Origin of the sequence: Sphingomonas oligophenolica, from assembly GCF_039522915.1 — a bacterium.
Classification (GTDB): Bacteria; Pseudomonadota; Alphaproteobacteria; order Sphingomonadales; family Sphingomonadaceae; genus Sphingomonas; species Sphingomonas oligophenolica.
Map to the genome: position 1 here is coordinate 169,278 of NZ_BAAAEH010000022.1, position 44,337 is coordinate 213,614.

Below are 44,337 nucleotides of genomic sequence, written 5' to 3' on the forward strand. Positions count from 1 at the left end.
GGGCTCAACTGCTCGTTCGGCGCCGAGCAGCTCCGCCCGCATGTGCGGACGCTCAGCGACATCGCCGATACGCTGATCATGGTCTATCCCAATGCCGGGCTGCCCAACGAACTCGGCGAATATGACGAGCAGCCGGCAACGACCGCTGGCCTGGTCCGCGAATGGGCGGCGAATGGCCAGGTCAACATCCTCGGCGGATGCTGCGGATCGACGCCAGCGCATATCGCGGCGATTGCCAAGGCGGTTGGCGAGTTGGCGCCCCGCAAGCCGGCGACACCGCCCGTGAAGACGCGCCTCGCGGGTCTCGAACCTATGACGATGGCAGCATAACTTCTTTCCCCCCTCCCGCGTGCGGGAGGGGGCGGGGGGCGGGCTCGCGCTCTCCCCCCAACGATCCCGCCCGAAACTAGCCGGGCGCCCACCCCCGACCCCTCCCGCAAGCGGGAGGGGGGAAGAAAAGAACAATGGCTTCTGCACCCTCCTCTGCCCAGTTCGTGAATATCGGCGAACGCACCAACGTCACTGGATCGGCGCGCTTCAAGAAGCTGATCATGGCGGGGGACTATCCCGCCGCGGTCGAGGTCGCGCTTCAACAGGTGGAGAGCGGCGCGCAGGTGCTCGACGTCAATATGGACGAGGGGCTGCTCGATTCCGAGGTCGCGATGACGACCTTCCTCAAGCTCATCGCCGCTGAGCCTGACATCGCGCGCATCCCGTTCATGATCGACAGCTCGAAATGGTCGGTGATCGAGGCAGGCCTGAAATGCGTCTCGGGCAAGCCGATCGTCAACTCGATCAGCATGAAGGAGGGCGAAGCCCAGTTCCTCGCCCAGGCCAGGAAGGTCATGCAGTATGGCGCCGCCGTCGTCGTCATGGCGTTCGACGAGGTCGGCCAGGCCGACACCAAGGCGCGCAAGGTCGAGATCTGCGAGCGCGCCTACACGCTGCTCATGGGCATCGGCTTCCCGCCCGAGGACATCATCTTCGATCCCAACATCTTCGCGGTCGCGACGGGGATCGAGGAGCATAACAACTACGCGATGGATTTCATCGAGGCCTGCAGGGAGATCAAGGCGAAGCTGCCGCATTGCCACATCTCGGGCGGCCTCTCGAACCTCAGCTTCTCGTTCCGCGGCAACGAGCCGGTGCGCCGCGCGATGCATTCGGTGTTCCTCTATCATGCGATCCCCGCCGGGCTCGACATGGCGATCGTCAACGCCGGCCAGCTCGACGTCTACGACACGATCGACCCCGAGCTGCGCCAGGCGTGCGAGGATGTCGTCCTCAACAAGGATGAGGGCGCGACCGAGCGGCTGATCGCGCTTGCCGAACGCTACAAGGGCACTGACGAGGTCGCCGAGAAGCAGGCGGCTGAATGGCGCGGCTGGCCGGTCGCCAAGCGGCTCGAACATGCCCTGGTCAAGGGCATCGACGCGCATGTCGTCGACGATACGGAGGAAGCGCGGCTGCTCTATGCGCGCCCGATCGAGGTGATCGAAGGCCCGCTGATGGACGGCATGAACGTGGTCGGAGACCTGTTTGGCTCGGGCAAGATGTTCCTGCCCCAGGTCGTGAAGTCGGCGCGCGTGATGAAGAAGGCGGTCGCCCATCTCCTCCCCTTCATCGAGGCGCAGAAGGAGCCCGGCGCGCGCGGCAAGGGCAAGATCATCATGGCGACCGTCAAGGGCGACGTGCATGATATCGGCAAGAACATCGTCGGCGTCGTGCTTCAGTGCAACGGCTTCGACGTGGTCGATATGGGCGTGATGGTGCCCTGGTCGGCGATCCTCGCCGCCGCCAACGAGAATGACGCCGACATGATCGGCCTCTCGGGCCTGATCACCCCGTCGCTCGACGAGATGGTGACGGTCGCCGAGGAGATGAAGCGCGCCGGCATGACCATGCCGCTGCTGATCGGCGGCGCGACGACGTCGAAGGTCCACACCGCCCTGCGCATCGCGCCGGCCTATGACGGCCCGGTCGTCCATGTGCTCGATGCGAGCCGCGCGGTCGGCGTTGCCTCGACCTTGGTCAGCGACACGCAGAAGGACGCCTTCGTCCTCAAGACCGCCGATGAGTATGAGGCGGTCCGCGTCGCCCGCGCCGGCCGGACCCAGAGCGAGCTGGTGCCGATCGAGGCGGCCCGCGAGAATGCCTTCGAGGCGGACATGAGCCTCAAGCCGCCGGCGCCGCACCAACCCGGCGTCCATATCTTCCGCGACTGGGATCTCGCCGAGCTGCGCGGGATCATCGACTGGACGCCTTTCTTCCGCGCCTGGGAGCTGGCGGGCAATTATCCGGCGATCCTCGAGGACAAGGTCGTCGGCGAAAGCGCGCGCAGCCTGTTCGCCGACGCCCAGGCAATGCTCGACAGGATCATCGCCGAGAAATGGCTGAGCGCACGCGCCGTGGTCGGGCTATGGCCCTGCGTGCGGCACGGCGACGATATCTTCGTCGACCCCGAAAGCGTGTGGAACCCCGACGAGCTTGGCGGGCTCGAATATCTCGGGCTGGTTGAGAATGAGGATCTCGTCCGCATCCCGATGCTCCGCCAGCAGATCGCCAAGCGGGAGGGCAGGGCGAATATGTGCCTCGCCGATTTCATCAGCCCCAAGGGCGACTGGCTCGGTGGCTTCGCGGTCAGCATCCACGGCATCGAGCCGCATCTTGCGAAGTTCAAGGCAGCGATCGACGATTATTCCGACATCCTGCTGAAGGCCCTCGCAGACCGTCTCGCGGAGGCGATGGCCGAGGCGATGCACCGTCATGTCCGCACCAACCTCTGGGGCTATGCGCCTGACGAGCAGCTCACCAACGAGGCGCTGATCAGGGAACAATATCGCGGCATTCGCCCGGCCCCGGGCTATCCCGCCTGCCCGGACCACAGCCTGAAACCCACCCTGTTCAAGCTGCTCGACGCCCACCACGCGACCGGCATCTCGCTCACCGAAAGCTTCGCGATGCTGCCGACCGCGGCCGTCTCGGGTTTCTATTTCGGCCATCCCCAGGCCGAGTATTTCGGCGTCGCCCGCATCGGCCCAGACCAGGTCGCCGAATATGCCGAGCGCCGCGGCGTCGATCTCGCGACGGCGCAGCGCTGGCTAAGGCCGAACCTCGACTAACCTTTTCCTCCCCATCGAAGATGGGGGAGGGGGACCACCCGCTTCTTCAGCGGGTGGTGGAGGGGAAGGCGCCAAGCGCTACGCCCGGACCGGCAGTGGCTCGCCAACCTTTTCCGCGGCGCCCTCCACCACCCCAGCCAACGCCTGCAATGCAGCGACATGCCCCCGAAACGCAGCCCGTCCCGCCCGGGTGATCGAAGCCCAGGTCCGCTGCCGTCCATCCTGCGCCGCCTTGCGCAACCGCACATAGCCGGCCTCGGAAAGCGCCGAGAGATGCTTCGACAGCACTGAATCGCTGATATCGGCCGTCTTGCGCAGCATCGCGAACTCGGCGTCCTGCACCGTCGCCAGCACCGCCATGATCTGCAGGCGGGCCGGCGGGTGGATAATGGGGTCGAAGGTCAGGCTCACGCTCAAGCGCCGAGCTCCATTTCCCGCTTGAAGATGCGCGCCCACAACACACTGGCATAATAGCCGACCGCTGCGGCCACCGCCCCGAGCGCGAGCGGCGCCCAATGAATGCCGAGGCCCCGCGAGAGCCACGTGCTCGCACTGTACAATATCAGAAAAACCGCCAGCATGCCGAAGGTGACCGGCCGGGTCCGTCCGGAACGATAGCCGTTGATGAACATGCCGGTCCGCCGCCGGTCCCAGCGGACGACGAGCACGATGCCCACCAGAATGAAACCCTCGGCGACAAGCGTCCATGTCGTGGGGAGCGCCGGGGTAGCGACAAGGTTGCCCAGCAGCGCCCCGAACGCCAGATGACGCTCTGGCGGACAATTGGCTGCGGCGGCGAGCCGGGCCTGCGAGGCGTGCATTGCGGCCAGTGCCTCGGCCGCGTCGGTTGATGATGGGTTCATGTGTGTATATCCCTTTCCAATATGGAAAGTGATGCACCTGACTTTCCAATCCGTCAAGTCATAATTTTCCGAATTGGAAAGTCGCAAAGATCCATTCCGGTTCGACCTGCGATGTCGGCGCGCATCCCCATCTGCTATGAAAAGCGCCGCTTCGGACAGAGGAGATGGTCATGGACCGGGCAACGATGTTGCGGACGATCGACTCGGCTTATGCTGCGCGCCATAGCGGCGATATGGCCGGAATCCTGGCGCTCCTTGCCCCCGGTGCGACCTTTCGGATGGCCGGCGTATCGGCCGGGCCCGAAGACGCCGAAACCGCGATTGCCGGGCTGATCGACCAGTTCCACTTCGCCGATCTCGAGCGGCTCGATGCCGTGGTCGAGGGTGATCGGGTCGCGGCACGCGTCCGGATCAGCGCAGCGACGGGCGGTGGCCGGCATGTCGAAAGCGAGCTGTTCGATCTGTGGCGGTTCGGCCCCGACGGCAAGATCGTCGAGCTTGTCGAGTTCGCCGATACCGGTCTGATCGCTAATATGCTCGCGACCGCCCCGGATTATTAACTCTCAATTTACCTTCCGCCGCCGGTCGAACGGGTTCATTTGCGCGCAAAAGGAGCCAAGGCCCATGCGTCGCATCCTCCCCTTCATTGCCGTCGCTCTGACCCTTCCCGCAGCCGCGCAGACCGGCCGCGCTCCCTTCACCATCCAGCAGACCGGCCAGGGCTTCGCCACCATCGACGAGGCGGTTCAATCGGTCCGGATGGGAACGGCGACGATCCTGATCGCGCCGGGCGTCTACCACCAATGTACTATCCAGGCCGGCGGCGTCATTACCTTCAAGGCGGTCGAGCCGGGCACTGCGATCTTCGACGGCACCGCCTGCGAAGGCAAGGCGGCGTTCGTGCTGCGCGGCCAGGGCTCGACGGTCGACGGCCTCGTCTTCCGCAACCTGCGTGTCGCTGACGGCAACGGCGCCGGGATCCGCACCGAGATGGGCAATCTCACCGTCACCAATTCGATGTTCCTCGACAGCCAGGAAGGCATTCTCGGCGGCGAGCCCAATGGCCAGAAGATCGTCATCGACCACTCGACCTTTGCCGGGCTCGGCCAGTGCGACCAGAGCCCCGATTGCGCCCATTCGATCTATCTCGCCAATGAAGGCTCGGTCACCGTCACCAACTCGCGCTTCGAGCGCGGGCGGGGCGGGCATTATGTCAAGCTGCGTGTCCCCAATGTCATGATCGCCGACAACAGCTTCGACGATACCGGCGGCCGCAAGACCAATTACATGATCGACCTCCCGAACGGTTCGACCGGCCTGATCACGCGCAACACCTTCGTCCAGGGGCGCGAGAAGGAGAATTGGACCGGTTTCGTCGTCGTCGCCGCCGAGGCCAAATTATACAGGTCGGCTGGGCTCAGGATCGAGGGCAATGTCGCGACGCTCGCTCCAGGCGAAACCCGAAGCCCGGCCTTTGTGGCTGATTACAGCCATGAACGGCTTGCGGTCGGCGCGAACAAGCTGGGTGCCGGCGTCCGGATGTTCGAGACGCGCTGAGGCTTACCGCGCACCTACTCCCTTCCCCAGCGAAGGCTGGGGCCCAGTTGGAAAGGTTTCTGTAAAGGCGCGCAACGCTCTGCCACGATCGTCCCCCAACTGGACCCCAGCCTTCGCTGGGGAAGTAAAAAAGAGGAATTCGGCGGAGACGGCGGGGATACACCAGCTCAACGCCACCACTACCGCCAGACCGGATGGCTCGTCAGATCAGCCGGATACATGTTGATATACTGCGCCATTCGCGGGCGGTCGGTGCGGTTCGGGCTTGCGCCATGCGGCAGATCGTGCCGCCAGATGACCAGGTCGCCGGCGCCGGCCGCGATCGTCCGCGCCTCGGCGCTGAGATCGACCTCGCGTGGGTCGGCATCGCCCAGCCCGTCGAGCCAGTCCTCGATGCGATGATGGAACCCGGGCACGAGCTGGAGCGCGCCCTGATCGGCGCTGGTGTCGGTCAGGTAGAGAATGCCCTGGGTCGCAAAGGGGATCGGCAGCGCCAGGCTGACGTCCCAGTGGAGCAATGGCCCCTGGAACGGCCGGCCTGGCCGCTCCGGTGGATTGAAGCTCATCCGGTCGGTCGTCATCCAGAGATCTGTGCTTCCCCAGAGTTGGGCGAAGGCCTTGTGCACCCGGGGTGATCGCCGCGCCGCTTCCAGCGCGGGATCCTGGAAATGCTGTACCATGATGCCGTTGTTGCGCGGCCCTCGATACCAGCTGTCGGGATCGTCGGGTGCCGCCATCGCCAGCCGCCAGAGCAGTGCTTCAGCCGCCTTTGCCTCGTCGAGCGTGATTGCCCGGCGCAGGATCACGAACCCCTCGGCATCCCAGCCCGCCAGCGCGTCGGCATCGAGCACGGGCATCATCGCCTCGATCGCCTGCTGGCGCCGCCGCTCGGCGTCGGGCGGGGGGGCGCCGTCGAGCCATGCGTCGTAACGGGCGAGCAGGAGTGGGTCCGGTTCGCCGGCGGTCGCGAGGATCCAGGCTTCGAAGGTCGGGTAATCAGGCCAGTCAGCGCCCAGATAGCTTGCGGCCTGCTCGATCCCCAGGCCAAGCGTATCGAGCAGGAGCCGCGTCTGTTCCTCCGATATCAGGGCATCCGGCGAGCGCCCTGTCCGCGATGCCCAATAATCGGAAAGCCCCCTGATCCCGGACAGGCTTGAAGGTGCATCGAGCATGGCTGTGGCAGGCATGCCCGATACATCCGTTACCGTCGGCCTTCCGTCAATCGGCTGAATGACCCGACCTAACGACAGGGTTCGCCCGTCGCGAGATCGAGGCACTTGCCGTCGATCTTCGGCGCGGCCAGCGGCAGCCCGATCTGCGCGGCGAGCGTCGGCATGATGTCGACCGTCTCGATCCCGCGCGCGTGCTCCGACGGCGCCATCCCCTTGCGCCAGAACAGGATCGGCACGCGGCGGTCATAATTATACGGGCTGCCATGAGTCGCGACATAGCCATGGGTCGGGTCGGGGATCGGCGTGACGCGTGGCTTCAGGAAGATGACCAGGTCGCCCGAACGCGCCGGGTTGAAGGATGCCTTCGCCTTTTCGAGCAGCGTCCAGTTCTCCGGCGGCCCCTTGGGTTCCGGGGCGGCTGCCAGTTGCGCGGCGGTGAAGACGACCGCCACCTGCGGCATCGCCTTGTACCGTGTGATCGCCTCAGCCTGCACCGCCTTGCGCTGGGCAGTCGTCAGCGCGGTCGAGAGCCAGACATCGCCATTGGGGATGTCGCCGAACAGCACCGGCCCGGCAATGCCGAGTTTCGCGGCGATCTGCCGGCCCATATTCGCAGGCGCCAGCGCGACATCGGCACGCTGCGCCTCGGGCAACCCATTGTCGCGTTCGCGCTCGGGCAAGTCGTTGCCGCCATGATCGGCGGTGAGGACGACCTCATAATCGACGCCGGTCTGGTCCAGCACGTCGAAGAAGGAGCCGAGCGACCGATCGAGATTGGCGACCTGGATGCACATCTCGGCGCCCTCGGTGCCGTAGGTGTGGCCGATATAATCAGTCGCCGAGGCGCCGATCGAGATGATGTCGGTGGCGGGGCCCTGGCCGAGTTTCATATCCTGCACCATGCCCGCGCCGAGCGCGAGGACCGCTGCATCGAAGGCTGGCGAAGCGCGGAACTTGGAGACGCTGCCTGCCTCGCGCTCGAACTTGCCGGTGCCGACATTCTTGTCGGCTGAAAGCGGAATCGCCTTGTCATGGCTCGCGCACCAGTCCGGCTCTTCGAGCGCCGGCTGGGGCTCGGCAATCCGGGCGGCGACTGCTGCGTTGGCGCGGGTGACGACCGGCGGCACGGCGCGGCCCGCATAGGAGACGAAGGCCTTGCCGTCCCACCACCAGAGCTCGTCGACCCGATGGCCGCCCATCATCACCGCCGCGCGGTCCTTGCCCGCAACCGAGACGACCCGGTTCGCCGGATTCGCCGCCTTCATCCGTTCGCCGAGCGTCGGGACGAGGAGATGCTTGTCGGAAACGGTGTAGTTGCCCGAATTGCTGCCGGGAACGGTCTCGTCCTCGGCGCAATAGACGACCTTGTCGGTGCGCGGCGCCTTCTGGTCCACCCAATTGTTGGCGATGATGCCGGTATGCTCGGGGCGGAAGCCGGTGAGGATGGTCGAATGGCCGGGGCAGGTCTCGGTCGCGGCGTGGCTCTGATAGCCCGACGGGAAGACGGTGCCGCCGAGCAGCCGGGCGAAGCCGCCGGTGAAATGGCTGCGATATTCGCTGAACAGGTCAGCGGAAAATTGGTCGACCGAGATCACGACGATCAGCTTTGGCGGTGCGGCCGCGGCGGTCTGCGCCGCAGCGGGCGTCGCAATCGCGGCGGCCAGCGCGAGAATCGAGGAAGCGAAGATCGAGGAGCCGATGATCGAAATAGGGCTTTTCATGGCGTTCCTTTACGCATGGATGCAATGCACTCCCGCCGCCGCTATGAGCGAGAGCTTGATTGCCGACAAGGATCGCCGATGCGCGCACTGGGTTACCTGATCGTGACATTGTTTGCCGCACTGCTCGCGTCGCCGGCCGCATGGGCCGATACGCCCGGCGCGCTCGATGCGGGGCCGCATCTGGCGATGCGGCTGGTCGCGGAGACGACGACGCCTGCTGCGGGGCAGGAGGTGACGCTCGCGCTCGACACGCGGCCGCAGCCGGGCTGGCACGGCTATTGGCAGAATCCGGGCGATGCGGGCTTTCCGGCCAAGCTCGACTGGACCTTGCCGAAAGGCGCAAGCGTCGGCGAACCGGTCTATCCGATCCCCGGCACGCTGCTGATCGCCGGCCTGATGAATTATGTATTCGAGGCACCCTACGCGCCCTTGGTGACGCTGAAGCTGCCGGCCGGGCTGGCCGCGGGGACGAAGCTGCCCATCAAGCTTCACGCCGCCTATCTCGTGTGCACCCAGACGATATGCGTGCCGGAGGCGGCTGATCTTTCGGCCGACCTGACAGTGGGTGACGGCGCGATTGCGCCCCACGTGCGCGCGCAATTCGATGCCTGGCGGCGGGCCATTCCCAAGCCGCTCGGCGCGACGGCGACTTTCCAGGTCGCCGGAAAACAGATTCGGATCGGGGTTCCCTATCCCGCTACCGCGCCGGCAACCGGTGCCTATTTCTTTCCGGTCACCACCGGATTGGTCGATTATGCAGCGCCGCAAAAGGTGGCGCGCGACGGCGACCGGATCGTCATCGAAACCAGGACCTCGGGCAGCGGCGCAGGCCCGCTGACCGGCGTGCTGCGAATCGCGCCGGGGCGGGGCCTGCTGCTGACCGCCGCTTCCGGAACCGTGGCGGCTGCGTCCGGGTCTCCGGTGGCGCTGGATGGCGTCTGGCTGGCGACGCTGATCGCCTTTGCCGGCGCGATGCTCGGCGGACTGATCCTCAACATCATGCCCTGCGTCTTCCCGATCCTCAGCCTCAAGGCGCTGAGCCTGGCGCGCGGCCATCTCGACGAGCGGACGGCACGGCACGAGGCGCTTGCCTATACCGCCGGCGTGGTCGCGGTGTGCGTCGCCCTTGGCGGCGCGATCCTGGCGCTTCGCGCGGGCGGCAGCGCGGTCGGCTGGGCATTCCAGCTGCAGGACCCCCGTGCGATCGTCGTGCTGCTGCTGCTGACGGTGGCGCTGTCGCTCAATCTGGGCGGGCTGTTCGAGATCCCGACGCCCGGCTTTGTCAATCAGGCGGGCGGCGCCGGCGGCGCCTTCGCCACCGGCGCGCTGGCGGCGTTCATCGCGACGCCGTGCACCGGGCCGTTCATGGGCGCGGCGCTTGGCGCGGCCCTGGTCTTGCCCTGGCCGGCCGCGCTGGCCGTGTTCGCAGGGCTGGGCATCGGCCTGGCGCTGCCCTTCCTCGCGCTCGGCTTCGTGCCCGCCCTGCGCAAGCGGCTCCCCAGGCCGGGCGCCTGGATGGAGAAATTCCGGCGCTTCCTGTCGATCCCGATGTGGCTGACCGCGATCGCGCTGATCTGGGTGTTCGGACGTCAGGTCGGCGTCGACGGCATGACCGAAGGGCTGCTCGTTGCGCTCGGCGCCGGTATCGTGCTGTGGGCAGCGGGGAGGCGGCAAGCGCGGGGCCTCGGCTTCGGCGCGGCCCCGGTGCTGATGCTGGTCGCGATCGTCGCCGCCGGCATATGGCTGGCGAGTGTTGCGCATCGCCCCGCTACGGGCGCGGCAGCAGCCACGGTCACGGGGGCCGAGCCGTTCAGCGAGGCGCGGCTGGCGGCGCTCAGGGCGGAGGGGCGGCCCGTCTTCGCTTATTTCACCGCTGACTGGTGCCTGACCTGCAAGGTCAACGAAAAGGCTGCAATCGAGACTGATGCGACCCGCAGCGCTTTTGCCGCGCACAAGGTCGCGGTGCTGGTCGGCGACTGGACCAACGGCGATCCCGCGCTCGGCCGCTTCATCGAGGCGCACAACCGGGCGGGGGTGCCGCTGTATCTCTATTATGCGCCCGGTGCCGCCGAGCCGCAGGTCTTGCCCCAGGTGCTGACATCGGGAATGCTGGCTGCGCTATGAAAATCCGCCCCGCCTTGATCATCGCCCTCGGCGTGCTGCTCTCCGGTGCCGGCGCGGGGCGCGAGATAAAGCCGGCGCCCTACACGCTCGTCGCGCCGGCCGAATGGTCCCAGCCGGTGGCGCCTTTCCACATCGCCGGCCCTGTCTGGTATGTCGGCACGCGGGGCATCGCCGTCTACGCGATCCTGTCGAAAGACAGTGCGATCCTGGTCGGTGGCCCGATGACATCCGAAGCCCGGCTGATCGAACGCAACCTCGCGACGATCGGGGTGAAGAAAGGCGGGTTGAAGCTGCTGCTCAACATGCATGCCCATTTCGATCATGCCGGGGCGCTGGCCCAGATCAAGCGAGACACCGGCGCGCGCCTCATTGCGTCAGCGGGCGACCGCCCCGCGCTCGAGGCCGGCCGGCACCAGGGCGACAACAGCTATGGCCGGGCCAATTTCCCGGCGGTGAAGGTCGACAGGGTCGTCCGCGATGGCGAGATCGTCCGGCTCGGCGCGATCGCGGTGACGACGACGCTGACGCCGGGCCACACGATCGGCTGCACGACCTGGTCGCTGCCGGTGCACGAGAGCGGGCGGACGCTCCAGGTCGTCTTCCCGTGCAGTGTCACGGTCGCCGGGAACCGGTTGATCGGCAATCGCGGCTATCCGGGAATCGTCGCCGCCTATCGCAGGAGCTTTGCGCGCCTCGACGCGATGCATGCCGATATCGTGCTGCCCAGCCATCCCGAGATCGCGGATGTGATGGGCCGCGAGGCGCGGCGGGCGGCAGGCGACGCGAACGCCTTTGTCGACCCGGGCGCGCTGCACGCGATCGTCGTGCAGGCGCGCAAGGATTTCGACGCTGCGCTGGCCAAGGAGGGCACGCCTTCACCGCACCCGTAATTGCGCTCTTGTGCGGCGCAGCAAAACGTCGCAGCATGGAACAAGAACAACCTGCGGGGACTTTACTGGGTCGATGGGGACACGAAGCGCGTTTGACGAGATCATGGGGCAGGGTGGCTCGACCACGCCAAGACCCGAACTCGCCGCGCTCGGCCAATGGCTCGAGGATACCCCGGATGCGGAGCTCCGCCGCCGCCAGCAATCGGCCGAGGCTACCTTCCGCCAACTCGGCATCACCTTCGCGGTTTATGGGGACAGCGATGCGTCGGAGCGGATCATCCCTTTCGACATCGTGCCGCGCATCTTCCTCGCCGATGAATGGGCGCGGTTGTCGGCCGGCCTGATCCAGCGGGTCGAGGCGATCAACGCCTTTCTCGACGATATCTATGGGGAACGGAAAATCCTGAAGGCGGGCGTGCTCCCCGAAGACCTGATCTTCGGCAACCCGCAATTCAGGCCCGAAATCGCCGGGATAAAGCCGCCGCACAATATCTGGGCGCACATCTGCGGGATCGATCTGGTCCGCACCGGGCCCGACGAGTTCTTCGTGCTCGAGGATAACGCTCGGACACCCTCGGGCGTGTCCTATATGCTCGAAAACCGCGAGGCGATGCTGCGCCTCTGCCCCGAACTATTTCGCGAATTCCGCGTCGCTGCGGTGGACAGCTATCCCGATCGGCTGCTCGAGACGATGAAGTCGGTCGCGCCGCACGGATCGGGGCAGAATCCGGTCTGCGTGCTGTTGACCCCAGGCCATTATAATTCGGCCTATTACGAACACAGCTTCCTCGCCGATTCGATGGGGATCGAGCTTGTCGAGGCCGCCGATCTCGTCGTCGACGACGATATCGTCTGGATGCGGACGATCGCCGGCCGGGTGAAGGTCGACGTGATCTACCGCCGGATCGACGACGATTATCTCGATCCCCTGGTGTTCCGTCCTGATTCGATGCTCGGCGTCCCGGGCCTGATCGCCGCTTATGCGGCGGGGAATGTTGCCTTGCTCAATGCACCCGGCAACGGCATTGCCGACGACAAGGCGATCTACAGCTATATGCCTGAGATCGTGCGTTTCTATTCGGGCGGCGAGCCGAAGCTCCCCAATGTCGAGACATGGCGCTGCCGCGAGCCGCAGGCGCTCAAATATGTGCTCGACCACCTCGAGGACGTCGTGGTGAAGCTGGTCGACGGCTCCGGCGGCTATGGCATGCTGGTCGGTCCGACCGCGACCCGGGCCGAGATCGAGACATTCCGCGCCGCGCTGATCGCCGAGCCGCACCGTTATATCGCGCAGCCCACCCTGGCGCTTTCGACCGTGCCGACGCTCAGCGATTCAGGCCTCGCACCGCGCCACGTCGATTTCCGACCGTTCGTGCTGACCGGCTCGAGGGGCGTGCAGGTCGTGCCCGGCGGGCTGACGCGGGTGGCGCTCAAGGAAGGCTCGCTGGTCGTGAACTCGTCCCAGGGGGGCGGCACCAAGGACAGCTTCGTCCTGATGGACGGCGGCAATGTGCAGGCCCAGGCAATGGGCGGCATGTCGCAGGAGCAGAGGTCGTGAGGCGCGCGGTGCGAATTCTGCCCGGCCCGGGGAGAATCTGATGCTCTCCCGCACCGCCTCCTCGCTCTACTGGCTCGGCCGTTATGTCGAGCGCGCCGATTTCATCGCGCGCCTCGTCGAGGCGACCGTCCGCCTCGACGTCCTTTCCCCGCGTCCGGCGGGCGAGGCGGCCTGGGCGAGCGCGCTCGCTGTCACCGAAACCGACGAGGCCTTCGCCGCAAGCAACGAAACGCTGACCCAGGGGCATGTTGCGCGCTTCCTCACGCTCGATGGCAGCCACCCCGGCTCTATCGTCCGCTGCCTCGACATGGCGCGCAACAATGCCCGCGCCGTCCGCACCGCGCTGACCCGGGAGGCCTGGACAGCGATCAACCGCGCCTGGCTGATCTTCCACAGCCGCTCGAGCCCGGGCGGCGCGGCCGCCACGCTCGGCCTGGTCGATGCGGTGAAGACCGAGGCGCGGGGCTTCGAGGGCGCGATCCACCGCATGCTGCGCAACCAGACCACCTGGTTCATCCGGCTCGGCCAGGCAGTCGAGCGGGCCGACAACACGGCGCGACTTCTTGACGTCAAATACCATCTTCTGCTCCCCGAGGGCGAGCAGGTCGGTGGCATCGTCGATCGCGACCAGTGGACCACGATCCTCCAGACGGTTTCGGCAGTGACCGCCTATCGCTGGCTCTATTCGGAAGGGCTGCGCCCGGCGAACGTGATCGACCTGCTGATCGCTCGGGCTGAAATGCCCCGCAGCCTCGCCGCCTCGGTCGAGGAAGCCGTCGAGATCCTCAACCTGCTGGCCAAGCGCACCGGCCTTCATGGCGAGGCCGACCGAATGGCGCGGCTGCGGCAGACCAGGCTGGCGAAGACCCGGTCGGGCGAGGTGATCGCCGCCGGCCTGCACCAATATCTCCAGGCTTTCATCGCGGAGAATGATCTTCTCCACATGGCCATCGGCCGGCAGTTCAAGTTCATCTGATGCGGCTCACGATCGATCACCGCACGATCTACCGTTTCTCCGCCCCGCAAGGGCGCCTCACCCAGATGCTCCGGCTCACCCCCGAGGACACCCATGACCAGGCCGTCGCGAGCTGGCACCTCCATGTCGATTGCGATGCGCGGATGCGCCCCGGGCGCGACGGTTTCGGCAACCGGGTGACGATGCTCTATGTCGAAGGACCGATCGATCAGATCGAGATATCGGTGGCGGGCGAGGTGCTGACCAACGCATCGAACGGTATCGTCCACGGCGCGCACGAGCCATTGCCGCCGATGCTGTTCCTGCGATCGACCGCCCTCACCGAAGGCGGCGCAACGCTCGCCGAGTTCGCGGCTGATGTCGCGGGGCCGATCTGCGACACGATCGAACGCATGCACGCCTTCAATGACGCCCTGCACCGGAAATTCGGGCTTGATCGCGGTCGACCCGTTTCGGGCCGGACCGCCGCGGAAGCCTTCGAGATGAGCGACGTCACTCCGCGCGACCTCGCCCATATGTTCGTGGCCGGTGCCCGGCGCCTGGGCGTTCCCGCGCGCTATGTATCCGGATACAGCCCTGTGTGTTTCGAAGGCGATGCCCGGCCGGCACCGCATGGCTGGGCGGAGGCGCATGTCCAGGGGCTGGGCTGGGTCGCGTTCGATCCGTGCACCGGGCTGTCGGCTGACGAGGCCTATGCGCGGGTGGCGGTGGCACTCGATTCAGCGGGCGCGGCGCCCGTCGCCGGATCGCGCCTCGGCGAAGGCGACGAAGAGCTCGATGTCGATCTGCACGTGGCGCAGGCGAACCCGCAGGATTGAGGTCAGGCCAGTTCGTCGGCCAGCATCACATTCTTCTGCGCTGGCGGCGCGTAGGTCATGTCTTCGTCAGTCAGGATCGACCAGCCCGAAGGGCCGAGCACTTCGATCGGGCGATAGCGCGTCTTGTACGCCATCCGCTCCGAACCCTTCACCCAATAGCCGAGATAGACAAAGGGCAGGCCGACAGCGCGGGCGCGCAGGATATGGTCCATGATGATCTGGTTGCCGAGCCCGGGCCGCGCCGGATGGTCGGCATCGAAGAAGCTGTAGATCATTGACAGCCCATCGGCCTGCTGGTCCGTCAGGCAGGCGCCGACCAGGGTGCCGCGCACGCCGTTTTTCGCCGGCTCGCGATATTCGACGATGAAGCTGTTGACCGGCGAATGCTCCACCATGTCGGCATAATCGCCCTCGTCCATGTCGGCCATGCCGCCGCCCGGATGGCGCGAGGCGAGATAGCGGCGCAGCAGCTGATATTGCTCGTCGGTCGCCCAGGCGCGGCAGGCATTGACCTCGAGATCGGCATTGCGGCGGATCAGCCTGCGCTGGGTCGCGTTCGGCACGAAGTCGCTCGCCACGACGCGCACCGACACGCAGGCGGTGCAGCCGGCGCAGCTCGGCCGATAAGCGACCGACTGGCTGCGGCGAAACCCGATCCGCCCGAGTGCATCATTGAGCTCGCCGGCATGCGGGCCGTTCAATTCAGTGAAGACCTTCCGCTCCTGGCGCCCCGGCAGATAGGGGCAGGGCGAAGGGCTCGTCACGAAGAAGCGTGGAAAGCGAAATGGCGCAGTCACCGCCTTGGTCCCCATATTTCGCCAGGGCTTGCCCCCGGCTCGGACCCGTTATGAATCGCCTGAGTCGTGATGAAAAGCGGCTTTACCATGAATGAGGGTTAACGCAGGATTTGCAACAAGTCTTGAGATTCCGATCGCAGACGCACGGGTGCTGATCAGGGGCGAATCATAGCATATTCCCCGAGTCGCAAACAGAGTCGCGCGACTCGCTTCGCCGCAGCTGTGATTCGTTTCGTCAGGCTAATTCGACCGGGGAGACCTCGTAGCCGCCGGCACGGAGCGCAGCCATCAGCCGCTCGAGATGCGCCTTGTCGCGCGTCTCGCATTCGATGTCGGTGATCAGGCCCTTTGCGGGCAGCGTCGTGAAGACGCGCTGATGATAGACCTCGATGATATTCACCCGCTCGGCGTCGAAGATCCGGGCGACATTGAACAAGGCGCCGGGCTGGTCCTGCAGCCTGATCCGCAGCCGGGCGAGCCGGCCCGACCGCGCAAGATCGCGCAGCAGCACATTGGCGAGCAGCCGCGTGTCGATATTGCCGCCACACAGCACCACGCCGACCGTCTTGCCCTTGAACCGCTCGGGATAGGACAGCAGCGCCGCGAGGCCGGCTGCGCCCGCGCCCTCGACCACCGTCTTCTCGATCTGGAGCAGCAGGCTCACCGCCTGTTCGAGGCTGCGCTCGCTGACCAGTACGATGTCGTCGACCAGCGCCTTCACCATCAGTGCCGTGATCGCTCCCGGCTCCTTGACCGCGATGCCCTCGGCGAGCGTGTCGCCCGCGCACGGCATGTCGGTGCCGTTGATGCGGTTGTACATCGAAGGGAACAGCTCGGCCTCGACCCCGATCACCTCGATCGGGTGATCGGCGGCGCCCGCGACGGTCGCCATGCCGGAGATCAGTCCGCCGCCGCCGATCGGCGTGACGAAGGTGTCGATCGCCGGCACGTCCTCGAGCATCTCGATCGCGACGGTGCCCTGGCCGGCAATTACGCGGACATCGTCGAACGGATGGACGAAGGTCAGGCCGCGCTCGGCTTCGAGCTCGCGGGCATGCGCATAGGCAGCATCGAAGGTATCGCCGAACAGCACCACATTGGCGCCGTGCCCTTCGGTCTGGGTGATCTTCACCGTCGGCGTGTTGGTCGGCATCACGATCGTCGCCGGGATGCCGAGGCGGTGCGCATGATAGGCAAGCCCCTGGGCATGGTTGCCGGCGGATGCCGCGATCACGCCTTTTGTCCTCGGGTCGAGCTGCAGCAGCGTATTGAGCGCGCCGCGCTCCTTATAGGCCGCGGTGAACTGGAGGTTCTCGAACTTCAGATAGACGGTCGCGCCGGTCAGCTCGGAAAGCGTGTGGCTGATGAAGGTCGGCGTGCGGACGATCGAATCGCTGATGCGCGCATGCGCTGCCTGGACATCGGCAAGGGTGACGGGGAGCAGGTCGGCGGCGGGGGCGGGGATGGTAGCCATAGGAGCGCGGCCCTAGACCATCTGGCGCCCCGAAGAAACACGCCTTATCGCGAGGCCCATGAGCAACATCGCATTCATTGGAACCGGGGTGATGGGCGCGCCGATGGCGGGGCATCTCGTTGCGGCCGGGCACATAGTCACCGTTTATAATCGCAGCAGGGCAAAGGCAGATGCCTGGGCGGCCAGATATGGCGGCGCGGTCGCCGCGACGCCGGCCGAGGCAGCCGGCGGCAAGGACGCTGTCTTCACTTGTGTCGGCAATGATGATGATCTGGCCGAGGTGACGCTTGGCGGGGATGGCGCATTCGCGGCAATGGCGCCGGGCGCCCTGTTCGTCGACCACACCACTGTCTCGGCGAAGATCGCCCGGCGCCTCGCTGAAGAGGGTGGGTCAAGAGGCCTGCTCGTCGTCGATGCGCCGGTGTCGGGCGGCCAGGCCGGGGCGGAAAACGGCAAGCTCTCGATCATGTGCGGCGGCACGGCCGAGGCGATGGCCAGGGCCGAACCGCTGATGCAGGCCTATGCGCTGCGCATCGTCCATATCGGCGAGGCCGGCGCCGGGCAGACTACCAAGATGGTCAACCAGATCGCGATCGCCGGCGTCGTCCAGGGAGTGGCCGAGGCGCTGCGCTTCGCCCAGATCGCCGGGCTCGATACCGACAAGGTGTTCGAGGCCGTCTCGGGCGGCGCAGCGTCGAGCTGGCAGATGGTCAATCGCTGGAAGACGATGAGCGAGGACAAGTTCGATTTCGGCTTCGCGGTGGATTGGATGCGCAAGGATCTCGGCCTCACCCTCGACGAGGCCCGGCGCAACGGCGCGGCAGTGCCGCTGACGGCTCTGGTCGATCAATTCTATGCCGATGTGCAGAAGATGGGCGGCGGTCGCGACGACACCAGTTCGCTGATCAGGAGGCTGCCGCGATGAAGCCGAACGCAAACCCCTCCCCTTCAGGGGAGGGGCAGGGCGTGGGGGAGTCAGGCGGAGGTTCGTTTGAGTCCCCCACCCCAACCCCTCCCCTGAAGGGGAGGGGCTTTAAAGCTGCGTTTGTGCTCGCCGGTTTCCTCCTCGCCACCCCGGCCTTCGCCGACGCCCTGGTCGACAACGTCAACGGCATGACCCTCGATGCGACCGGCAACGTCATCCACTTCAACGGCATGCTCATCTCGTCCGACGGCAAGGTGGTCCGCCTGCTGCAACCGAGCGACCGGCGGCCCGACAAGCTCGACTGGCTCGCCAACATGAAGGGCAAGGTGCTCCTCCCCGGCTTCATCGACGCGCATGGCCATGTCATGGAGCTCGGCTTCCGCGCGCTCGAACTCGATCTGTCGGGCACCAGGTCGCTTGACGAGGCGAAGGCGAAGATCGCCGCCTATGCCGCCGCCAACCCCGAGAAGAAATGGATTCTGGGCGGCGGCTGGAACCAGGAAGTCTGGGGCCTTGGCCGCTTCCCGACCGCAGCCGATCTCGATTCAGTGGTGAGCGACCGCCCGGTCTGGCTCGCTCGCGCCGACGGTCACGCTGCCTGGGCGAACAGCGCCGCGATGAAGGAAGCAGGGGTCACCGCGAAGACCGCCACGCCGCCGGGCGGGCGGATCGAAAAGACCGGCTCGGCGCCGGCCGGCGTGTTCGTCGATGCCGCCATGAGCCTCGTCAACAAGGCAGTGCCCCAGCCCTTGCCCAAGGATCGTGACCAGGCTTTTCTGAAGGCGCAGTCGATCCTGCTCGGTTTCGGGATCACCGCCACCTCGGACATGGGCTCGAGCCTCGACGACTGGCTGAGCTATCGCCGCGCCGGAGACGCCGGACAATTGCGCGTGCGGATCATGAGCTATGGGTTCGGCGTCGACACGGCGGTCCGCGTCGGCGGCACCGGGCCGACGCCCTGGCTGTATAATGATCGGCTGCGGATGGGCGGGGTGAAGCTCTATGCCGATGGCGCGCTCGGCTCGCGCGGTGCCTGGCTCAAGGCGCCGTACAGCGATGCGCCAGGCCAGTCGGGCGCGGGCTTCATGGCCGACGACGTGATCCGCAACCAGATGAGCCGCGCTGCGATGGACGGCTATCAGGTCGCGGTCCACGCGATCGGCGACAAGGCCAATGCCCAGGTGCTCGACGCGATCGACGAGCTCTCGCAGACTTACAAGGGCGATCGGCGCTGGCGGATCGAGCACGCCCAGGTCGTCGATCCCGCCGACCTGCCGAAATTCGCGCAACATGGCATCATCGCCTCGATGCAGCCCACCCATGCAACGTCGGACCGGACGATGGCCGAGGCACGGCTCGGGCCGAACCGGCTGGCCGGGGCCTATGCCTGGGCGACGATGCTCAAGAATCATGTGCCGCTTGCCTTCGGCTCGGACTATCCGGTCGAAAGCCCCGATCCCTTTGCCGGCTGGGCCGCCGCCTTCACGCGCCAGGACGCGAACGGCGAACCTTATGGCGGCTGGCGCCCGGAAGAGAAGGTGACGCGCGAACAGGCCTGGTGGGCCTTCACTGCGGGCGCCGCCTATGCCGGCTTCGCCGAAGACCGGTTCGGCCGCCTCGCGCCGGGCCAGCGCGCCGACTTCATCGTCGTCGACCGCGACCCGCTCCTCGCCAGCCCCGGTGATTTGCGCGCGACGAAAGTGGAGCAGACCTGGGTCGGCGGGCAAAGAATGTGGTCGGCGAAATAGAAGCGCGAGCTCAACTAAATACGTCATGCCGGACTTGTTCCGGCATCCATCGTCCGGCGATAAATGGCGCGCATGAGAGAGCGCTAACCTTGCGTCTATCTTCTGGCGAGTAAGTTCTACGGGCGCCTGTATGTTGGTGTGACCTCTAATCTGATCGGCCGTATCCAGCAGCACCGCGACGGCACGTTCGACGGCTTTACCAAACGCTACGATATCAAGCGCCTTGTCTGGTTCGAAGTCGGAGAGACGATGGAGGGTGCCATCGCGCGCGAAAAGACGATGAAGAAATGGCCGCGCGACTGGAAGATCAACCTCCTCGAACGCGAGAACCCCGCCTGGAACGATCTCGCGGTCGGGCTGGGGCTTGAACCTCTGGAGTAGCGTTCGCGGCTCGATGGACCCCGGGACAAGCCCGGAGTGACGATGGTCCCTGGCCAAAAAAACGAAAGGCCGCAGCACCCCCCGGTACCGCGGCCTTACTCCCGGACGGAAGCTGGGATGAAGGTCAGGCGACCTCGGCGATCGGCACGCCCACCTCGTCGGGCTCGCGCAGCACATAGCCGCGGCCCCAGACGGTCTCGATATAATTCTCGCCTTCGCATGCCAGGCTGAGCTTCTTGCGCAGCTTGCAGATGAAGACATCGATGATCTTGAGCTCGGGCTCGTCCATGCCGCCATAAAGGTGGTTGAGGAACATTTCCTTGGTGAGCGTCGTGCCCTTGCGGAGCGAGAGCAGCTCGAGCATCGCATATTCCTTGCCGGTCAGGTGGACGCGGCTGCCATCGACCTCGACCGTCTTGGCGTCGAGGTTCACGGCAAGCTTGCCGGTACGGATGACTGACTGGCTATGGCCCTTGGAACGGCGCACCACCGCATGGATGCGCGCGGTGAGTTCTTCGCGGTGGAAGGGCTTGGTGACATAATCATCGGCGCCGAAGCCGAAGCTGCGCACCTTGGAATCCATCTCGTTGATGCCCGACAGGATCAGCACCGGGGTCTGCACCCGGGCGACCCGGAGCTTCTTCAACACATCATAGCCGTGCATGTCGGGAAGGTTCAGGTCGAGCAGGATGATGTCGTAATCATAGAGCTTGCCGAGATCGAGGCCTTCCTCGCCCAGATCGGTCGTATAGACATTGAAGCCTTCGGCGGTGAGCATCAGTTCGATCGCCTTGGCGGTCGTTGGCTCATCCTCGATCAGCAGCACGCGCATCTGGCAGTCCCCTGTCACTTCTCGCGGCGTTCGAAGCACCCTATGCCCGACACACCCTGCACAACTCATTAACCTCATCAGAGATGAACGCAAAAGGTTAATTCTTCGCTAACCGGCCTGACTCCGCGAGTCGCGGGGAATCTCCTGATACGGGATTCCACCTATTCCGGGCGCAGCCGGCTCCGGCTTTCCTCGTCCGCACACAGGCTCCTGAACCGCTCGGTCAGGAAGGCGATCAGCGCCTCCACCCGCGCCGGGCGGAGGCTGCCGGGCGGGGTGAGCAAATGGAGCGCGACCGGCGGGCTGTGCCAGTCAGTCAGGATCGCTTCGAGCGTGCCGCGGGCGAGATCGCCGCCGACGATGAAATCGGGGAGCAGGCCGATGCCGAGACCGGCCCTGAGCGCGGGCAGAAGCGCGTCGCCGCTGTTGGACCGCAACGGCCCGGCCGGGCGGACGGCGGCTTCGGCGCCGCCCGGCCCGAGAAAGCGCCACGGCCCCGAGACATTGGTATAGCCGAGACAGGCATGTTCGCCGAGCTGCGCCGGGTGGGTCGGCCGGCCATGACGTTCGAGATAGGCAGGTGACGCGACGATATGGATCGCGATCGGCCCGAGCCGTCGCGCGCGGAGCGAGCTGTCGGGCAGATCGGCAATGCGCAGCGCGACATCGATTCCCTCGGCCACGATATCGACCTTTGCGTCCGAAAGGTTGAGATCGATCTCGATCCCAGGGTGGTCGGCAAGGAACTCGGCCAGCGCCGGCGTCAGGCTGACAAGGCCGAGCGTCATCGGCGCGGTGACCCGGATCAGGCCGGTCGGCGCCGTCGCTGCGTCGTGCGCAGCTTCCTCGGCTGCCTGCGCCTCGGCGAGAATACGGCCGGCGTGCTCGGCGAGCCGCTTGCCGCTCTCGGTCAGCGTCAGCCGCCGCGAGGTGCGGTGGAAGAGCGATTGTCCGAGATGCGCCTCGAGCCGGGTGACCGCCTTTGAGACGGTCGCCTTTGAAACCCCGATCGCCTCGGCCGCCCCACTGAAGGAGCGATGCTCCACCACACTTGCGAAGATTGCCCATGCTTCGAGATCCGGCAGCCGCATTGTCAGTTCCTCCCGAGCCTGCTCGAGGACGATAGCAACGGAAACGATCGGTTTCCAGCGTTTCCATTTACGTCGCGATCATCATGCCTATCTTGGCGGCAACCCAATTTTCTGCTTTTTAGGGAGACCCCCAATGATCGAGAAAAGATCGTTCGAAAGCCTGGGCCATGCCGATCATGGCTGGCTCAACGCGCGCCACCATTTCAGCTTCGCCAATTATTACGATCCGAGCCGCATGGGCTGGGGCGCCATCCGCGTCTGGAATGACGACGAGATCGGGCCCAACTCGGGCTTCCCGGCGCATCCCCACCGCGACATGGAGATCATCACCTATGTCCGCACCGGCGCCATCACCCACAAGGATTCGATGGGCAATGAAGGCCGCACCGGCGCCGGCGACGTCCAGGTGATGAGCGCAGGCACCGGCGTTCGCCATGCCGAATATAATCTCGAGCCCGAAACCACGACTCTCTTCCAGATCTGGATCGAACCGAAGCGCACCGGCGGCTCGCCGAGCTGGGGTGCCAAACCCTTTCCGAAGAGCGATCGCACCGGCAAGTTCGCCGTGCTGGCGAGCGGCTTTGCCGAAGATACCGAAGCCCTCCCGATCCGCGCCGATGCGCGCGTGCTCGGCGCGACGGTGAAGGCCGGAGAGACGATCACCCATGAAGTCGGCGAGGGGCGCCACGCCTATCTCGTGCCGGCGACCGGCGCGATCGAGATCGACGGCGAGCCCTTCAAGGCCCGCGACGGCGCCGCCATCGGCGGCGGCCAGACGGTCACGATCAAGGCGATCGAAGACGCCGAGCTGGTGCTCGTGGATTCGGAATAACGACTTACCCCTCCCGCCTTTCTTCTCCCCTCCCGCTTGCGGGAGGGGTCGGGGGAGGGCCTGTTGATACAATTCCTACCTGCTTTTCCGACACGCCCTCCCCTAACCCCTCCCGCAAGCGGGAGGGGGATTTCAGAAGGAAATCCCCATGACCAAGGTCCTCGTCCTTTATTACTCCTCCTACGGCCATCTCGAGCAAATGGCCGACGCAGTCGCCGAGGGCGTCCGCTCGGCCGGCGCCGAGGTCGATATCCGCCGCGTCCCAGAAACAGCGCCGCCCGAAGTGGTAAAGGCAGCCGGCTTCAAGGCGGATACGGCCCATCCCACCATCGAAGGCATCGCCGCGCTCGCCAATTACGATGCGATCATCATCGGCGCCCCGACCCGCTTCGGTCGCATGCCGAGCCAGATGGCGAGCTTTCTCGATCAGGCCGGCGGCCTGTGGCTGACCGGCGCGCTCAACGGCAAGGTCGGCGGCGCCTTCACCTCGACCGCGAGCCAGCATGGCGGCCAGGAGACGACACTTTTCTCGATCATCACCAACCTGCTGCATTTCGGCCTGACCATCGTCGGGCTCGATTACGGCTTTGCCGGCCAGATGGGCGTCAAGGAAGTTAACGGCAACTCGCCTTATGGCGCGACGACGATCGCTGACGGCGACGGCAGCCGCCAACCGAGCAGCCTCGAGCTTGACGGCGCCCGCTACCAGGGTCGCCGCGTCGCGGAAGTGGCGATCAAGCTGGCTGCCTGATCCGGTCTTTTCCCGTCAGGCGAGCTGCCTGGCGGGAAATGCCTGACCTTGAATCGCCTCAATACATACCGGGCAGCAGCACAATGGCCGGCGGTCCCGCCCGGCCTGACTGCGCTGCCTGGGCAGGCCCGTCGCTGATCATCGGGCTGGCCGGAAATTGGGAGCGGGCGCGCGCGAACACCAGTCGCGCCCGCGCCGCGCCGGGCTCGTCGATCGAGGTGCCGACCCAGCGCCAATGCCAGGGCTCCCAGGTCACCCCCTGGGCATTGCCTTCGGGGAAGGACAGCTCGAAGCCATATTCGGGCGCGTGGTCGAGCAGCCACTTGCCCGCAGGGGTGTCGGCGATGCACGGATCGACATCCCGGCATGCACCCGTCGGGCGGATGCCGAAATCAAGCGCATAGCCCGTGGCATGCTCGCTGAATCCGGGCGGGCCCACTGAATGCGCCCGCAACACCGCGTCACGACAGGCAATGCCCCGTCTCCCCGGATGGCAGAACACGGCAAGCTGGTGCGCGACCGTCCGGTAGCAGGATACGCCCTTCAGCCGCCCGGCGACCCCCGGCACCCCCTTCGCGCCATCGAGCAGGCGGACGAGGTCCGCCGCTGCATCGCGCTGCATCCGGCACGGCACGCCGATCCCGAAGCCGGGCGCCACGACCACCACCTCGTCCGGCAGCGCCTCGACATAGGGCAAATGCCCGAACAGGCGGCCATCCACGCCCGGCACACCGATCGCAGCGATGGCGGCGGGCGGCGGCGTGGGCGGTCGTGCCGGCGCGGCGAGGGCGAGCGCTGGCGCGAGGCCGAGCCCCCAGCCGGCGATCCCGATCACCCGGTTGCTGACCTTCGTCACGCTTGTCGCCTTCGCCCCACGGTGTTTTTCTGGCATGAGCGCGCGCGGAGTGGCAAGGGCATAGCATGCTCGCAAACAAAGTCCTGTTCTTCGATGGCGAGGCGATCGTCATCGACAAGCCAGCCGGCCTTCCGGTCGATCCCCCGCGCGACGGCTCGCTCAGCCTCGAAAACCATCTCGCTGGCCTCACTTTCGGCTTCAAGCGCTGGCCGCAGGCGGTCCACCGGCTCGACCGCGACACCTCGGGCTGCCTGCTGCTCTCGCGCAATCCCAAGGCGCATGCCCGCTTCCAACAGGCATTCGAGGCCGGGCTTGTCGAAAAGCGCTATCTCGCCGTGCTCGACGGGGTGCCCGAGGGTGAAAGTGGCCTGATCGATCTTGCGCTCAGCAAGATCAGCAGCGCCGAGCAGGGCTGGCGCATGCGCGGGGACCCCAAGGGCAAGCCCTCGCGCACTGCCTGGCGGGTGCTCGCGGTCAGGGACGGCCGCGCCTTCGTCGAATTCAGGCCGGAGACAGGGCGCACCCACCAGATCCGCGTCCATGCCGCCGAAGCGCTCGGCGCGCCGGTGGTCGGCGATCCGATCTATGGCAAGGGCGGCAAGGAAAGCCTGCTCCACGCCGCCTCGCTGAAGGTGCCGCGCCCGGGCAAGGAACCGATCATCGCCGAGGCGCCGCTGCCGGAGCGTTTCCTGAAGGCGGGGTTCACCCTGGCGGATATCAGCGAGGGGAAAGCCACAATCTCCTCTCCTTTGGGAGAGGATTAGCGGCGCGAGCCCGTCGATCCGCCTTAATCGACCGGCTTGCCCCTCAGGCTCTTCACCGTCGAGCGCTTTGCCTTGCCCTCCATCCGCCGCGCCTTCGCCGCCTTGGAAGGCTTGGTCGGGCGCCGCTTCTTCGGCACGATCGTCGCCTCGCGGATCAGGTCGAACAGGCGCTCGCGGATTTCCTGCCGGTTGAGCAACTGCGACCGCGCGCCTTCGCTCTTGAGGACGAGCACGCCCTCGCGGGTCAGCCGGCTGCCGGCGAGGACTTCGAGCCGCGCCTTCACCGCCTCGGGCAGGTTCGGGGAATTGCGCACGTCGAAGCGCAGCATCACCGCTGAATCGGTGGTGTTGACTGATTGCCCGCCCGGGCCGGACGAGCGCGTGAAGCTCTCCTCGATTTCTTCGCTGTCGATGGCTATCGATCGGGTGACGGGCAGGCGCGGCATGCCTCTTCCTACGGCGCGGGAAGCGAAGTGCAACGTGTCGCCCGCTATACGCTCGCCCGGCGATTTTTTGGCCCGGACCAATTTAACCGTCATGCCGGACTTGTTCCGGCATCCATCGTTCCGCACATGCTGCAGGCGTAGTGCTCACGGCACGATGGACCCCGGAACAAGTCCGGGGTGACGATGAGGACGGGTTTCGCGCCCTACCGGCACGGAGAAGAAAGTGTACGAATTCGAAGTCTCGGCGGAATCGAAAGCCGACCTCTATCACGATCTCCACGCCGCCCTGGGCGCGCTGACCGCCGACGAGCCCGACGCGATCGCCAACATGGCGAACGCGGCCGCGCTCATCTGGCAATATCTCCCCGATCTCAACTGGGCAGGCTTCTACCGCCTGGTCGGCGACACGCTCGTGCTCGGGCCGTTCCAGGGCAAGCCCGCCTGCATCCGCATCGCGATCGGCGCTGGCGTGTGCGGCGCCGCCGCCGCGACCCGCGAAACCCAGCTGGTGGCCGATGTCCACGCCTTTCCCGGCCACATCGCCTGCGATGCCGAAAGCCGCTCGGAGCTGGTGGTGCCGATCGTCGTTGATGGCCGGTTGATCGGCGTGCTCGATCTCGACAGCCCGAACCCCGCTCGGTTCGATGCCGAGGACGCGGCCGGATGCGAGGCGCTGGTCGCGCTGCTCGCGCCGCGGATTGCCGGCTGATCCGATTCGGGACAACAGCAAGACTCGCGAAAATTTGGGAAAATTGGTAACGAAACTCTTAATCATCGGGCATTGTCGCGCCCCTTCTGGAGTTGTTTACCATGAGGACCCTCATGATCGCTGGCCTTTCAATGGTTACCGCGATCGCCGCGACTCAGGCTGGTGCGCAGCATGTCCTGTCCAATGGACAGGTCTGGCAGAATGGGCATGTCGTTCCGCCGGCGACCGTTTCGCCGAACATGCCGGCCAATCAGCGGCCGATGCCCGCGCGGCAGCGCCTCCCGCTGCCCAACGGCGTCGAGCCCGGCCCGCAGAATTCCGGCGGCGGCCATGTTGTTTACCCGAACGGCTATCCGTCAGCGCAGAACGGCACGCACCGGTCGCGCTGGGGCGGCTCGGTCAGCGGCCATTGGCAGGGTGGCGCCGGCGCGCCGGGCGGGTGGAACGCCTATCGCCGGCCGCACCGCGGCTGGGTCTTGCCGAGCTACTGGATCGCCCCGAGCTTCTTCATCTACGATTATGGCACCTACGGCCTGTCGGCCCCGCCCCAGGGCTATCACTGGTCGCGCTATTATGATGACGCCGTGCTGATGGATCAGCGCGGCCGCGTGATGGATTCAGTCAGCGGGATCGACTGGGACAGCTATGATGACGGCTATGGCTATGCCGGCGGCTATGCCGAAGCCGGCGATGGCTATGCCGCGGCGGCCGGTGGCGGTGGGGGCTATGGCGCCAGCTATGCGCCGCCGGTCCAGTATCAGCAGGGCCCGGCCTATCCGCCGCCGGTGCAGAACGGCTACACGACGACCTGGTCCAGCGGGGGCGCCTATGCCGGGTCGGGCGGCTATGTCAGCGGCGGCTATTGGTATCCGCCGGCCACCACGACCACGGTCACGATCCAGTCCGCCCCCGTCGTGACGACCACCACCACTGAATATGTCGAGACCACGCGGTACGTGCCGGCGCGGCGCGCCTACCGCGCGAAACGCGTCGTAAGGCGGCGCAGCTGCTGCTGCTGCTGCTGCCGATAAAGCTACCTCCCTGCGGGGAGGATGGGGGGCCCGTGCACCGCACGGGAGAGTCGAGGGCGAGCTCGGGGGAGCTCGCCCTCCTCTGATTTTCAAGGCTCGCGCCTGGCGGACATCAGCGATTCAACAACGCGAGCACGGTGCTACCATCGCACTCGACCGGGACTCGCTTCCGGTGACCGGCCAGCTCTTTCGCTTCGCGCTGGTTTCGCCACTCACTGTTGTCGGAGCCTCCCTGTTATGCGTCGCGCCCTCCCTGTTACGTGCCGCGCACTCCCTGTTACGTGCCGCGCACTCCCTGTTCCGCATAACAGGGAGAATGCCTATCATCTGATTGATTATTAAGGAAATTATTCCAAGAAAATCGCCCGGAATGGCCCGAAAAAAGAAAAGCCTCCCTGTTCCTCCCTGTTATTGCGCCGGAACAGGGAGAGAAGTGCTCAGCCCGGGCCGGCGAAGCTGACCAGGCTCTCGGCACCGTCGGGGCCCAGCGCCGAGACGCCGACGAAATTGTCGTCGATCGGTACGTCCTTCAGGACGTCCGTCTGCGCGGTCGCCGGCAGGTCGATCGATTTCTGCCAATCCTGGGTGTCGTTGCGGCGCCAGTGGATGCGGTAACCCGTGGCGCCGTCGACCGGCTGCCATTTGACAGTAGTATCATAGCCAAGCGCGCCGGCGATCGTCACGCCCGACGGCGCGGCGGGAGCTGCGGCGAGGCGCCGTATCGTGGCGATGTTGATCGCGCTGACCTTCGCCAGGTAAGCGAAGTCCATCTTGTCGATCGTGTCGCCATAGGAGACGCCGTTCTCGGTCCGCAGCGTCTGGTGCTGGCCGTTCCAATTCTCCGCCGCGACGGTGAATCGGATGGCGGGATAGCCGAGCGCGAGGAACGGCTCATGGTCACCGCCGCGGCCGAAACGATCGGGGCGGCGGTCGACGAATACGTCGAGGCCCCCTGGGATCCCCGCCGCTATCCCGTCGACTGCCTTGGCGAGCGCGCGCGACGGGCCGTCGTCCTCACCGCCATTCTCGCGCCGCCCCTTCATCGCCGCCAGATCCTCCGAGGCGCGGATGCCTTCGGAGAAGACGCGCACATGATCGGCGACGCGCTTGCCGTCCTGGCCGATCGTATTGCCGACGATATCGTTGTTGAGCATCGCCGAGACGATCCAATCCCTCTGCTTCGCCGTCTCGGCGAGCAACGTCCCCCCGTAAAGTCCCTGCTCCTCGCCCGAGAAAATCGCATAGACGATCGTCGCCCGGAATTTCTGCTTCGACAGGATGCGCGCCGCCTCGAGCACCAGCGCCACGCCCGAACCATCGTCGTTCGCGCCGGGCGCGTCGCTGGTCGCGTCCATCACATCGGTCACCCGGCTGTCGATATGCGCGCCGACGATGATCACCCGTCGCGGCTCGATCCCTTGCTGGAAGCCGAGCACATCGACGATCTCGACGCCGTTCGGTGCGCGCTTGCCGGTGAAGGTCCGCGCGATATTGGCGCTGGTGATGCAGCCGCCGCACGAATCCGAGATCCGCGTGAGCTCGCCCGCCGCCCAGCGCCGCGCCGCGCCGATCCCGCGTTTCGGATCGTCGGGAGAGGAGAGGGTATGGCGCGTGCCGAAGCTCACCAGCTTCTCGACCGTCGCCTTCAGCCGCGCCGGATCGGGCGCGTCCTGGGCGGTGGCAGGGGTGGCGACGAGAAGGGCGACGATGGGGAGCAGACGGTGCATTGCCGGATGGTGCCGAGCCCTTGCGTCCGGCGCAAGGGTCAACTCAGCCGGTCAATCGCCTCGCGGCTCAGCGAGCCGGGAATGATCATCAGCGGGATCGGGAGCACGCCGGCGTCGGCGCCCGCGAAATGGCTGACCAGCGGCCCTGGCGCACCGCTCGCGGCAGCGCCCAGCACCAGCGCGGCGATGGCCGGGTTGCCCGCGATCATCTCGCGGATGATCTTCGGGCCATCGCCCTGCCGGACGGTGATTGACGGCCTGAGCCCCGATTCCTCGATCAGCGTGCCTGCGGCACTGGCGACCAGCGCCTCGGCATGAAGCCGCGCCTCTTCCTCGATCGTCGCCTGGACACTGCCAAAGGCGACGAACTCTGTGGGCGGCATGAGCGCAAGAATCTCGACGCCGCCGCCCGTCTTCACTGCGCGCCGCGCGGCGAAGCGCAGGGCAATCTCGCTTTCCGGGCTCTCGTCGATCACGACCAGATAGATGCGCATGGCCTTTGGCCTCCCCTGAGCGATAGTTGGCCCGCGGCGCGCCGTTGCGCAAGTGCGCGGTCTTGACCAAGCGGATGGCGGGCGCGAAGGAAAATATGCCGTTACGGATTCGGGTAAGGACGCCTCTCCATGTCGATCGAGATCAAAATGCCTGCGCTGTCGCCGACGATGGAGGAGGGCACGCTGGCCAAATGGCTCGTGAAAGAAGGCGATAGCGTCAAATCGGGCGACCTGATGGCCGAGATCGAGACCGACAAGGCGACGATGGAATTCGAGGCAGTCGACGAAGGCGTGATCGGCAAGATCCTCGTCGCCGAGGGCACCGACAATGTGAAGGTCGGCACGGCAATCGCGGTGCTGCTGGAAGAAGGCGAGAGCGCGGGGGCTGTGTCTGTACCCAAAGCCGCTGAAGCGCCAAAGGAACAGCCCAGGGCCGAGGCGCCGAAACAGGAAGCGCCCGCCGCCGCCAGGCCCGCCGAAGTACCCGCCGCGGCCGCACCCGCATCCGGCGACCGAGTCAAGGCAAGCCCGCTTGCACGGCGGGTCGCAGCCGAGAAGGGCATCGAGCTTTCAGCGTTGAGCGGTTCCGGCCCGAACGGCCGGATCGTCAGGGCCGACGTCGAAGGGAGCAAAGCCGCTGGTGGCCCCGCCGCCGGGTCGGCTGCCGCCGCGCCCGCGGCACCGGTCCCGGTCGCCAGGCCCGCCCCCGCCGGGGCGCCAGCCAAGCCGGTCGCGATCCCGGATATCCCGCACACGGCCGAAAAGCTCAGCAACGTCCGCAAGACAATCGCGCGCCGCCTCACCGAATCCAAGCAGACGGTGCCGCACATCTATCTCACCGTGGATATCCGCCTCGACAAGCTGCTCAAGCTCCGCGCCGACTTCAACGCAGCGCTCGAGCCGCGCGGCGTGAAGCTCTCGGTCAACGATCTGCTGATCAAGGCGCTCGGCGTCAGCCTGATGCAGGTGCCGAAGTGCAATGTGATGTTCACCCCGGATCAGCTGATCAGCTTCCAGCGCGCCGATATCTCGGTCGCGGTGAGCACGCCCTCGGGCCTGATCACGCCGATCATCGCCGAGGCCGACACCAAGGGCCTCGCCGCCATTTCCGAACAGATGAAGGATCTCGCCGCCCGTGCGCGCGACAACAAGCTGAAGCCCGAGGAATATATGGGCGGCACCGCCAGCCTGTCGAACATGGGCATGTTCGGCATCAAGCAGTTCGAGGCGGTGATCAACCCGCCCCAGGGCATGATCATGGCGATCGGCGCCGGCGAGAAGCGCCCCTGGGTGATCGACGACGCGCTCGGCGTCGCCACGATCATGTCGGCGACCGGCAGCTTCGATCACCGCGCGATCGACGGGGCTGACGGGGCGCAGCTGATGCAGGCATTCAAGGCGCTGGTCGAGGCGCCGCTCGGCATGGTGGCGTGAGGGCATAGTGAAGCGAACCATCATCGAACTGCTCCACCTCGTCGCTGGCCTGATCGGCACGGCGCTGATCGCGTCGCTGTCCGCCTGGGCGGTGCCCAACCAGGAGGACACGATCTGGACGGTCGCCGTCGGCGCGATGCTGATAGTCGCCTTCATGGCGGTGCGCCCGCTTCGGCTCGCCTGGCGTGCAGACCATGGCGGCGCGGCGTCGACCTCGACTGGCCCGTCACCACATAGCGACGGCAAGAATAAGGATTCCGATCTTGGCTGACAGTTTCGATCTCATCATCCTCGGCTCGGGCCCGGGTGGCTATGTCGCCGCGATCCGTGCGGCGCAGCTCGGGTTGAAGACGGCGATCGTCGAACGCGAGCGCCTGGGCGGCATCTGCCTCAACTGGGGCTGCATCCCGACCAAGGCGCTGCTGCGTACCTCGGAAATCTATCATTACATGACTCACGCCGCCGATTACGGGCTCACCGTCGAGAAGCCGGGATATGATCTCACGAAGATCGTCGAGCGCTCGCGCAAGGTGGCCGGCCAGCTCAACATGGGCGTGAAGGGCCTGATGAAGAAGAACAAGGTGACCGTGTACGAGGGCGTCGGCACGATCACCGCGAAAGGCAAGCTCTCAGTCAAACAGGGCGACAAGACGAGCGAGCTGGAGGCGAAGAACATCATCATCGCTACCGGCGCCCGCGCGCGCGACCTGCCCTTCGCCAAGGCCGACGGCAAGCGGATATGGACCTATCGCCACGCCATGGTCCCGGAAGAGATGCCGACGAAATTGCTGGTGATCGGCTCCGGCGCGATCGGCGTGGAGTTCGCCAGCTTCTATTCCGACATGGGCGCCGAGGTGACGATCGTCGAGATGCTGCCGCGCGTCCTGCCCGTCGAGGACGAGGAAGTCTCGGCCTTCATGGAAAAGGCGCTCACCAAGCAGAAGATCAGGATCCTGACCGGCGCGGGGATCGAGGGTCTCACGCCCGGTGCCAACGGCGTCACGGCAAAGATCAGAGGCAAGGACGGCAATGTCACGTCCGAGGAGTTCAGCCACGCGATCGTCGCGATCGGCATCGTCCCCAATACCGAGGACATCGGGCTCGAGAAGCTCGGCGTCGAGACCGACCGCGGGCATATCAAGACGGACGGCTATGCCCGCACCAATGTCGAGGGCATCTATGCGATCGGCGACGTGACCGGGCCGCCCTGGCTCGCGCACAAGGCGAGTCATGAGGGCGTGGTCTGCGTCGAGGCGATCGCCGGCGAAAAGCCGCATCCGTTCGAGACCTGGAACATCCCCGGCTGCACCTATTCGCGCCCGCAGGTGGCGTCGGTCGGCTTCACCGAGGCAAAGGCGAAGGAAGCCGGGTACGAGGTGAAGGTCGGCAAATTCCCCTTCATCGGCAACGGCAAGGCAATCGCGCTCGGCGAGGCCGAGGGCTTCGTGAAGACGGTGTTCGACGCGAAGACAGGCGAGCTGCTCGGCGCGCATATGGTCGGTGCCGAGGTGACCGAGCTGATCCAGGGCTATGTCGTCGCGCGCCAGCTCGAGACGACCGAGGCCGAGCTGATGGAAACCGTGTTCGCGCACCCGACTCTCTCCGAGATGATGCACGAGAGCGTGCTCGGCGCCTATGGACGCGCGCTGCATATCTAGCGTGCGTTTCTGATGGCGATGCCGCCCACCCGCGCCGCAACCTTGGTTGGGGCCGGGGCGGCCTTTCTCTGCATCGCGGCGCTTCTCATCTGGTGGCCGGGCGTTGCCGCTTACGACACGACCGAGCAATATCGTCAGGCCCTGACCGGGGTCTATGACGATTGGCATCCGCCGGTGATGGCGCATCTATGGGCGATGCTTCACCCGCTCGCGCCCGGCGCCCGGCCGATGCTGATCGTACAGATGGCGCTCTACTGGCTCGGCCTGGGCCTGGTCGCGGCCGCATTGGCGCGATCGGGCAGGCTGTTGGCAGGCCTTGCCGTGCTCGCAATCGGTGCCCTGCCGCTCTTCGTCGGCTGGCAGGCCGTGGTGCTCAAGGACACCCAGATGCTGGGCGCTGTGCTGGCTGCGGTGGGTCTCGTTGCCTGGCGTCGACTGGCCGGCGAACGCATGCCGGCTGCAGCGATCGTCGTGGTCGCGATGCTGCTCGCTTATGCACTGCTGCTACGGGCGAACGCCGTGTTCGCGATCGTCCCGCTCGCGGTGATGCTCTGGCCGGGCGCCGGGCGGCCGTGGCGTCGCGTCGTTGCGGTCATCGCGGGAACGCTGGTCGTGCTGGCCATTGTCCCGCCGATCAATCACCAGCTCCTGGCAGCCCGGGAGACGAAGATTTCGCACACCTTGCCGATCTATGACCTTGCCGGCATCGCCCATTTCTCGGGCGCCGACGACGGCGTGCTCCCTCAGGAGCGCGCCCTGATCGAGCAGCGGCACTGTTATCAGCCCTTTTTCTGGGATCCGTTCGAGCACCCCGCGCATTGCGGGGCCGTCGCCGCCCGGCTGAACGACGTGCCGCGCAGCGGAATCAACCGTCTCTGGCTGGCCGCGATCGCGCATCATCCGCTTGCCTATGCCGAGCACCGTCTCGCCCATCTCAACGCGACCGACCGGCTGATCGTCCCGACCGGCTGGATGAACGCCCAGCCCTATGAGGAATCCGAGCCGAACGAGCTTGGCCTCGAGTCGCCCGGGATGGTGGCTGATCAGCTGTCGGAGGTGGCCGGCCGGTTGGCCGAAACGCCGCTCGGCTGGCCCATCGCGTGGATTGTCGTTGCGGTGACCGGTCTGTGGATCGCGGCGCGGCGTCCGGCCAGCCCGTTGCGCGATCTTGCGCTGGCGCTTGCCGTTTCAGCTTTGTCGCTCGAGGCAAGCTTCGCGATCGTCAGCATCGCCGCCGATCTGCGCTATCATTTGTGGCCCATGGTCGGCACCGCGTTGATGGCGGTATTGCTGCTGGCCGAGCGCTCCCCGCCGCGCCGACCGCTGATCGTGGGCGGCGGGGTTCTGGCGCTGGTGCTCCTGGCCGGCACGGCAGCCCGGATGACCTTGCCCCGTGCTCCGGCGGATTACAGCGCGATGCTCGGCTATACCGGGCAATAGCAGGGACAAAAAAGGGCGACGCGCGATGCGCCGTCCTTTTTGTCGGCTTCAACGACCGCTCAGGCTGCGGCGCCGCTCGAGCTTACCAGCGTGATATCCGGCGTCGAGGTTGGCGCCGACGTGGTCCGCTCGAAGCTGCGCGCGCCGGCATCGACTGCGACATGCTTCAGCCGGCCGTCGATCGACGCGCCGTTCTCGATCGCGATGGTCTCATATTCGACATCGCCGGTAATCCGTGCGGCGCGCTCGATCGTCAGCTGGCGTACCGAGACCGACCCTTCGATTGCCCCTGCGAGACGCGCGACATCGGCCTTGACCGCACCATGGATACGGCTTTCGGTGCCCTGCACCAGGCTGCCGCAATTGACGTCGCCATCGATCCGGCCATCGACATGGAGGTCGGCGGTGGCGGTGACATTGCCGGTGATGGTGACGTCGGGCCCAAGCACCGAGAACATGCCGCGCTTGCCACCCTGGGATTGGGGCTGCGGCGCCGGTGGCATGCTGGTGCCGGCATCGCGCCCGCCACGGTTATTACTGCTGCTGAATACCGACATGAAAATCCCCACTCTCGATTCCCCGAATCGCACGGATAGCTATCATAAGTTACCGTTTCCGTGCAGCTTTGATCATCAAATTGCGCGTACCATAAGGGGATTGTCGTTCGCTGCTGGTTTCAGCAGCGTCCGGGCGAGCCTGATCGTCGCCACGATCATCGCCACGCCCCCCAGCATGGCCAGCCCGGCGATGCCGCTCAGATAGCCGAGCACGGCGAGCGTAGATCCCGCCTGGACCAGAATCGCGATGGTCCAGCTTGCCCGGTCGCGATTGACGAGGGCGAGGAGCAGCGCCAGCACGTCGGCGAGAAAGAAATAGCGCTCGTGCATATGGGGCAGCAGGCCGGTCGTGACGAGCGCCGCGAGCAGAGCTGCCGGGATCAGCCCGCGCCCCTGCAGCGGCATTGCTGAAAAGCGCGCGATATAGCCGGCGGTCGCGCCGATCGAGACGGCGAAGGCGACGCCGACCAGCGGCAGGCCGATCGGCAGCGCCTGGAGGATCGCCCAGATATTGGGCGCATTGAACGACAGGTTGGGATATTCGACCGCCTGGCGAAGATAGATCATCGCGAGGTCCGAGGCGGGCCAGCCAGCCGCCCAGGCCGGCAGCATCGTCGCGACGAACATTGCTGGTGCGATCGACCACAGCCTGAAAGGCACCCGGCGATTGATCAGCAACGCCAGGACGAAGGGCGCGAACAGCACTGCCTGCACCTTGAAGCCGAGCGCGAGCCCGCACCAGACAAGCATCGAGGCGTGGCGGCGGCTGATCGCGGCGGCAAGCGCCATCACCAGCGGCGCGGCCCAGAACGCGTCGCATTGCCCGATCGGCCCGGCGTTGAGCAACACGCTGGGCAGCGCGAGGACGAGCGCGGCGGCCCGGTTCGGCTGCGCAACCTCGAGCAGGATCAGCAGGTGCCGCACCGCAAAGGCGAGCGCGGCCGTACCGGCCAGGCATAGCAGCTTGATCAGCGTGACGGCTGGGATGATCCCGTACAGCGGCGTCAGCGCGGCCAGGAAATAGAGAAAGCCAGGCGCATAGTTCGAGAAGGGCCGGGCGAAGGCGGCGACCGGGCCGGCCGCGGCGATGTGACCGAGCCAGGGCACGAAGAACAGATCCATGTCGGTCACCACGAACGGCATCATCCACCACAGGATGGCGGCCGCGATCGCAAGCGTGATGGCGACCGGGGGCAAAGAGGGGGCCGGGATTCGGGCTGACATCATCAGCGATTCATGCCCGAAGGTGGTTGATAGGATGTTAATATCTCCCCTCTCCGGGATCGTCGCAATGCCGAAACTGCATTTGTCTCACCGGCATTTGCGGCCTAGTCTCGCCATAACCCAAACCGGCGCCCACGCCGGCCGCAGCCGGGCGTAAAACCGGCATCCGCAGCAGAGGAGCCGCAAGATGGCCAAAGCGAAGACAACCACCGATAAAGTGAAGGACACGATCGAGGAGGCGATCGTCGAGCCAGTGAAGAAGGCCGGCGAGGCAATGCGCGCGTCGGGCGCCAAGCTCGCCAGGAGTGGCTCCGATGTCGGGATGAAGATGCTCGAGCAGGCGGAGGTCAATACCCGCGAGGCGTTCGCCGCGATGCGCGCCGCGGCGGCGGCGAAGGATCTGTCCGAGGTCATGAAAATCCAGGGCGAATTCCTGCGCGAACAGGGCTCGCGCAGCATGGGTCATGCCCGCGAGATCGGCGAGCTGATCATGCAGTTCGGCCGGGAGGCGGTGGCGCCGCTCAAGGGGGACAAGGATTGAGCCGATCCTCCCCGGTGCGGGAGGCCTACGTCACTCCCGGTTCGGCGTGGCGACGCGCGCGACGTCATGGGCGAGGATCGCAAGATCGTGCGTCTTGCCGTCGCGGTCGCGTACATGGTCCTTGAGCAAGGCCTCGGCGCGAAAGCCGAGGCTCTCGAACAGCATTACCGATCCGATCTGGTCGGGGGTCATCTGCGCGATCAGCTTCTCGATCTCGCGCTCCATTGCGACCGCATAGATTGCCTCCAGCAGATCCCGCCCAAGCCCCGCGCCGCGCTTGTCGGGTGAGACGAGCAGGCGGATCTCCCCGACATGCGCGCTCCAGCTGAGCGGATCGCGCACCAGCGCCGCGGTGCCGACGAACTTGCCGCCATCCTCGGCGATCAGGCTGTCGATCCAGCCTTCGTCAATTGATGCGATCCATGCCTCGACGACGCGCGGATGCTTGAGATCGCGCCCGAGAAAGAGCAGGTCGTGCTCAGGCAATCCTTGCGCAAAGGCGAGCATCGCGTCGCGGTCGCTGGGCGCGAAGCGCCGGATGTGATGGCTCATCTAGGTCCCTCCTCGAGCCACTCGACCGGCTTCGCCCCTGGCTGCCTGATCGTCATGCCCCCGCGACAAGGCTGGCATGGCCGCTCGCGAATGTCACCTGTTCCCTGTCGGCGCCGCGGTGTCGCGCACCGGCTTCGGTCCCGAAGCCGTCGCGTCGAGCATCGAATCGCCGCCAAGTACCCGATAGAGCGTGACGAGATTGGTCGCCTCGGTCAGCTGGGTCGCGACAAGCGTGCGCTGCGCTGAATAGAGCGAGCGCTGCGCGTCGAGGCTCTGCAGGAACGTATCGATGCCGCCGCGATACCGGGCATCCGACAAGCGGTAATTATTGGTTGCCGCCGCGGTCAGCGCCCGTTGCGCGGAAGTCTGCGCCGCGATGGTGCCGCGCCGGGCAAGCGCATCGGAAACCTCCCGAAAGGCGGTCTGAATCGCCTTTTCATAGGTGGCGAGCGCAACGTCGCGCTGAGCTCTGGATTGCTGCACCCCGGCACGCCCCGCACCCGCCCGGAAGATCGGGTAGTTGACGCTGGGCGCGACTGAATAGTTGAACGCACCGCCGGTGAAGAGCGAGCCGAGCGGCCCGCTCGCGAACCCGGCCAGCGCGGTGAGCGAGATGCGTGGGAACAGGGCGGCGCGCGCCGCACCGATCTCGGCATTGGCCGCGCGCAACTCATATTCCGCTTGCACGACATCCGGTCGGCGCAGCAGCACGCCTGAGTCCAGCCCGGCAGGAAGCGCGGCGACAGTCGGCGCCGCTTCTTCGATCGATGCGGGAAGCAGTGCAGGGTCAATCGGCGCACCGACCAGCAATTGCAGGGCGTTGAGGTCCTGCGCCACGGCGGTGGTCTGCTGCGCGAGATCGGACTGCGCCGTCGTCAGCACGATCTGCGCCTGGGCCAGGTCAGTTCCGGGCGCGACCCCGCCGTCGAGCCGCGCCTTGGTCAGCTTCACGCTTTCCCCGGCGCTCGCGGCGGTGTCCTGCGCGATCTTCAACAGGCTCTTGTCGGAGGCATAGGTCAGCCAGGCAGTGCCGATGTCGCCCACCAGGGTCAGCCGCGTCGCGCGTGCTGCCGCCTCGGTCTCGAAATAGCGGTTCTGGGCCGCGGTGGTGAGAGAGCGGATACGCCCGAACAGGTCGATCTCGAACGAGGTGATGCCGATATCGGCGCTGAAGCTGCCGTTGGTCGTACCGCCGTTTCCGGTACTCCCCGTCCCGCTGTTCGAACTGCTCCCGCCGGACGCGGTGCGGGCGAGGCGATAGCCCCCGCTGGCATCGACCTCAGGAAGCAATTCGGCCCGCTGGATATGATAGGTCGCTCGCGCCACGGCGATGTTGGCGGCCGCCACGCGCAGGTCCCGGTTGTTGACCAGCGCCTGCTCGATAATCGCCTGGAGCCGCGGATCACGGAAGATGTCGCGATAGGTGACGCTCGGCAGCGCCGCTTCGCTCTGCGCCAGATAGGCATCGCCGACCGGCCAGGACGGCGGCACCGGCAGGTCGGGCCGGACATAAGGCGGCGCAAGCGAGCATGCGCCGAGCGAGGTTGCGCCAAGCAACAGGGCGATTGTGCGCATCAGGCGGCTCCCTCCGGTTCGGGCGGCGGGGCAGGGTGCTCATGGTGAAGATGCTTGATCATCTCGCGCGTGCTCCGGCGCACGATCACGAAGAAGAGCGGGATGTAGAAGATCGCCAGGATCGTCGCGGTCAGCATCCCGCCGATCACCGCAGTGCCGATCGCGACGCGGCTGTTCGCGCCCGCACCCGTCGAAACCGCCAGCGGCAGCACGCCGAAGATGAAGGCCAGGCTGGTCATCAGGATCGGCCGCAGACGGATGCGCGCGGCTTCCAGCGCCGCCTCGATCACGCGCTTGCCCTGTTTCTCGGCCTGCTCCGCGAACTCGATCATCAGGATCGCGTTCTTGGCGGCGAGGCCCATCGTCGTCAGCAGGCCGATCTGCAGATAAACGTCGTTCTGCAACCCGCGCAACGTTACCGCGAAGACAGCGCCGACCAACCCGAGCGGGATGACCAACAGCACCGCGATCGGGATCGTCCAGCTCTCATACAGCGCGGCGAGGCAGAGGAAGACCACCAGCAGCGAGATCGCATAGAGAAAGGGCGCCTGGCCCGACGACAGTCGCTCCTGATAGGAGAGACCGCTCCAGGCAACGCTGGTGCCGGGAAGCTGCGCCGCAAGCTGCTCCATCTTGTTCATCGCGTCGCCCGAGCTCTTGCCCGGCGCGGACTGGCCTGAGATCTCGTAGCTCGATATGCCCGAGAACCGCGCGAGCGAGGTCGGGGTGGTCGCCCAGGAAACGGTCGCGAAGGAGGAGAAAGGCGCCATCTGCCCGTTGCTGCCCCGCACATACCATTTGGCGATGTCCTCGGGCGAGGCGCGGTAGGGCGCATCGCCTTCGACATAGACCCGCTTCACCCGACCGCGATCGTTGAAGTCGTTGACATAGCGCCCGCCCCAGGCGGTCGACAGCGTCGCATTGACGTCCGCCTGGCTGAGCCCGAGCGTGCTGAGCTTCTGCGGATCGACATCCACCTTCAGGGTCGGCTGGTCCTCGAGATCGGTTGGGCGCACCGACGCGAGATCCGGGTCGGCGCGCGCCATGGCGAGCAATTTGTCGCGCGCCGCCTTGAAATCGGCGCGGCTCAGGCCGCCGGTATTGCGCAGCTCGAGCGTGAAGCCGTTCGACTGGCCGAGGCCGCGCACCGCTGCAGGGGGCAGCGCATAGAATTCGACATCGCGCAGCCCGGAGAGCGCTGCATTGGCGCGCCGGGTAATCGCATCGGCGCTGTTCTGGGAGCCCTTGCGGTATTTCCAGTCCTTGAGCGCGACGAAGCCACGGCCGGTATTCTGCCCACCGCCACCGCCGCCGCCGGTTCCGGCAACCGACAGCATGCCGTCCACATTCCTGGCTTCGTCGGTCAGGAAATATTTCTCGATCGCCTGTTGCGCGGCCCGGGTCCGGTTGATCGTAGCGCCAGGTGCCAGGTTGAACTGGACCGAGGCGACGCCCTGGTCTTCCAGCGGCAGGAAGCCCGTCGGCAGCCGGACGAACATCAGCACCAGGATGGCGACGACGCCGGCATAGATCAGCAGGAAGATAAACTTGCGATCGACGACTGACGAAACGGCGCGCTGATAGCGCTCGACAGTGCGCTCGAACCCGTTGTTGAACCAGTCCTTCGCCGGCTGAGTCTTGCGCGCCAGCCAGCTGTCGTGATTTTCATCTTCCCTGCGCTTGAGCAAGGTCGACGTCAGGGCGGGGGTCAACACCAGGGCCACGACCACCGACAGCACCATCGCCGAAACGATGGTGACCGAGAATTGCCGGTAGATCACGCCGGTCGACCCGCCGAAGAACGCCATCGGCAGAAAGACGGCCGACAGCACCAGCGCGATCGCGATCAGCGCGACGGTGATCTCGTCCATCGACTTGATCGTTGCGTCGCGCGGACTCATGCCCGGATTCTCGTCCATCAGCCGCTCGACATTTTCGACCACGACGATCGCGTCGTCGACCAGCAGGCCGATCGCCAGCACAAGCCCGAACAAGGTGAGCGTATTGATCGAGAAGCCGGCGAGCGAGAACACCGCAAAAGCGCCGAGCAACACGACCGGCACCGCGATCGTGGGGATCAGGGTCGCCCGCCAGCTCTGCAGGAACGCGAACATCACGATCACGACCAGGATGATCGCCTCGATCAGGGTGATCACCACTTCCTCGACCGACAGCTTGATGAAGGCTGTCGAGTCCTGCGGGAAACTATAGGCGAATCCTTGCGGGAAATTCTTTGCCTGGCGCGCGACCTCCGCCTTGACCAGTTCGTCGGTGGTGAGTGCGTCGGCGCCCGGGGCGAGGCTCACCGCGATGCCGGCCCCGGGGTGGCCGTTGACGCGGCTGAAGATGCCATAGCTTTCCGCGCCAAGCTCCATCCGCGCGACGTCGGAAAGACGGACGGTCGAGCCGTCGGGCTGGGTCTTCAGGATGATGGCGGCGAATTGCTGCGGCGTCGACAGGCGCGATTGGGCAGTGACCGTCGCGTCGAGCATCTGGTCGGGCCCGCTCGGCACGCCGCCCACTTCGCCGGCCGCGACCTCGGCATTCTGCGCAGTGATCGCATTGATGACGTCGCTCGGCATCAGGCTGTAGCTCGCCAGCCGGTCCGGATTGAGCCAGATCCGCATGGCATATTGTGAGCCGAACACATTGGTATCGCCCACGCCCGGAATGCGGCCGATGCTGTCCTGCATGTTCGACACCAGATAGTCGGACACGTCCTGGCCTGAATGCTTGTCGGTCTTGTCGTAGATCGCGGCGATCATCAGGAAGTCGGGGTTCGACTTGGTAACGGTGAGGCCGGCCTGCTGCACCTGTTGCGGCAGCCGGGTGATCGCCTGCTGAACCTTGTTCTGCACCTGGACCTGGGCGATGTCCGGGTTGGTGCCCTTCTGGAAGGTCGCGGTGATCGTCACCGATCCGCGCGAGCTCGAGGACGAGCTGAAATACAGCAAGCCGTCAATGCCGGTGAGTTGCTGCTCGATCACCTGGGTGACGCTGTTTTCGAGCGTCTGCGCCGATGCGCCGGGATAGGATGCGCGGATATTGACGTTGGGCGGTGCCACGTCGGGGAATTGCTCGATCGGCAGGGTGAAGATCGCCCCGATGCCCGCCAGCATGATGATGATCGCGATGACCCAGGCAAAGATGGGTCGGTCGATGAAAATCCGTGAAATCACGCCCGATCAGCCTTTGGTCTGGTCGGACGATCGACCGGTTTTGCCCTTGATGTCCTGCGGCGCGCTTGCCGGCACCGGCTTGATCGCCTGGTTCGGTTTGGCCTTGCCGGTGCCCTGGGTGATCACCTTGTCGCCCGGATGCAGCCCCGCCGTCACCACCCAGTTGGCACCGAGCGTCCGGGTGGCGGTGATCTCGCGCTGCACTGCCTTGTCGCCCGGGCCGACGAGCAGGACGGTCGCATTTCCCTGGGGATCCCGTGAAACCGCGCTCTGCGGCACCAGGAACGCACTATTGTCGATTGATTGGGCGAAGGTCGCGCGCACGAACATGCCGGGCATCAACAGGCCTTGCGGATTGGGGAACCGGGCACGCAGGGTTACGGTGCCGGTGCTCTGATCGACCACCACCTCGGCAAATTCGACGGTGCCGGTATAGCCATAGTCGCTGCCGTCCTCGAGCTTCAGGCTGACCGCCGCCGTGGCGGGAGCCGTCCCACCCGAGGCAAGTGCGCGGCGCAGCTTGAGCAGGTCGGCGCTTGATTGCTGGACGTCGACATAGATCGGGTCGAGCCGCTGGATGGTCGTCAACGGATCGGTCTGGCTCGCGGTGACCAGCGCGCCCTCGGTGAAGAGCGAACGGCCGATCCGGCCGGTGATCGGGGCGGGGACAGTGGTGTAACGCAGATTGATCTTTGCGGTTTCGAGCGCCGCCCTGTTCTGGGCGACGGCGGCGGCAGCCTGGCGCGCCTGTGCGGCGGCGTCGGTATAGTCCTGCTTGGCGACCGCCTGGATGTCGGCGAGCGGCTTGTAACGCTCCGCCTTGATGCGAGTCGCCTCGGCATTGGCCGCTGCGCTGGCGAGATTGGCCTCGGCCTGGTTGGTCGCCGCGCGGTACAGGCTGGGGTCGATCTGGTAGAGCGGCTGGCCTTTGCGGACGAGCGAGCCCTCGGTGAAGAAGCGGTGACGGATAATTCCCGAGACCTGCGGGCGCACCTCGGAACTCTGGAAGGCGGTGGTGCGCCCGGCAAGCTCGGTGGTGATCGGCACGCTGGTCGGCTGGACGATGACATACCCGACCTGCGGCGGCCCCGAAGCGCCGCGCTTCCCACCATTCTTTTGCGTCCCGCAGCCCGCGAGCAACGCCAGCACGGCAAGCAACGCGATCGATCCGGGAATCGCCGCCGGGGAACGCGCAGGCTTGAGCAAGTACACCGTCATTCGAACTCCCATCGCCCCAGGCCGCACCGACACTCTCGCGATGGAATTCGCGCACAACCGGGTGTCAAACCGTATCGATCAGTCTTGGCTCCTGTTCCGCCGCCGGCGGTCAGGCTCCCTTTGCACAGCGAAATCCTATATCCTATCTAAGTTTGGCGATAGTGAGACCGTCAGCCTTGGCTCGGTCCCGGGTTGATTCCTCGCTTCGCTTGAGCGCCTTGGCGATGGCCTTGAGCGCCATGCCCTTTTTGGCGAGCACATGCAGCTTCTGGATCTCGTCGCTGGTCCAGGGTTGCCGGTGCCGCTCGAATTTGTCGTCGCTCATCGCACCGCTTTCCGTTTGAGGGTCACGAGCGCCTGATCGAGCGCCGACAGAAAGCGCGAGCGATCGGTCTTTGCGAAAGGCGCCGGGCCGCCGATGGCGTCCCCGCCGGCGCGCAGATCAGCCATGATCGCCCGCGTGGCGATCGCCGCGCCGATCGAGCTGGTGGTGAAGGGCTTGCCGGTTGGTGCAATCACCATCGCACCTGCCTTGAGACACCGGTCGGCGAGCAGGATATCCGTCGTCACGACAACAGCGCTCGCGTCAGCACGTTCGGCGATCCAGTCATCGGCTGCGTCGAAACCATCGCTCACCACCATCCGCCCGATGAGCGGATGCGCCGGGATGCGCATGATGGCGTTGCTGACGATCGTCACGGGCACCTCGTGGCGAAAGGCCACCTTGTAGATTTCGTCCTTTACGGGGCAAGCATCGGCATCGACAAGGATTCGGATTGTCGCAAAATGTGTCAGCTGCGTGACTCCCCGTCCGGCTCGACGTCGGGGCGGCCGACCGCGACGATCTCGATCGCATCGGGCGTGCCGTTGAAATCGAGCCGGTCGCCGGGCCCGGCGCCGATCATCGCGGCGGCGAGCGGCGCGGTGAAGGCGATGCGGTTTACGGCGGGATCGGCTTCGTCGCTCCCGACCAGATCAATGGTCCGTTGCACGCCGTTCAGGCGAAAGGTGACGCGAGCGCCGAAAGCGACTTCCTCGCCCTCCGGCACGGGCCCCACGATCGCGGTCGTCTGGCGCGTGTTCCAGTAGCGCAGCTCGCGCTTCAGCACTTCGCGCGCGACTTCGTCTGCTTCGGCGGCGATGGCCGTCTCCAGGGTGTCGATTTTCGTCCCCATAAGGGCAAGTCCGCGCGCTGTCACCAGATTGGGCCCCGGCGGCAGGGGCAGCTCGAATTTAGCCCGTCTTATTCACCGGGAGCCTGGGATCGGGTTGGCGGACGTAGCGTAAGTTACTGATCTGG

At 66.0% G+C, this 44,337-nt stretch carries 43 protein-coding genes (1 of these 43 cut by a window edge); 22 read left to right on the forward strand and 21 right to left on the reverse strand.

Going from position 1 to position 44,337, the window contains the following annotated elements:
• A protein-coding gene (locus ABD050_RS12075; protein ID WP_343889592.1) for a homocysteine S-methyltransferase family protein crosses the window boundary here: on the forward strand, positions 1-330 show its 3' end. 717 nt of this gene lie to the left of the window's left edge; only the last 330 of its 1,047 coding nucleotides appear in the window; its start codon lies off the left edge, out of view; its stop codon occupies positions 328-330.
• 134 nt (positions 331-464) lie between these two features.
• Positions 465-3,122, forward strand: coding sequence for a methionine synthase (gene metH / locus ABD050_RS12080; RefSeq protein ID WP_343889593.1), 2,658 nt, complete (start codon positions 465-467; stop codon positions 3,120-3,122).
• Positions 3,123-3,200: 78 nt separating this feature from the next.
• Here metH and ABD050_RS12085 read toward each other — a convergent pair whose 3' ends face one another.
• A complete protein-coding gene (locus ABD050_RS12085) occupies positions 3,201-3,533 on the reverse strand; it encodes a transcriptional regulator (RefSeq protein WP_343889646.1) in 333 nt (110 codons plus the stop codon).
• Between the two features lie 2 nt (positions 3,534-3,535).
• Positions 3,536-3,985 carry a hypothetical protein gene (locus ABD050_RS12090; RefSeq protein WP_343889595.1) on the reverse strand — a complete coding sequence of 150 codons (450 nt, stop codon included), beginning with the start codon at positions 3,983-3,985 and terminating at the stop codon, positions 3,536-3,538.
• A gap of 170 nt (positions 3,986-4,155) precedes the next feature.
• Here ABD050_RS12090 and ABD050_RS12095 point away from each other — a divergent pair, with 170 nt between their 5' ends.
• Together ABD050_RS12095 and ABD050_RS12100 are read left to right on the forward strand one after the other, a co-directional pair.
• Positions 4,156-4,545 carry a nuclear transport factor 2 family protein gene (locus ABD050_RS12095; protein WP_343889596.1) on the forward strand — a complete coding sequence of 130 codons (390 nt, stop codon included), beginning with the start codon at positions 4,156-4,158 and terminating at the stop codon, positions 4,543-4,545.
• Between the two features lie 64 nt (positions 4,546-4,609).
• Positions 4,610-5,542, forward strand: coding sequence for a right-handed parallel beta-helix repeat-containing protein (locus ABD050_RS12100; protein WP_343889597.1), 933 nt, complete (start codon positions 4,610-4,612; stop codon positions 5,540-5,542).
• A 179-nt stretch (positions 5,543-5,721) separates the two neighbouring features.
• Here the strand turns inward: ABD050_RS12100 and ABD050_RS12105 are convergent, their stop codons facing one another.
• Together ABD050_RS12105 and ABD050_RS12110 are read right to left on the reverse strand one after the other, a co-directional pair.
• Entirely contained in the window at positions 5,722-6,729 is a 1,008-nt protein-coding gene (locus ABD050_RS12105; protein WP_343889598.1) for a phytanoyl-CoA dioxygenase family protein, read from the reverse strand.
• A gap of 53 nt (positions 6,730-6,782) precedes the next feature.
• The gene (locus tag ABD050_RS12110) at positions 6,783-8,435 is read right to left on the reverse strand and encodes an alkaline phosphatase family protein (RefSeq protein WP_343889599.1); all 1,653 of its coding nucleotides are present in this window, start codon (positions 8,433-8,435) and stop codon (positions 6,783-6,785) included.
• Between the two features lie 78 nt (positions 8,436-8,513).
• Between ABD050_RS12110 and ABD050_RS12115 the strand changes: the two genes are divergently transcribed.
• From ABD050_RS12115 to ABD050_RS12135, 5 genes are all read left to right on the forward strand, one after another.
• A complete protein-coding gene (locus tag ABD050_RS12115) occupies positions 8,514-10,559 on the forward strand; it encodes a protein-disulfide reductase DsbD family protein (RefSeq protein ID WP_343889600.1) in 2,046 nt (681 codons plus the stop codon).
• Entirely contained in the window at positions 10,556-11,449 is an 894-nt protein-coding gene (bla, locus tag ABD050_RS12120; RefSeq protein WP_343889601.1) for a subclass B3 metallo-beta-lactamase, read from the forward strand. Before ABD050_RS12115 ends, bla begins: the two co-directional genes overlap by 4 nt.
• A gap of 73 nt (positions 11,450-11,522) precedes the next feature.
• Entirely contained in the window at positions 11,523-13,007 is a 1,485-nt protein-coding gene (locus ABD050_RS12125; protein ID WP_343889602.1) for a circularly permuted type 2 ATP-grasp protein, read from the forward strand.
• 40 nt (positions 13,008-13,047) lie between these two features.
• Positions 13,048-13,983 carry an alpha-E domain-containing protein gene (locus tag ABD050_RS12130; RefSeq protein WP_343889603.1) on the forward strand — a complete coding sequence of 312 codons (936 nt, stop codon included), beginning with the start codon at positions 13,048-13,050 and terminating at the stop codon, positions 13,981-13,983.
• Entirely contained in the window at positions 13,983-14,801 is an 819-nt protein-coding gene (locus tag ABD050_RS12135; protein ID WP_343889604.1) for a transglutaminase family protein, read from the forward strand. Before ABD050_RS12130 ends, ABD050_RS12135 begins: the two co-directional genes overlap by 1 nt.
• 2 nt (positions 14,802-14,803) lie before the next feature.
• On the opposite strand, the gene ABD050_RS12140 is transcribed toward ABD050_RS12135, so the two are convergent.
• Both ABD050_RS12140 and ABD050_RS12145 read right to left on the reverse strand, forming a co-directional pair.
• Positions 14,804-15,598: an arginyltransferase gene (locus ABD050_RS12140; protein ID WP_343889605.1), complete on the reverse strand. Its 795-nt coding sequence runs from the start codon at positions 15,596-15,598 to the stop codon at positions 14,804-14,806.
• Between the two features lie 235 nt (positions 15,599-15,833).
• Positions 15,834-17,072, reverse strand: a complete 1,239-nt coding sequence (locus ABD050_RS12145) for a threonine ammonia-lyase (protein ID WP_343889606.1) — start codon at positions 17,070-17,072, stop codon at positions 15,834-15,836.
• Between the two features lie 58 nt (positions 17,073-17,130).
• Between ABD050_RS12145 and ABD050_RS12150 the strand changes: the two genes are divergently transcribed.
• From ABD050_RS12150 to ABD050_RS12160, 3 genes are all read left to right on the forward strand, one after another.
• The gene (locus tag ABD050_RS12150; RefSeq protein WP_343889607.1) at positions 17,131-17,997 is read left to right on the forward strand and encodes an NAD(P)-dependent oxidoreductase; all 867 of its coding nucleotides are present in this window, start codon (positions 17,131-17,133) and stop codon (positions 17,995-17,997) included.
• A 122-nt stretch (positions 17,998-18,119) separates the two neighbouring features.
• Positions 18,120-19,745: an amidohydrolase gene (locus tag ABD050_RS12155; RefSeq protein ID WP_343889608.1), complete on the forward strand. Its 1,626-nt coding sequence runs from the start codon at positions 18,120-18,122 to the stop codon at positions 19,743-19,745.
• A gap of 102 nt (positions 19,746-19,847) precedes the next feature.
• Positions 19,848-20,126 (forward strand): GIY-YIG nuclease family protein, encoded by a 279-nt coding sequence (locus tag ABD050_RS12160; protein ID WP_425542451.1) that lies wholly within the window; start codon positions 19,848-19,850, stop codon positions 20,124-20,126.
• A gap of 124 nt (positions 20,127-20,250) precedes the next feature.
• Here ABD050_RS12160 and ctrA read toward each other — a convergent pair whose 3' ends face one another.
• Positions 20,251-20,958, reverse strand: coding sequence for a response regulator transcription factor CtrA (gene ctrA / locus ABD050_RS12165; protein WP_343889610.1), 708 nt, complete (start codon positions 20,956-20,958; stop codon positions 20,251-20,253).
• A 161-nt stretch (positions 20,959-21,119) separates the two neighbouring features.
• Entirely contained in the window at positions 21,120-22,049 is a 930-nt protein-coding gene (locus tag ABD050_RS12170) for a LysR family transcriptional regulator (RefSeq protein WP_343889611.1), read from the reverse strand.
• A gap of 133 nt (positions 22,050-22,182) precedes the next feature.
• On the opposite strand from ABD050_RS12170, the gene ABD050_RS12175 reads away from it, so the two are divergent.
• Both ABD050_RS12175 and wrbA read left to right on the forward strand, forming a co-directional pair.
• Complete coding sequence (locus tag ABD050_RS12175) at positions 22,183-22,881, forward strand: pirin family protein (protein ID WP_343889612.1); 699 nt, start codon at positions 22,183-22,185, stop codon at positions 22,879-22,881.
• Between the two features lie 148 nt (positions 22,882-23,029).
• Complete coding sequence (gene wrbA / locus ABD050_RS12180) at positions 23,030-23,632, forward strand: NAD(P)H:quinone oxidoreductase (protein ID WP_343889613.1); 603 nt, start codon at positions 23,030-23,032, stop codon at positions 23,630-23,632.
• 58 nt (positions 23,633-23,690) lie between these two features.
• Here the strand turns inward: wrbA and ABD050_RS12185 are convergent, their stop codons facing one another.
• Complete coding sequence (locus tag ABD050_RS12185; RefSeq protein WP_343889614.1) at positions 23,691-24,488, reverse strand: M15 family metallopeptidase; 798 nt, start codon at positions 24,486-24,488, stop codon at positions 23,691-23,693.
• 65 nt (positions 24,489-24,553) lie between these two features.
• Here ABD050_RS12185 and ABD050_RS12190 point away from each other — a divergent pair, with 65 nt between their 5' ends.
• On the forward strand, positions 24,554-25,252 hold the full coding sequence (locus ABD050_RS12190) for an RluA family pseudouridine synthase (protein WP_343889615.1): 699 nt from the start codon (positions 24,554-24,556) through the stop codon (positions 25,250-25,252).
• A 23-nt stretch (positions 25,253-25,275) separates the two neighbouring features.
• On the opposite strand, the gene arfB is transcribed toward ABD050_RS12190, so the two are convergent.
• Positions 25,276-25,698: an alternative ribosome rescue aminoacyl-tRNA hydrolase ArfB gene (arfB, locus tag ABD050_RS12195; protein ID WP_343889616.1), complete on the reverse strand. Its 423-nt coding sequence runs from the start codon at positions 25,696-25,698 to the stop codon at positions 25,276-25,278.
• A gap of 223 nt (positions 25,699-25,921) precedes the next feature.
• Between arfB and ABD050_RS12200 the strand changes: the two genes are divergently transcribed.
• Positions 25,922-26,407: a GAF domain-containing protein gene (locus ABD050_RS12200; RefSeq protein ID WP_343889617.1), complete on the forward strand. Its 486-nt coding sequence runs from the start codon at positions 25,922-25,924 to the stop codon at positions 26,405-26,407.
• 101 nt (positions 26,408-26,508) lie between these two features.
• Positions 26,509-27,438 carry an RcnB family protein gene (locus ABD050_RS12205; protein WP_343889618.1) on the forward strand — a complete coding sequence of 310 codons (930 nt, stop codon included), beginning with the start codon at positions 26,509-26,511 and terminating at the stop codon, positions 27,436-27,438.
• 437 nt (positions 27,439-27,875) lie between these two features.
• Here the strand turns inward: ABD050_RS12205 and ABD050_RS12210 are convergent, their stop codons facing one another.
• On the reverse strand, positions 27,876-29,165 hold the full coding sequence (locus tag ABD050_RS12210) for a M20/M25/M40 family metallo-hydrolase (RefSeq protein WP_343889619.1): 1,290 nt from the start codon (positions 29,163-29,165) through the stop codon (positions 27,876-27,878).
• A gap of 38 nt (positions 29,166-29,203) precedes the next feature.
• Complete coding sequence (locus ABD050_RS12215; protein ID WP_343889620.1) at positions 29,204-29,659, reverse strand: universal stress protein; 456 nt, start codon at positions 29,657-29,659, stop codon at positions 29,204-29,206.
• Positions 29,660-29,788: 129 nt separating this feature from the next.
• Here ABD050_RS12215 and ABD050_RS12220 point away from each other — a divergent pair, with 129 nt between their 5' ends.
• Genes ABD050_RS12220 through ABD050_RS12235 form a run of 4 tightly spaced genes read left to right on the forward strand, consistent with a single transcriptional unit; the run spans position 29,789 to position 34,191 of the window.
• Positions 29,789-31,093 carry a pyruvate dehydrogenase complex dihydrolipoamide acetyltransferase gene (locus ABD050_RS12220; protein ID WP_343889621.1) on the forward strand — a complete coding sequence of 435 codons (1,305 nt, stop codon included), beginning with the start codon at positions 29,789-29,791 and terminating at the stop codon, positions 31,091-31,093.
• A gap of 7 nt (positions 31,094-31,100) precedes the next feature.
• Positions 31,101-31,364 carry a hypothetical protein gene (locus ABD050_RS12225; protein WP_343889622.1) on the forward strand — a complete coding sequence of 88 codons (264 nt, stop codon included), beginning with the start codon at positions 31,101-31,103 and terminating at the stop codon, positions 31,362-31,364.
• The gene (gene lpdA, locus ABD050_RS12230) at positions 31,357-32,751 is read left to right on the forward strand and encodes a dihydrolipoyl dehydrogenase (RefSeq protein ID WP_343889623.1); all 1,395 of its coding nucleotides are present in this window, start codon (positions 31,357-31,359) and stop codon (positions 32,749-32,751) included. The genes ABD050_RS12225 and lpdA overlap by 8 nt, the downstream gene beginning before the upstream one ends.
• 12 nt (positions 32,752-32,763) lie before the next feature.
• The gene (locus tag ABD050_RS12235) at positions 32,764-34,191 is read left to right on the forward strand and encodes a hypothetical protein (RefSeq protein ID WP_343889625.1); all 1,428 of its coding nucleotides are present in this window, start codon (positions 32,764-32,766) and stop codon (positions 34,189-34,191) included.
• Between the two features lie 59 nt (positions 34,192-34,250).
• On the opposite strand, the gene ABD050_RS12240 is transcribed toward ABD050_RS12235, so the two are convergent.
• Together ABD050_RS12240 and ABD050_RS12245 are read right to left on the reverse strand one after the other, a co-directional pair.
• Positions 34,251-34,748 (reverse strand): bactofilin family protein, encoded by a 498-nt coding sequence (locus ABD050_RS12240; protein WP_343889626.1) that lies wholly within the window; start codon positions 34,746-34,748, stop codon positions 34,251-34,253.
• A 75-nt stretch (positions 34,749-34,823) separates the two neighbouring features.
• On the reverse strand, positions 34,824-35,975 hold the full coding sequence (locus ABD050_RS12245) for an MptA/MptB family glycosyltransferase (RefSeq protein ID WP_343889628.1): 1,152 nt from the start codon (positions 35,973-35,975) through the stop codon (positions 34,824-34,826).
• Between the two features lie 184 nt (positions 35,976-36,159).
• Here ABD050_RS12245 and ABD050_RS12250 point away from each other — a divergent pair, with 184 nt between their 5' ends.
• Positions 36,160-36,513, forward strand: a complete 354-nt coding sequence (locus ABD050_RS12250; protein WP_343889630.1) for a phasin family protein — start codon at positions 36,160-36,162, stop codon at positions 36,511-36,513.
• Between the two features lie 30 nt (positions 36,514-36,543).
• Here ABD050_RS12250 and ABD050_RS12255 read toward each other — a convergent pair whose 3' ends face one another.
• From ABD050_RS12255 to ABD050_RS12285, 7 genes are all read right to left on the reverse strand, one after another.
• Positions 36,544-37,065: a GNAT family N-acetyltransferase gene (locus tag ABD050_RS12255; protein ID WP_343889631.1), complete on the reverse strand. Its 522-nt coding sequence runs from the start codon at positions 37,063-37,065 to the stop codon at positions 36,544-36,546.
• Positions 37,066-37,158: 93 nt separating this feature from the next.
• Positions 37,159-38,640, reverse strand: coding sequence for an efflux transporter outer membrane subunit (locus ABD050_RS12260; protein WP_343889632.1), 1,482 nt, complete (start codon positions 38,638-38,640; stop codon positions 37,159-37,161).
• Entirely contained in the window at positions 38,640-41,819 is a 3,180-nt protein-coding gene (locus ABD050_RS12265) for an efflux RND transporter permease subunit (protein ID WP_343889633.1), read from the reverse strand. The genes ABD050_RS12260 and ABD050_RS12265 overlap by 1 nt, the downstream gene beginning before the upstream one ends.
• Before the next feature lie 6 nt (positions 41,820-41,825).
• Positions 41,826-43,037, reverse strand: a complete 1,212-nt coding sequence (locus ABD050_RS12270) for an efflux RND transporter periplasmic adaptor subunit (protein ID WP_343889634.1) — start codon at positions 43,035-43,037, stop codon at positions 41,826-41,828.
• A gap of 142 nt (positions 43,038-43,179) precedes the next feature.
• The gene (locus ABD050_RS12275) at positions 43,180-43,362 is read right to left on the reverse strand and encodes a hypothetical protein (protein WP_343889635.1); all 183 of its coding nucleotides are present in this window, start codon (positions 43,360-43,362) and stop codon (positions 43,180-43,182) included.
• Entirely contained in the window at positions 43,359-43,814 is a 456-nt protein-coding gene (locus ABD050_RS12280; protein ID WP_343889647.1) for a YaiI/YqxD family protein, read from the reverse strand. Before ABD050_RS12280 ends, ABD050_RS12275 begins: the two co-directional genes overlap by 4 nt.
• 14 nt (positions 43,815-43,828) lie before the next feature.
• Complete coding sequence (locus ABD050_RS12285; protein ID WP_343889636.1) at positions 43,829-44,212, reverse strand: GreA/GreB family elongation factor; 384 nt, start codon at positions 44,210-44,212, stop codon at positions 43,829-43,831.
• Positions 44,213-44,337 lie beyond the last annotated feature (125 nt).

Bases quoted from the DNA above. Each gene is read 5' to 3' on its own strand.
- metH (WP_343889593.1), top strand. From the start codon at position 465: ATGGCTTCTGCACCCTCCTCTGCCCAGTTCGTGAATATCGGCGAACGC.
- ABD050_RS12090 (WP_343889595.1), bottom strand. From the start codon at position 3,985: ATGAACCCATCATCAACCGACGCGGCCGAGGCACTGGCCGCAATGCAC.
- ABD050_RS12095 (WP_343889596.1), top strand. From the start codon at position 4,156: ATGGACCGGGCAACGATGTTGCGGACGATCGACTCGGCTTATGCTGCG.
- ABD050_RS12100 (WP_343889597.1), top strand. From the start codon at position 4,610: ATGCGTCGCATCCTCCCCTTCATTGCCGTCGCTCTGACCCTTCCCGCA.
- ABD050_RS12105 (WP_343889598.1), bottom strand. From the start codon at position 6,729: ATGCCTGCCACAGCCATGCTCGATGCACCTTCAAGCCTGTCCGGGATC.
- ABD050_RS12110 (WP_343889599.1), bottom strand. From the start codon at position 8,435: ATGAAAAGCCCTATTTCGATCATCGGCTCCTCGATCTTCGCTTCCTCG.
- ABD050_RS12115 (WP_343889600.1), top strand. From the start codon at position 8,514: ATGCGCGCACTGGGTTACCTGATCGTGACATTGTTTGCCGCACTGCTC.
- bla (WP_343889601.1), top strand. From the start codon at position 10,556: ATGAAAATCCGCCCCGCCTTGATCATCGCCCTCGGCGTGCTGCTCTCC.
- ABD050_RS12125 (WP_343889602.1), top strand. From the start codon at position 11,523: ATGGGGACACGAAGCGCGTTTGACGAGATCATGGGGCAGGGTGGCTCG.
- ABD050_RS12130 (WP_343889603.1), top strand. From the start codon at position 13,048: ATGCTCTCCCGCACCGCCTCCTCGCTCTACTGGCTCGGCCGTTATGTC.
- ABD050_RS12135 (WP_343889604.1), top strand. From the start codon at position 13,983: ATGCGGCTCACGATCGATCACCGCACGATCTACCGTTTCTCCGCCCCG.
- ABD050_RS12145 (WP_343889606.1), bottom strand. From the start codon at position 17,072: ATGGCTACCATCCCCGCCCCCGCCGCCGACCTGCTCCCCGTCACCCTT.
- ABD050_RS12150 (WP_343889607.1), top strand. From the start codon at position 17,131: ATGAGCAACATCGCATTCATTGGAACCGGGGTGATGGGCGCGCCGATG.
- ctrA (WP_343889610.1), bottom strand. From the start codon at position 20,958: ATGCGCGTGCTGCTGATCGAGGATGAGCCAACGACCGCCAAGGCGATC.
- ABD050_RS12170 (WP_343889611.1), bottom strand. From the start codon at position 22,049: ATGCGGCTGCCGGATCTCGAAGCATGGGCAATCTTCGCAAGTGTGGTG.
- ABD050_RS12175 (WP_343889612.1), top strand. From the start codon at position 22,183: ATGATCGAGAAAAGATCGTTCGAAAGCCTGGGCCATGCCGATCATGGC.
- wrbA (WP_343889613.1), top strand. From the start codon at position 23,030: ATGACCAAGGTCCTCGTCCTTTATTACTCCTCCTACGGCCATCTCGAG.
- ABD050_RS12190 (WP_343889615.1), top strand. From the start codon at position 24,554: ATGCTCGCAAACAAAGTCCTGTTCTTCGATGGCGAGGCGATCGTCATC.
- arfB (WP_343889616.1), bottom strand. From the start codon at position 25,698: ATGCCGCGCCTGCCCGTCACCCGATCGATAGCCATCGACAGCGAAGAA.
- ABD050_RS12205 (WP_343889618.1), top strand. From the start codon at position 26,509: ATGAGGACCCTCATGATCGCTGGCCTTTCAATGGTTACCGCGATCGCC.
- ABD050_RS12210 (WP_343889619.1), bottom strand. From the start codon at position 29,165: ATGCACCGTCTGCTCCCCATCGTCGCCCTTCTCGTCGCCACCCCTGCC.
- ABD050_RS12215 (WP_343889620.1), bottom strand. From the start codon at position 29,659: ATGCGCATCTATCTGGTCGTGATCGACGAGAGCCCGGAAAGCGAGATT.
- ABD050_RS12220 (WP_343889621.1), top strand. From the start codon at position 29,789: ATGTCGATCGAGATCAAAATGCCTGCGCTGTCGCCGACGATGGAGGAG.
- ABD050_RS12235 (WP_343889625.1), top strand. From the start codon at position 32,764: ATGGCGATGCCGCCCACCCGCGCCGCAACCTTGGTTGGGGCCGGGGCG.
- ABD050_RS12240 (WP_343889626.1), bottom strand. From the start codon at position 34,748: ATGTCGGTATTCAGCAGCAGTAATAACCGTGGCGGGCGCGATGCCGGC.
- ABD050_RS12245 (WP_343889628.1), bottom strand. From the start codon at position 35,975: ATGATGTCAGCCCGAATCCCGGCCCCCTCTTTGCCCCCGGTCGCCATC.
- ABD050_RS12250 (WP_343889630.1), top strand. From the start codon at position 36,160: ATGGCCAAAGCGAAGACAACCACCGATAAAGTGAAGGACACGATCGAG.
- ABD050_RS12255 (WP_343889631.1), bottom strand. From the start codon at position 37,065: ATGAGCCATCACATCCGGCGCTTCGCGCCCAGCGACCGCGACGCGATG.
- ABD050_RS12260 (WP_343889632.1), bottom strand. From the start codon at position 38,640: ATGCGCACAATCGCCCTGTTGCTTGGCGCAACCTCGCTCGGCGCATGC.
- ABD050_RS12270 (WP_343889634.1), bottom strand. From the start codon at position 43,037: ATGACGGTGTACTTGCTCAAGCCTGCGCGTTCCCCGGCGGCGATTCCC.
- ABD050_RS12275 (WP_343889635.1), bottom strand. From the start codon at position 43,362: ATGAGCGACGACAAATTCGAGCGGCACCGGCAACCCTGGACCAGCGAC.
- ABD050_RS12285 (WP_343889636.1), bottom strand. From the start codon at position 44,212: ATGGGGACGAAAATCGACACCCTGGAGACGGCCATCGCCGCCGAAGCA.